Genomic DNA, 44,664 nt, shown 5'->3' with positions numbered 1-44,664 from the left:
TAACGCATCGCGGATGCCAGCGCAAAGGCAAGCGCACAGGGGCGACGCGTGAAGCTAGATAACGCATCGCGGATGCCGGCGCAAAGGCAAGCGCACAGGGGCGACGCGTGAAGCACGCTAACGCATCGCGGATGCCAGCGCACAGGGGCGACGTGTGAAGCACGCTAACGTAACGCGGATGCGAGCGAAAAGGCAAGCGCACAAGGGACGCCGCGTGAAGCACGCTAACAAATCGGATGCCAGCGCAAAAAAGCGCACCCCAAAACCTACCCTTACACTCCCAACCCTTCCTCGACCAACTCAATCCAGTGCCGCACCTGTGTCTTCCCAGCCCCGTCGAGATGCATCTGGCAACCAATATTCGCAGTAGCGATAACATCCGGCCTGCCACTCTCAAGCGCCAGCATCTTGTTATCCCGCAACTTCTGCGCGAGCTCAGGCTGCGTAATCGAATACGTCCCCGCCGAGCCGCAGCAAAGATGCCCATCGGGCACAGCAGCAAGATCGAACCCTAACCGCGCAAGCACACTCTCCACCGCGCCGCCGAGCTTCTGCGCATGCTGCAACGTGCAAGGGCAATGAAACGCGACCCGCTTCGCGACGGCATCATCAGCGGGCCGCAATGCATCGAGCGGCTCCGCACCCAGCACCTCGACGAGATCGCGCGCCAGCGCACTCACCCTCGCGGCCTTCGCCGCATAAAGCGGATCATTACGCAACAGATGCCCATATTCCTTCACGAACGCGCCACAGCCGCTCGCCGTCTGCACGACCGCTTCGGCGCCGGCTTCGATTGCCGGCCACCACGCATCGATATTGCGCCGCGCCCGATCCAGCCCTGCGTCCTGCGCATTCAGATGATAGTCAGTCGCCCCACAGCACCCGGCTTCGCGAACGGACACCACGCTAATCCCCAGCCGATCGAGCACGCGCGCCGCAGCCGCATTCGTATTCGGCGACAACGAAGTCTGCACGCAACCTTCGAGCATCAACACGCGACGCGCATGACGCAACGCGGGACGCGCTTTCGCAGGCACGGCGGCACGCGCCGGAATCTTCGCCTGCACGCCGGCAGGCAACAATGGCCGCAAAGCGCGCCCCGTCTTCAGCAAGGCATCGAACACAGCAGGCCGCGGAATCACCGTCCGCAGGCCCTTGCGCGCCAGCCGCTCGCCGACGGGCCGCTCCACACGCCGTTCGAGCTCGGCGCGCCCGATATCGAGCAGCCGGTGATACGTCACGCCCGACGGACACGTCGTTTCGCAATTGCGGCACGTCAGACACCGGTCCAGATGCAGTTGCGTCCTGTCGCTGACAGGTTCGCCTTCGAGCAACTGCTTGATCAGATAGATACGCCCACGCGGTCCGTCGAGTTCATTACCGAGCAGTTGATACGTCGGACACGTCGCATTGCAGAAACCGCAATGCACACACGAGCGCAGGATGCTTTCCGCTTCGGCTGCATCGGGCAGGGTCTTCGCGTGAGAGTCGAGATTCGTTTGCATGATCGCGCTCGCTTCAGAGATCGGCGTACAGTCGGCCAGGGTTCAGCACGCCACTCGGATCGAGGCGGCGTTTCAATTGATGCTGATAGCGCAGCAGCGGCGCGGCGAGCGGCTGGAACGGCTCGCGATCGGGCGACGGCGTGAAGCAGGTCGCGTGACCGCCCGCCGCATGCGCGAGCCGACGGATGTCGGCGGCGGGCGCATCGCTCTTGAGCCAGCGCTGCGCACCCGCCCAGTCGAGCAGCACATCGCCGGGCAACGGCATCAACGGCGTCGCATTCGGCAGCGATAGACGCCACAACGGACGCGTGTCCGCGAAGAACGGAAGCCGATGATCGCGCAGCGCATCCCAGAACGCGCAGTCGATTTCTTCTCCGCCGATCCGGTCCACGGCCGACTTCACCGATCCGCTTCCGCCTTCGAGCCGCACCTGCAGCCTGCCATCGGCATAACATGCGCCGCTCACAGGCAGCGCGGCCTTGCGCCATGCCGACAGCTCGCGCATCGCGTCATCGGCGCCGACCGTGAGCGCGAAGCTGCGGCGCGCGCGCGGTTTCGGCAGCACTTTCAACGACACCTCCGTCAACACGCCGAGCGAGCCGAAACTGCCCGCGAGCAGACGCGACATGTCATAGCCCGCGACGTTCTTCATCACCTGACCGCCAAAGCGCAGATGATCGCCGTCGCCCGTGATCACGCGGCAGCCGAGCACGAAGTCGCGCATCGATCCCGCCCACGGCCGGCGCGGTCCCGAAAGGCCAGCCGCGACGGCGCCGCCGAGCGTGCCCTTGCCGTCGAAAAGCGGCGGCTCGCACGGCAGCATCTGATCGGCGTCGTCGAGCACGGCGTTCAGTTCGACGAGCGGCGTGCCGGCGCGCGCGGTGATCACCAGTTCGGTCGGGTCGTATGCAACGACGCCGCGATGCGAGCGCGTGTCGAGTTCTTCGCCTTGCACGTCGCGGCCCAGAAAACGCTTGCTGTCGCCGCCGCGAATGCGCAACGGCGTGTGCTGGGCGACGGCGCGCTGCACTTGCGCGACGAGACGCGCGCTATCGTCCATCGAATCGAATTCGCGTCTCATCAGAAGCGCTCCAGCTCGGGAAACGGCAGCTTGCCGTGATGTATATGCATCGCGCCGTGTTCGGCGCAGCGATGCAGCGTGGGAACGTTTTTGCCGGGATTGAGCAGACCGTCAGGGTCGAAAGCGGCCTTCAGCGAATGGAACAGCGTGAGTTCCGCGCTGCTGAACTGCACGCACATCTGGTTGATCTTCTCCCGTCCAACGCCGTGTTCGCCCGTGATGCTGCCGCCCACTTCGACACACAGTTCGAGAATCTTCGCGCCGAGCGTTTCGGCGCGCTCCATTTCTCCAGGTGCGTTGGCGTCGAACAGAATCAGCGGATGCATGTTGCCGTCGCCTGCATGAAATACGTTCGCGACTCGCAGACCATATTCGTTCGAGAGTTCGGCGATGTCGCGCAATACGCGTGCGAGTTGGCGGCGCGGAATCGTGCCGTCCATGCAGTAGTAATCCGGCGAGATGCGGCCCACGGCGGGGAATGCATTCTTGCGGCCCGCCCAGAAGCGTTGCCGTTCGGCTTCGTCCCGAGCGATGCGAATATCGGTTGCGCCTGCTTCACGCAGCAATGCACCGACGCAATCGCAATCTTCCTGCACATCGGATTCCGCGCCGTCGAGTTCGCACAGCAGGATCGCTTGCGCATCGACGGGATAGCCCGCGTGGATGAAGTCTTCGGCGGCGCGGATCGCGAGGTTGTCCATCATTTCGAGGCCGCCCGGAATCACGCCCGCGCCGATGATCCGCGCGACGGCAGCGCCCGCCTTTTCAACATCGTCGAAACTCGCGAGCAGCACCTTCGCGCTTTGCGGTTTGGTCAGCAGCTTGACCGTGACTTCCGTGACGATGCCGAGCATGCCTTCGGAACCCGTCAGCAGCGCGAGCAGATCGAAGCCGGGCGAGTCGAGCGCTTCGGAGCCTATCGTCAGACGCTCGCCGTCGATGGTCAGCACTTCGAGCTTCAGGATGTTGTGCACGGTCAGGCCGTATTTCAGGCAGTGCACGCCGCCCGCGTTCTCTGCGACATTGCCACCGATCGAGCAGGCAATCTGCGACGAAGGGTCGGGCGCGTAGTAAAGACCGTGAATCGCGGCCGCCTGTGAGATCGCGAGATTGCGCACGCCCGGCTGCACGCGCGCAATCGATGCCTCGGGGTCGATCTGCAAGATGCGGTTGAAGCGCGCCATCACGAGCAGGATGCCCTGTTCGAGCGGCAGCGCGCCGCCCGACAGACCCGTGCCCGCGCCGCGCGCGATGACGGGCACCTTGCGCGCGGCCGCGAATCTCAACAGCGCCTGCACCTGCTCGATCGAATCGGGCAGCGCGACCATCATCGGCGTGGTGCGATATGCGGCGAGACCGTCGCACTCGAACGGGCGCAGATCTTCCTTGTCGTGCAGCAGCTGCATCGAGGGCACGAGACGCTGCAGCTCGGCAACCAGCGCGGCCTTGTCATGCGACGGGAGTGGTCCGTCGATCCGTTCGTCGTAGGCGTAGCTCATGGGGTGTCTCCGCCGGCGCACATGATGTGTCATGCGCCGCTTATCCGTGTTGCCGCCGATTGTTCCCGTTTCGTCTAGCGCTGTCGATGGACACGGCAGGTGGTCGTACCAGTTTTTTGGTTTCCGCGAGACCACGCATAGCGCGCGGAACTGGGCGCGGAAAGGAGATTGGCGCTATCATGAGCGACATCCAGAACCTGTTTTACAAGTGGTCATACCAGTGATTTCAGAGCCGGAAAATCCCGCCAGACAGTCCGATCGCAAGATCGCCGACGTGGTCGCCGAGCGCATCGAAAGGCTGATCGTCGACGGCGTGCTGAGGTCGGGGCAGGCGCTGCCATCGGAGCGTCGCCTGACGGACAAGCTCGGCGTATCGAGAACGGCCTTGCGCGAAGGGCTGAAGCTGCTGCGCGCACGGGGCATCATCGAAACCGCGCAGGGCAAGGGTTCGTTCGTCGCGAACCTGACTGCGCAGCCGCCGCAATCGCCGTTGATGCATCTGCTCGCGTCTCAGCCGCGCACGCTTTACGATCTGTTCGAAGTGCGCGGCATGCTCGAAGCCGAGTCGGCGCGTCTGGCCGCGTTGCGCGGCACGCCCGCCGATTACATGATGATCACGCGCCGCTACGAGGAAATGCTCGCCGCGCACCATGCCGAAACCGATCCGGCCACGCATGCGCGCCTCGACCATGCGTTTCATCTCGCGATCTGCGAGGCGTCGCACAACCCGGTGCTCGTGCATACGCTGCGCTCGCTGACGGAGCTGCTGCTGAGTTCGGTGTTTGCGTCCGTGAATAATCTCTATCACCGGCAGCCGCATCGCAAGCGAATCGACAGGCAGCATGCGCGGCTTTACAACGCGGTGACGGGCAAACTGCCCGAGCAGGCCTACCGGGCCGCGGCGGATCACATCGACGGCGTGCGCGAAAGCCTGCAGGAAATCGAACAGGAAGAGCAGCGGTTGGTGCGGGCGACGCTCAGGCTCGAAGGATGGAAATAAGGCGCTTCGCTTCGGCGCTTTTTTGCTTGCGCAAAAACGCAACTACCAGTCTGCCACGCTCCGGTCTCCGACCACGCCTTCGGCGGCAACTTCGCTTCGCAAGAGAAGGGCTGAGCGTACCGCGGTAAGCGCTACTGGGCCTTTTTCGTCCGCGCCGAGGACTTCATCTCGACGACATCGGGCGACCGCTTGCGCTTGCCGGGCAGCACGCCCATGCGCGGGTCGCGCTCGCGTGCAAGCGCGACCATCTCATGCGCAACCGTTTCGAACTCGGGATGGGTCTGCGACACATACAGCCACTTGCCGAGCACCGGATGCGGCGCGAGCGCAGGGAAGTCATCGAGCAACCCCGCTTGCCGGTCATGCGACGTGCACACCACCAGCCCGTTCCACGGTTCGTCGCCGCTTGCCACCGCGAGATACAGCAGGCCATCGAGATACGCCGCCTGAAAGTTGAAGAACCGTTCCCGCGAGTATTCCGGATCGCGTTCGAGAGGCTCGAAAATCCATACGAGCGGGTTCTCCCGCTTGCGCTTCGGGTTCAGTTCGACGGGCTGCATGACGGGGCCTTCAATGAAATTCTTCCGATGATATATCCAGCGGCCGTGTCCGGCAGGCGGACCGTGCGACAGGTTGCCACCCGTTTTTCACACGTCATTGCGCGAGAAACAGGTATCGTATCGTCCATGGTGCAGTGCAGCGCATCGATATGACTCAGCGCAAATCAGGAGAAAGGAGCAGCAATGGCAAACAAGATCGAAACAATCGGCATCGTCGGCGCGGGCACGATGGGCAACGGCATCGCGCAGGTATCGGCGGTGGCGGGGCTGAAGGTCGTGCTGATCGACGTGACGGACGCCGCGCTCGAAAAGGGCATGGGGGCGCTCACGTCCAGTCTCGCGAAGCTCGTCGAGAAGGGCAAGATCGAAGCGGCGGCGCGCGATGCGGCGCTCACGCGCATCGAGACTTCGACCGACTATCAGCGTCTGTCAGGCGTCGACCTCGTCGTCGAAGCGGCGACCGAAAACGCCGAACTGAAAATTCGCATCCTGCGGCAGATCGAATCCGTGGTGAGCGGCGAGACGATCATCGCGTCCAACACGTCGTCCATTTCGATCACCGCGCTCGCTGCGACGCTCGGCAAAGCGGAACGCTTCGTCGGCATGCACTTCTTTAACCCGGTGCCGTTGCTGCCGCTCGTCGAAGTGATTCGCGGCGTGCAGACCAGCGACGAGACGGCTGCCGCCGTGCGCGAACTGACCGGGCGCCTCGGCAAGACGCCCGTCAGCGTGAAGAATGCGCCCGGCTTCGTGGTGAACCGCATTCTCGTGCCGATGATCAACGAGGCGTTCTTCGTTCTGGCGGAAGGCATTGCGTCGGCGGAAGAGATCGACGCGGGCATGCGGCTCGGCGCGAACCATCCGATCGGCCCGCTCGCGCTCGCGGACCTGATCGGGCTGGACGTGTGCCTTTCCGTGATGGACGTGTTCCTGAAGGATTTCGGCGACTCGAAATACCGCGCGTGTCCGCTGTTGCGCGAACTCGTGGCGGCGGGCCGTCTGGGCCGCAAGACGGGGCACGGCGTGTATCGCTACGATCCGAAGTAATCGGTCGCGCGTTGAGTTTTCAAGGCTTCAACCAAGCTCGAATGACGTGACGCCATACAGCCGCGCAAGCGGAATGTCCGGCGCGTGCCTGGTGTACATGCGCGCCGTTTCAAAGACGCTCGCCATGCCGTGCCGTTCGGCGAGCGCAATCGCTGCCGTGTTGAGCTCGGGCACGTCGAGCGCGACGGCTTCGCCCGCGCAGCGCCCGGCAAGTGCAGTGAACAGCGCTTCAGCGGTTCGCGCATCGTCGGCGAACAGCGGGCCGATCTTGCGGCCTTCACGGCATCGACGCAGCACCGCATAGCCGCGTATCTGCTCATCGACAACGTTTGCGAGCGCGACGGTTTCCGGTTGATCGATCCATGCGCGCAAAAACGCTTCGCGCGGCGCGGGAAAGAATCGCCCGTCATACAGCGCCAGTTTGTCGAAAGGCAACTGGCGTACATCCGTGAGTGCCGATGCCGTAATGCCGGCCTCCGCGATACCCTGAAAGCGTATGTTCCGGTGCGCGAGCTGAAAGCCTGACTTCCTGTAGTTCGGCTGCTGTGCGACCACGCCGTCGAGCCCGATATTCCGCTTGCCGAGATACGCGATTCCATGCTGCCAGATGCGCAAGCCCAATCCCTTGCCGCGAAACTCCGGCCTCACGATATACAGTCCAATGAAGCCGAACTGCCCGCCATAAGCAACGGCGGAAATGCAGCCGACCGGCTCGCCGCGCAATTCGCCGATAAAGAACCCGTCGGGATCGGCGGCGCGAAAGCAGTGCGCGTCGTACAGGCCCGGATTCCAGCCTTCGCGCGCGGCCCATTCGATGGCGAGATCGACTTCAGCGGCGTTCATCGTCCGTACGACGAAGTCGCGTGTCGTGTCGGTCGCTTCGTTCATCACGTCACCTTTTCGTGGCCGGGTCATCCGAATACATATCATGCCGCCAAAATCACTTCCACGTCTGCGTATGAACCGTCGTGTCGTTATCTCGGGATGTTCGGGCGGGGGCAAATCGACGCTGCTCGATGAACTCGCGCGGCGTGGATATCGAGTGGTTGCGGAGCCGGGCAGACGCATCGTGGCCTCGGAATTGCAGGCGGATGGCACGGCCTTGCCATGGCATGACCTGCATGCGTTCCTGCATCGTGCAACCGATCTTGCGCTCGTCGATCTGTCCGAAGCCGATGTGCCCAATCAATGGGTATTCTTCGACCGCGGGCTGATCGATGCCGTATCAGGTCTGGAGCATCTGACAGGCAAACCCGTTGCATCCACATCCGATCTTGCGCGGTGCTATCACCATTGCGTGTTCATGACGCCGCCGTGGCCGGAAATCTATGTGCAGGACGCAGAGCGTCGTCACGACATCGATAGTGCAATCGCCGAATATGAACGGCTGATGCATATGTATTTCACGCTCGGCTATGAGCTTCAAGTATTGCCGAAAATTTCTGTCCACGAGCGCGCGGACCATGTTTTGCGTATGCTCGATCCGGTTCAGGCGCAGCGCGCAGTACATGGCATACGTTGGTGCGAACCGGATTAAAAGCCCTTGTTCAATGCACCTGCGCGCAGCATTCGCGCACCGTCGAAGGGATTATTCAGCAAACGCTAAAGTCGCGATACGATGCGCCGATATGCCGTAATGGCGAGCGGCCTTATCGAGGCATGCAGGCCTGTTTTTCACCTTCCACTGACCGGGAGTGCGGTGTGACTCGTTCGATGTCGTACGCGATGGCGCGCATGCCATGAAGCGCAATCCATTCTTCCGTCTGCTTGCGCGTCTGCGCGTAGGCCGCAAGCTGCTGCTGATCTATTTGCTCGATTTGACGGCTGTGGTGTACATCAGCGGCATTCTGATCCACGAGAAATACATTTCGATCGACTTCTCGAACAAGGAGATTGTCGGCAATGCGTATATCGGCACGGTACGCGATGCCTTGATCGACGTGGCGATGGCGGGCGCGGGACAGCGTCCGCCCGCTGCCCGCCTGAAGAGCGCGCAAACGGATCTCGCCAGCACGGAAGCGCGCTACGGCGCGCATCTGGAAAGCGCCGGGCTGAACACCCGCGTGCGCGCCGCGCTGGATGTGCTGGCGCGCGAAGCGCAACCCACTGCCGCGCAAATCAACGAAGCGCTCGAAGCCTGCCGCGAACTCGTGACACGCGTCGGCAATCAGTCGAACCTGATTCTCGATCCCGACCTCGACAGTTACTACGCGATGTCGCTGTCGATCTTGCGCTATCCCGCGTTGCTCGAATCCGTGAACCGGATTGGCCGGCAGTTGCACGAAGGCGTGCATGCCGTGCGCTCGCATGACGAACTGCGCACGCGCTATCTCGTGCTCGAAGGGCAACTCGATGCCGTGCTGCAAGGTCTGCGCTCTGACTTTTCCGAAGCGGGCGCGGCCAATCACGCGCTCGACTCGACGCTCGGGCCGTCAATGGCGCGCATGCTGACGGCTGTCGAATCGTACCGGCACGCGGCGCGCATCATCATCGACAGCAACGGCGAGGTCGATCCGACGCTGCTGTCGATTGTCGACGTGCAGCAGCAGACGCTCGTCGCCAGCGTGCAGGATACGTGGCGCAGCACGGCCGATCAGCTCGACGAGCTGTTGCATGCACGCGTGCGCGGCCTCTTCTCGCGCATGTGGCTGCACCTGGGCACGGCGCTCTTCCTGTTGTGCAGCATTCTGGGCATGGTGTATTTCGTCGCGCAGCAGATTTCGCGGCCGTTGCGCCAGCTTGCGCGCGTGATGGACACGGTGCGCAGAACGGGCGATCACACCGTGCGCGCGAGCTGGCACAGCCAGGATGAAATCGGCCAGCTGGTGCGCGGCTTCAACGAAATGCTCGAGCAACTCGACCGCGAGCGCGACGTGCAGAAGGAACTCGCGGCGACGGCGCGCGCGTCGGCCGCGCAGCATGCGCTCGTCGAATCGACGCCCGTGCCGATGATGGTGACTGCCGTGCCCGGTCATGAAGTGCTGCATGCGAACCAGCCCGCGCTGTACTGGCTCAACGGCTGCACGACCGACCCGTGGGCGTACGGTCTGGATTCCTCGGTGCGCGCGCGCTTTTTCCAGCAATTGTCCGATCGCGATGCCGTCGACGAATTCGAAGTGCGCTGGAAGGCGAGCACCGAGCCGACATGGGCGATGCTGTCCGCACGGCGCCTCAACTTCCAGGGCCGCGACGCCGTGCTGACGGCGTTCACGCCGATCAACCAGATCAAGCTGATGGAGCAGCGGCTCGAACTGTGGGCGAAGGTGTTCGAGGCTTCATCCGAAGCGATCCTGATTCTCGATCAGGAGCGGCGTCTGCTGACGGCCAATGCGTCGTTCTATCGCGCGACGGGTTATCGCGCGGAAGATATCGCGGGCCAGCCGCCCGCGTTCATCGTGGCTGGCGCGAATGGCGGCGCGGTGATCACGGCGCTCGCGACGCTCGTCGACCGCTCCAGTTCATGGAACGGCGAAGCGCAGATCCGGCGGCGTCAAGGCGGCGATTATCCCGCGTGGCTGATGATCAGCGCGGTGCGCGACAAACGCGGCAGCGTCTCGCACTACATCTGCACACTGATCGACATCACCGACCGCAAGAAGAGCGAGGCGCGCATCGAGTTTCTCGCCGAGCATGACGTGTTGACGGAATTGCCGAACCGCGCGCTCTTCACGAAACGGCTGGGCGTCGCGCTCGAACACGCGAAGCAGGCTCAACAACGCGTGGCCGTGCTCTTCATCGACCTCGACCGTTTCAAGGACATCAACGATTCGCTCGGCCATCATATCGGCGACGGCCTGCTGCGTTCCGTTTCGCGGCGTCTCGTGCAGGCTGTGCGCAGCAGCGATACCGTGAGCCGTCTCGGCGGCGACGAGTTCACGATGATTCTGGCCGACGCAGGCAGCGCGGCCGACGTCGCGCGCACCATCGACGAACGTCTGCTGCCGCTCGTGCGCGAGCCGCATGCGATCGGCGGCGTCACGCTGCAGGTTGCGTGCAGCGCGGGCGTGGCGCTCTATCCGGACGACGGCACGGACATCGAAACGCTGATGCAGAACGCCGATGCCGCGATGTATCAGGCGAAGGCAGCGGGACGCAATCTCGTGAAATTCTTCTCGCCGGATATGGCCGAGCGCGCACGTCAGCGGCTCGCGCTCGAAGCCTGCATGCGCACGGCCATCGAGCGGCACGAACTGCGGCTCGCTTTTCAGCCGTGTCTCGATGCGCAAACGGGCGCGCTCGTGAGCGTCGAAGGATTGCTGCGCTGGACACATCCGCAACTCGGCGCGGTGACGCCCGCGCAGTTCATTCCCATCGCCGAAGAGACGCGGCTGATCATTCCGATCGGCGCGTGGGTCATCGACGCAGCGTGCCGGCAACTCGCGCGCTGGCGCGACGACGAGTTGGGCGAGTTGCGCATGTCGATCAATCTGTCGGCGATCCAGTTACGCGACGCGGATATCGTCGACACATTGCGGCGCAGTCTCGCGATGCATGGCGTCGCGCCGCAGCGGCTGGAACTCGAAATCACCGAAACGGTGTTGATGGATAGCGCGGAGAACTATCTCGACGCGATACGCGCGATACGCGCGCTCGGCGTGAAGCTGTCGCTCGACGATTTCGGCACGGGCTATTCGAGCCTTAGCTATCTGAACCGCTTCCCGCTGGACCGGTTGAAGATCGACCGGGCGTTCGTTCGCGACATGCTCGCCGCGCCAGCGGATCTGGCCGTCATCAAGGCGATCATCGAGCTTGGGCATGAGCTGGGTTTGCGCGTGGTCGCGGAGGGCGTCGAAAACGAGGACGAAGCGAATACGCTGCGCAGCATCGGTTGCGATGAATTGCAGGGATTCCTGTATTCGCCGGCGATATCGGCTGAAGAACTGGAGATGTGGGCGGCGCAGCGGCTTGCGGCGGATGTCGAATGATGCGTTGGTATAAGTTACCGGCGCGTTGTCATGAAGACGCTTTCGTGTCGGGCCTGAGACGCGCCACGTGGCTGGCGTAAGCGCTGGCGCGTGAATTGCATGTTACTCACCCCGATGGCGCTAATGCGCCAATCGACAGGGAGAGCGATATGAACCGCGATCAGATCAAAGGGGTTGCGCAGCAGGTGAAGGGCAAGGTCAACGAAGTCGTCGGCAAGGTGACGGGCAATCCCACGCAGCAACTGAAGGGCGATTTGCAACAGGCCACGGGCACGGCCCGCAAGGCGTTCGGCGACGGGAAGGAGAAGATCAGAAGGATGGGCCGGTGACGTTTGCGCCGGACCGGCCCATGTTCATCTAAAAGCGATCAATGATCGTGCCGCATGCAGGCCGTGGCGGGTTGCTGCGCGGCCTTGCGGCTGAGCATCAGCGTGACGGCCGCCGACACGGCCAGCGTCGCGCCTACCACGTACAGGCCTGCCGCATATCCACCCGTCACATTCTTGAGCCAGCCGATCGCAAACGGTCCGACAAAGCCGCCCAGATTGCCGACCGAGTTGATCATCGCGATCCCCGCTGCGGCCCCCGCGCCTGACAGGAACATGCTCGGCATCGCCCACAGCGGCGCCTTCGCCGCGCTGATGCCGACATTGACGACCACCAGCGCAAGCACGATCAGAAGCGCCGTGCCCGCCTGTCCCGCGAAGATAAAGCCGACGCATGCCAGCGCGCACGGAATCACGACGTGCCAGGTACGTTCTTCCGTCCGGTCGGAGTGCCGCGCCCACAACACCATCGCAATCACGGCCAGGACGCTTGGAATGCCCGTCAGCAGGCCCGTTTGCAGCGCGCTGAACCCGTACTGCCGGATGATGAGCGGTGCCCACAGACCCAGCGTATACAAGCCCGCCGATGTGCCGAAGTAGATCAGCGCGAGCGCCAGCACCCGCGGATCACGCAACGCACTCATTGCGCCCGCCGTATGTCCCGAGTGACCCTTGCGCTCGTCGGCCTCGGCCTTGAGCTTCGCGATCAGCCATTCGCGCTCGTCGTCCTTCAGCCAGTGCGCTTTCGACGGCGTATCGGTGAGGAACTTCAACACGACGAAGCCGAGCACGACGGCGGGCACGGCCTCGATGATGTAGAGCAATTGCCAGTCGGCGAGGCCGAACATCGGCGGCAACTGCATGATCGCGCCGGAGATCGGCGAGCCGATGGCCGTGGAGATCGGCGCGGCCGCCATGAACCATGCGGCGGCCGCCGCGCGCTGCTTGCCCGGAAACCACAAGCTCAGATACAGGATGATGCCAGGAAAGAAGCCCGCTTCCGCGACGCCCAGCACGAAGCGCAACACGTAAAAGCTGGTCGGTCCCGTGACGAACGCCGAAGCCGCCGACACGATGCCCCAAGTCACCATCACGCGGGCGATCCAGAGCCTTGCGCCCACGCGATGCAGGATGAGATTCGACGGCACTTCGAACAGAAAATAGCCGATGAAGAACAGCCCGCCGCCGAGACCGAAGGCCGTCGGCGAAAGACCGATTGCCTTGTTCATCGTGAGGGCGGCGAAGCCGACGTTGACGCGATCGAGAAAGCTGACGAAGTACAGCAGCATCACGAACGGAATGATCCGTAGCATGAGCTTGCGCGATACCCGCGATTCGAGTTCGGGTTGCATCTGTCTCCTCCTTGGAGGTTGAGCCGGACTGTGCCGGACAATTCAGGCTTCACGCGTTGTCTGCCGTTCGCGGGTCAGTTGTTGTTGTGTGCGTGAAACCTTCGAGCGCGCTTTTCGCCACGCTCGCCGTCGCGGCGGCGAGCGCCGCGCGACCACGGATTTGCATGCGCGTTATGCGGCGACGGCGACCTTCTCGACGAGTGCGCACACGGCTGCCGTCACCTGCGCCGTTGTCGCCTTGCCGCCGAGATCGCCCGTATGCAGCGACGGATCCGCGGTGACGGTCTCGACTGCGCGCATCACGCGCTGCGCCGCTTCGAATTCGCCGAGATGCTCGAGCAGCATCACGACCGACCAGAACGTGCCGATCGGATTCGCGAGGCCCTTGCCCATGATGTCGAATGCCGAACCGTGGATCGGTTCGAACATCGACGGATAGCGGCGCTCCGGGTCGATGTTGCCCGTCGGCGCGATGCCGAGGCTGCCCGCCAGCGCGGCGGCGAGGTCGCTCAGGATGTCGGCGTGCAGGTTGGTGGCGACGATGGTGTCGAGCGATGCGGGGCGGTTGATCATGCGGGCCGTCGAAGCATCGACGAGTTCCTTGTCCCATTTGACGTCCGGGAATTCCTTCGAAATCTGCAGCGCGACTTCGTCCCACATCACCATGGCGTGGCGCTGCGCGTTGCTCTTCGTGATGACGGTGAGCAGCTTGCGGGGGCGCGACTGCGCCAGTCGGAACGCGAAGCGCATGATGCGCTCGACGCCGGCGCGCGTGAGGATGGAGACGTCGGTAGCGGCTTCGATCGGATGCCCTTGATGCACGCGGCCGCCGACGCCCGAATATTCGCCCTCGGAGTTTTCGCGGACGATCACCCAGTTCAGGTCTTCGGGCGTGCAGCGCTTCAGCGGCGCGTCGATGCCGGGGAGAATGCGCGTCGGCCGCACGTTCGCGTATTGATCGAAACCCTGACAGATCTTCAGGCGCAGGCCCCACAGCGTCACGTGATCTGGCACGTCGGGGTCGCCCGCCGAGCCGAACAGGATGGCGTCCTTGTTGCGGATCGCGTCGAGGCCGTCGGCGGGCATCATCACGCCGTGCTTGCGGTAGTAGTCGGCGCCCCAGTCGAAGTTTTCGAATTCGAACCGGAAGCTGTTGCTGGTGCGCGCCAGCGCTTCCAGCACTTCCTTGCCCGCTGGCACGACTTCTTTGCCGATGCCGTCGCCAGGGATCGTCGCAATGCGATAGGTGTTCATGTCTCGCTCCTTTCAATTTATCTGGAATGGAACTGACTGTACCCAACTGAAAGCGCGGTAACCGGTGCTAAACTCAAAGCATCTTTAACTTGAATTCACAAATCTGGCCGTGACCGGAACCGTTCAACCGACCGACCTGAGCTTTTTCTCGACGCTCGCTGCATCAGGCAGCCTGAGCGCGGCGGCGCGCGAGCTGGGTTTGACGCCTGCCGCCGTGAGCAAGCGTCTGACGCAGATGGAGCAGCGCGCGGGCGTGCCGCTCGTGAACCGGACGACGCGCCGGATGATGCTGACGCCCGAGGGCGAGGTGTACCTGGAGCACGCGCGGCGGATACTCGATGAAATCGACGCGCTGTCCGAGTTGCTGGGCAGCGCGAAGAAGAGCCCGAAGGGTTTGCTGCGGGTGAATGCGACGCTTGGGTTCGGGCGCAGCCATGTCGCGCCGGCGATCTCGCGCTTCGTGAACCGTTATCCGCAGGTCGCGGTGCAGTTGCAGTTGTCCGTCACGCCGCCGCCGCTTACCGACGACGCGTTCGACGTCTGCATCCGCTTTGGCGAGCCGCCCGACACACGCGTCGTCGCCCGGCGGCTTGCGCCGAACCGCCGGTTGCTGTGCGCGGCGCCTTCGTACATCGCCGAGTATGGGATGCCGATCACGCCGCGCGAACTGGTGAGGCACAACTGCATCGGCATACGGCAGGGCGACGAAGCGTACGGCGTATGGCGGCTCGCGACAGGGCGCGGCGCTGCGCGCAAGACGGAAGCGGTGCGCATCAATGGCAATCTGACGACGAATGACGGCGAGATCGCGGTCAAGTGGGCGCTCGATGGGCACGGCGTTTTGATGCGCGCCGAGTGGGACGTCAATGAGTATCTGGCGGATGGACGGCTCGTGCAGGTGCTGCCAGGGTTTGAGACGCCGGGTGCGGATATTTTTGCCGTGTACTCGCAGAGGCATCAGATGTCGGCGCGGATTCGGACGTTTGTTGATTTCATCGCGGGGGAGTTGAGGGAGGCGCGGGAGGGGTAGGGGATGTGATGCGCGGTACTTGACGTTTTTTGACAGAGCGGTCTGCGTTTCATGCTAGGTATATCCGCTTCTTTATGCGGAGATTGATTCGGATATCTATGCAATGGAATACGCTCGATGTACCGCTGGAAAATGGGTGGAAATGTAGGCTGCATCCGGTATGGCAATACCGGCGGCTCGCTCGGGAACTGCGAGGAGCGGAGTTATACGGCGGGTCAGTTAGCCGGACGCGTGACGGGTCGTCTTCATTAACGATCGACGACCGACAGCGCGAACTGGATAGACGGGATTTCGATCTTCACTTTCGGCCGCGCCCGGACCTGCGGACGGTGACCGGGAAACGTGAACTTGATGTCATACGTTCGTTTCTGCGCGATCTGTTGGATGTCGCGCACTGGAACCTGCCGGCTGATAACGAAGGTATTGAGAAAGCGCTGCGCGAAGCGGTTGCCTCCGGGCGACTCGTGCCCGTAATCGATCGGGAGCGGCGTGCTCTGGCGCGAGCGACGCGTCCGGATTGCGCCCCGGAACGATGGGCGTCGAGTAGTAGTGGACTTGGCAATGCCGGCGGATTCGGCCGAGGAAAATGGGCCGCTTTCGTGGATGCCGGTCCGGGACCGCTGATGTTGAACGGCGAGCCAGTGTTGAGAGGCCCATACGATCCTGCTACGCGGGAAGCGCAGTTAAAGGCGGCATGGGCGGAGATGGCCAATGGAGCGGGCAGAAGTGGTGATGCTCTTGATCTGCTTGGCGCAGCGAGAGTCATAGCCGGCGGCATGTTCGCAGCCGAGAGTGATGAAGACGCAGTCCCGTCGTTTGCGAAGGGCATCTCAGCGGCGACAGGCATTGACGACAGCGCCAAGGCGGACCCGTCACCTCCAGGTGACGCGCAGCCGTTTGGGTATTACCCGGATAAGTTGAGCGACGAGACGACGGAGGTGGCGGCCCGTGGGGTCCGTCTAAGTGGCAATGATCCGGGCGGATTCCGCATTAACCCGAACGGGCTCGATGTGGATTACTTTGATGACCACGGAAATCTTTGTGCTCAATATCACGAGAGCCATGGTCCCGCACATGGTCACAATTTCGACAACGGTGTCAGGGACAACAGTCATGTCTCAATGTCGCCAATCAATTGTAGATAAAGACAACGCCAGGAGCTTAGATGAACGTTCACAGAGAAACGTGGGGTTGGGAACTTGCAACGAATAGCGACCTGCTATTGAAGATCTTTGGAGAATATCCGTCCTTCCATGATTCAGCGATAAGAAGCATTTGCATGGAACGAAACAGGCAATCATCGGTGACGGTCGAAGGGAAACCTCTGTCAGGCGGACGTCGGCGCGGATTGGTCGACCTTGTGCTCGAAATAGAACACAACCGCTATGGTGCTCCGCGCGCGAGTGACTATCTGGTCGTGGTCGATTTTCTGGATCTAAGAAGTTCCCAAATCGACCTGAATGCGATGCTCGAAGAAGCTTCCGTCATGGACATTACTTTGACGAGGGAATTCGATGGGCTGATCAAGCTCGACCTGATGCCTAACGTTGGTCTCGACATACGGCTGACATGCCGTGAGGTCGTAGTCCGCTCCGTCCAGCACTACACGCGCGACGAATCGTAGTTTGACGCATCTGTCAAAGATTGCAAAGGCTCGCGCGGCGCTCGCGCAGCGCAAACAATGTGACACTCCCGTGTCCCGCAACGGACGAATCGGCACCACACCCGCGCCACCCCAACGCACGCCTACAGTGCTGCGCTGCACCAGCAAAGTGCCCGCGAGCCTCACCATGAATCAGCCGACAACCTCGCCGCAAACCCCGCAAACCGCCCGCAAACCCAAGCCAGCAAAGCCTTCCCGCCGCCAATAGCCCGCATGGCACACACCTTGCACTAATCCCCGCATCGCGACTCAACGACGAGCCGCAAAGCAGCATCCTCACCGACGAACTTTGGACAACGGCGTCCCCTGAATCTGGTCTCGCACCCGATTCGCGGGACGCCGTAGTCGTTTACAGGCCCGGAACATGACCGACAAAGCCACATCGATCGATCTGCTGAGCTGGCGCACGCCAGCCATGCGCGCCTTCCACTTCGCGTGGATGGCGTTCTTCGTCTGCTTCTTCGCGTGGTTCGCCTGCGCGCCGCTGATGCCGCTCATCAAGCAGGAGTTTCACCTCACAGCGGATCAGGTGGCCAACATCAACATTGCTGCCGTCGCCATCACGATTCTCGTGCGTCTGATCGTCGGTCCGATGTGCGACCGCTTCGGTCCGCGCAAGGTCTACGTCGCGTTGATGACGATCGGCGCGCTGCCCGTGCTGGGCGCGGCGCTCGCGCACAGCTACACGGCATTCCTGCTATGCCGGCTCGGCATCGGCGCGGTCGGCGCGAGCTTCGTGATCACGCAATATCACACGTCGGTGATGTTCGCGCCCAATGTGGTCGGCACGGCGAACGCGACGAGCGCAGGCTGGGGCAACGCAGGCGCAGGCGCCGCGCAGATGCTCGTGCCGCTGCTGCTCGCGGGCGCCCTCGCGCTGGGCGCGAGCAATGCCGACGCATGGCGTCTGACGCTGGTGTTGCCGGGCATTGCGATGCCCATCATGGCCGCGCTCTACTGGCGCTTCACGCAGGACTGCCCGCAAGGCAATTTCACCGAACTGCGCGCACGCGGCATCGCCATCGACAGCGGCAAGAAAGGCGGCTGGGCCAGCCTGCTCGCGGCCTCGCGCAACTATCGCGTGTGGATGCTGTTCGTCACCTACGCCGCGTGCTTCGGCGTCGAGGTGTTCATTCACAACGTCGCGGCCATCTACTACGTCGATCACTTCCAGCTGTCGCTGCGCGACGCCGGTCTTGCGGCCGGCAGCTTCGGCCTGCTCGCGATCTTCGCGCGTCCGCTCGGCGGTCTGCTGTCGGACTGGGGCGCGAAGCGCCGCGGACTGTCCGCGCGCTCGATGCTGCTGTTCGCGCTGATCGCGGGCGAAGGCGTGGGCCTGCTGCTGTTCTCGCAGGCAAACCACGCGGCGCTCGCCGTGATCGCGATGCTACTGTTCGGGCTCTTCACGCACATGGCGTGCGGCGCGACCTACGCGCTCGTGCCTTTCATCGATCGCAAGGCGCTCGGCGGCGTGGCGGGCATCGTCGGCGCGGGCGGCAATGTCGGCGCCGTGGCGGCGGGCTTCCTGGCGAAGGGCATGGGCGACCTGCATCAAACACTGTTGACGCTCGGCGGCTTCGTGAGCGCGTCTGCGATCTGCGCGATCGCCGTGCGTTTCTCCGCCGAACACACCGCTCGCGATGCCGCACTCGGCGCAACGAATTAAACAAATGAATCCCCTCTCTGACAGGATCGGCGACATGAAAGTCATCGTTATCGGCCACGGCATGGTCGGCCACAAACTGCTCGAATGCCTCGCGGAACAAACCACGGCGCGCCTCGACATCACCGTGCTGTGCGAAGAGCTGCGTCCCGCCTACGATCGCGTGCATCTGTCGGAGTTCTTCGCGGGCAAATCCGCCGACGATCTGTCGCTGGTGGCGCCCGGCTTCTTCGATCGCGACGACATGGTGCTGCGCCTGAACGCAAAGGCTGTATCGATCGATCGCGACGCGCACACCGTGACGACCTCGACGGGCGAGACGCTTTCCTACGACAAGCTCGTGATCGCCAGCGGCTCGTATGCGTTCGTGCCGCCCGTGCCGGGCAAGGATCGCAAGGACTGTTTTGTCTACCGCACGATCGAAGACCTCGAAGCGATGCAGGAATGCGGCGCACGCTCGAAGACGGGCGTCGTGGTGGGCGGCGGTCTGCTCGGTCTGGAATGCGCGAAGGCATTGCGCGACCTGGGCCTCGAAACCCATGTCGTCGAATTCGCACCGCGCCTGATGGCCGTGCAGGTCGACGACGGCGGCGGCAAGGTGTTGCGCGGCAAGATCGAAGAACTCGGCGTGACCGTGCATACGCAGAAGAACACGCTGGAGATCGTCGACGGCGAAGCGGGCACGCACCGCATGCAGTTCGCCGATGGCAGTCATCTCGACACCGACATGATCGTGTTCTCCGCCGGCATCCGTCCGCGCGACGAGATCGCACGGTCGAGCGGTCTGGAAGTCGGCCCGCGCGGCGGCATCGTGATCGACAACCAGTGCCGCACGAGTGATGCCGACATCTATGCGATCGGCGAATGCGCGCTGTGGAACGGCCAGATTTTCGGGCTCGTTGCGCCGGGCTACGAGATGGCGCGCGTGACAGCGAAGCAGTTGCTCGGCGAAGCGGATGCCGCGTTCGCAGGCGCGGACATGAGCACCAAGCTCAAGCTGATGGGCGTGGACGTCGCGAGTCTCGGCGATGCACATGGCGCGACGGCAGGCAGCCGCACGTATCAGTTCAGCGACGAGCGCAAGCAGGTCTACAAGAAGCTGGTTGTGTCCGATTGCGGCAAGTTTCTGCTCGGCGGCGTGATGGTCGGCGACGCGAGCGAATACGGCACGCTGCTGCAGATGATGCTGAACCGCATCCAGTTGCCGGAGTCGCCGGAATTTCTGATCCTGCCGCAAGCGGACGGCAACGCGAAGCCCGCGCTAGGTGTCGATGCACTGCCCGAAAGCGCGCAGATCTGCTCGTGCAACAACATCTCGAAGGGCGCGATCTGCGCGGCCGTGTGCGCGGGCGCGACGACCATCGGCGACGTGAAGAGCGCGACGAAGGCAGGCACGGCATGCGGCGGCTGCGTGCCGCTCGTCACGCAGGTGATGAAGGCCGAGATGAAGAAGCAGGGGCTCGCCGTCAATAATCATCTGTGCGAGCACTTTCCATTTTCGCGCCAGGAGCTGTATCACATCGTTCGCGTCGAGCGCATCGAGACCTTCGGCGCGCTGCTGGAAAAGCATGGCCACGGCCTTGGCTGCGATATCTGCAAGCCCGCTGTCGCCGGCATTCTCGCGTCGTGCTGGAACGAGTTCGTGCTGAAGAAGGAACACGCAAGCCTGCAGGACACCAACGACTACTACCTCGCGAACATCCAGCGCGACGGCACGTATTCCGTCGTGCCGCGCATGCCGGGCGGCGAAGTGACGCCGGACGGTCTGATTGCTGTCGGCCAGGTTGCAAAGAAGTACGGTCTTTATACGAAGGTCACGGGCGGGCAGCGTGTCGATCTGTTCGGCGCGCGCGTCGAACAGTTGCCGTTGATCTGGGAAGAACTGATCGCAGCGGGCTTCGAATCGGGCCATGCATACGGCAAGTCGCTGCGCACGGTGAAATCGTGCGTCGGCTCGACGTGGTGCCGCTATGGCGTCGACGATTCCGTCGGTCTCGCGATCGACATCGAGAACCGCTACAAGGGCCTGCGCTCGCCGCACAAGATCAAGTTTGCGGTGTCGGGCTGCACGCGCGAGTGCGCGGAGGCGCAAAGCAAGGACGTCGGCATCATCGCGACGGAAAAGGGCTGGAACCTCTACGTGTGCGGCAACGGCGGCATGAAGCCGCGCCACGCCGAACTGATCGCGTCGGACCTGGATCGCGAAACCCTGATCCGCTATATCGACCGCTTCCTGATGTTCTACGTGCGCACGGCCGACCGGCTGCAACGCACCAGCGTGTGGCGTGAGAACCTCGAAGGCGGCCTCGACTATCTGCGCGACGTCGTCATCAACGACAAGCTCGGCATCGCGGCGGAACTCGAAGCGGAAATGCAGCACGTGGTCGACACGTACGAATGCGAGTGGAAGAAAGCCGTCACGGACCCCGAGACGCGCAAGCGCTTCCGTCACTTCGTCAACAGCGACAGCGCCGACGACAACGTCAGCTTCGTCCCGACGCGCGGCCAGATCCGGCCCGCCACGCCCGAAGAGCGCCAGCGGCCGGTGCGCATTCCCGTCGTCGTCGAACAGCCGACAGAACCCGCTGAAACGGTTTGACCGGCAGCACCCACGTCATTCACTCATCCGATAGAACGGAGATCGACATGAACAACGACCGTTTGCCCACCACCTGGACGTCGGTTTGCACGCTCGACGACATCGTGCCGAACACGGGCGTCTGCGCGCTCGTCAATGGCGAGCAGATTGCCGTGTTCCGCGTCGAAGGCGAGCGCGGCGGCGTGTACGCCATCGACAACTTCGACCCCGCATCGCAGGCGGCCGTACTGTCGCGCGGGCTGATCGGCAGTCTCGGCGATCGGCTCGTGGTCGCTTCGCCGATCTACAAGCATCACTTCGATCTGCGCACGGGCGAATGCCTCGAAGCGCCCGAGAAGTCCGTCAGCGCCTTCGCGGCGCGCGTCGAAGACGGACAGGTGTGGGTGTCGGCGTAATCTGTTGAACGGACTCTGACGATGGCGTGCGAGAACATCAAGACGGTTTGCCCCTACTGCGGCGTCGGTTGCGGCATGGTGCTGCATGTCGAGGAAGGGCAGGTCGTCAAGATTTCCGGCGACAAGGATCATCCGACCAACTACGGCCGCCTCTGCACGAAAGGTCAGTCGGCGCATGTCGCGCTGCGTAAGTCGGGCCGCCTCGAAAGCGCGTTCGAGCGGCGCACGCGCGACGCCGATCCGATTCCCGTTTCGGCCGATTTCGCGATTCCCGACACCGCACGCCGTCTGCGCGCGATTCTCGACGAGCATGGTCCCGATGCGTTGTCCTTCTACGTGTCGGGGCAGATGTCGATCGAGGCGCAGTACCTCGTGAACAAGCTCGCCAAGGGCTTTATCGGCACCAACAACATCGAGTCGAACTCGCGGCTGTGCATGGCGAGCGCGGGCAGCGGCTACAAGCTGTCATTGGGCGCGGACGGCCCGCCTGGCTCGTATCAGGATTTCGACAAGACCAATCTGTTCTTCGTGATCGGCGCGAACATGGCCGACTGCCACCCGATTCTTTTTCTGCGCATGATGGATCGCGTGAAGGCGGGCGCGAAGCTGATCGTCGTCGATCCGCGGCGCAATACGACGGCGGACAAGGCGAATCTGTTCATGCAGATCAAGCCGGGCACCGATCTCGCGCTGCTCAACGGCCTGCTGCATCTGTTGCATGAAAATGGCCGTACCGACGCGCGCTTCATCGGCGAATTCACGGAAGGCTGGGACGCGATGCCCGCGTTCCTCGACGACTACACGCCTGAGAAAGTCGCCGCGCTCACGGGCATTCCCGAAGCCGACATCCGTCAGGCCGCGCAGTGGATCGGCGACGCGCCCGAGTGGATCAGTTGCTGGACGATGGGCCTGAACCAGAGCACGCACGGCACGTGGAACACGAACGCGATCTGCAATCTGCATCTGGCGACGGGCAAGATCTGCCGCCCCGGCAGCGGTCCGTTTTCGCTGACGGGTCAGCCGAATGCGATGGGCGGGCGCGAGATGGGCTACATGGGTCCGGGCTTGCCGGGCCAGCGCTCGGTGCTGGTCGATGAAGACCGCGCGTTCATCGAAGACCTGTGGCAAGTGCCGCGCGGCACGCTCAAGACGAAGCTCGGCGGCGGCACTGTCGATATGTTCTCGCGCATGGCGGCGGGCGACATCAAGGCGTGCTGGATCATCTGCACGAACCCGGTGGCGAGCGTCGCGAACCGGCAGAACGTGATTGCCGGATTGCAGGCCGCTGAACTGGTGATCGCGCAGGACGCGTTTCTCGACACGGAGACCAACCGCTACGCTGACGTCCTGCTGCCCGGCGCGCTGTGGGCCGAGGCGGAAGGCGTGATGATCAATTCCGAGCGCAACATGACGCTGATGCAGAAGGCCGTCGATCCACCCGGCGCCGCGCTCGCCGACTGGCAGATCATCGCGCGCATGGCGTGCGAGATGGGCTTCGCGGATGCGTTCACGTATGCGTCGGCGGCTGAAGTGTTCGATGAGATCGCACGCGTGTCGAATCCGAAGACGGGCTACGACCTGCGCGGCGCGAGCCATGCGCGCCTGCGCGAGACGCCGCTGCAATGGCCGTGCGCGCCCGACGCCGCGTCCGACCGCAATCCGCTGCGCTATCTGAACGACGGCGTGAGCCAGACGCTGAAAGTGCTGCCCGACGGCACGCGCCCCGCGCTGGTATTTCCGACCGCGAGCGGCAAGGCGATGTTCTTCGCGCGTCCGCACGTCGATCCCGCCGAGATGCCGGGCGCGCAATTCCCCATCGTGCTGAATACGGGCCGCCTGCAGCATCAGTGGCACACGATGACCAAGACCGGCAAGGTGCCGATGCTCAACCGGCTGAACCCTGCGCCCTTCGTCGAACTGCATCCGGAAGACGCCGCATCGCTCGGCGTGCGCGACAAAGACCGCGTCGAGGTTCGTTCGCAGCGTGGGCGCGCGGTGCTGCCCGCCGTCGTCACCGAGCGCGTGCGGCCCGGCAACTGCTTCGCGCCGATGCACTGGAACGACGTGTATGGCGACGACCTGTGCATCAACGCGGTGACGAGCGACGCGATCGATGCGATCTCGCAGCAGCCTGAGTTGAAGTTCTGCGCGGTGGCGCTGACGCGCGTCGAAGCCGACCCCGTCGAAGAAGCGTTGCCGCACGATACTGAAGAAGCACCCGCCGTCACGAAGGAAACGCCCATCGCGACGGCCGGTCAGCCACAGGAACCGGATATGTCCCGTATCGACGCTCTTGCCGCCCTGCTCGGCATTACCGACACGCCCGCGCCGGCGCTGGACGACACGGCGCGGCTCTACATGGCGGGTTTCGTCAGCGGCTTGCGTTCGTCGCAAGGCGACGCGCGAGGCGTGCCGACATTGCCTGTCAATGCGCCGCTGTCCGCGAATGCGCGCCTCTGGTTCGACGGCGTGCTCGCGGGTCTTTTCAGCCGCGCGCCGGAAGCAGGTCCGGCGCTGACTTCCGTGACGCAACCCGCGGTTGTTGGTGAGCCGGCCGTGCGCATCGCGCATGCGCGGCCCAAGGTCGCGCTGCTGTGGGCATCGCAGACGGGCAATGTCGAATCGTTGACGGAGCAGTACGCGACGCAACTGATGGAGTCAGGCTTCGAGATCCGCATGTCGTGCATGGCGGACATTCCCATCGGCGCGCTCGCGCAGAGCAAGTACGTGCTGCTGATGACAAGCACGTTCGGCGACGGCGACGCGCCCGACAACGGCCAGAGCTTCTGGAACGCGTTGCAGGCCGACAGCGCGCCGCGTCTCGTCGATCAGCAATACGCGGTGCTCGGATTCGGCGACCCCAGCTACGACCAGTTCTGCGGCCACGGCCGCAAGCTCGACGCGCGCTTCGCCGAGCTGGGCGCCAAACGCCTGCATGCGCGCGTCGATTGCGACACGGATTTTCAGCCGGCCGCCGACAAGTGGCTCGAAGCGGTGATCGCGAAGATCAAGGCTGATGACGCGTTGCTGTATGAAGTGCCCGCGCAAGGCTTGATTCCCGCCGTGCTGCCTGGCGCGACGCCGTCGAAGACGAGTCCCGCCCAGTCGCGGCTCGTCGACAATCTGCGCCTCAATCGCAACGGCTCGAAGGACACGCGCTACTTTTCGCTGGCCATCGGCGATTCGAACCTCGAATACGAAGCAGGCGATGCGTTGGGCGTGTGGCCGAAAAACTGCCCCGAACTCGTCGACGAACTGATCGATCTGTCTGGCGTGAAGCCGGACGCGTCGGTGCATGTGGCGGGTGTCGGCGACATGCGGATCGCCGACGCATTGGCGCGGCACTATGAAATAGCGCGGCCGAGCGTCGAAGCGCTGCAACTGATCGCCTCGCGCAGCCGCAACGATGCGCTCGCCAGACTGCTCGCCGACGATCGCAAGGCCGACCTGAAGCAATGGCTGTGGGGCCAGCAGCTCGCTGACGTCCTGCACGAGTTTCCCGCCGATCTGTCGGCCAGCGAATTGCTCAGTGTGCTCAAGCGCCTGCAGCCGCGGCTCTATTCGATCGCATCGAGCCCGAAGGCACATGCGGGTGAAGTGCATCTGACGGTGGCCGCCGTGCGTTACAACAACGGCCGGCGCAACCGCAAAGGCGTGTCGTCGACGTTCCTCGCCGATCGCGCGCACGACGTCAGCGTGCCTGTCTTCGTGCAGAAGTCCGCGCATTTCCGTCCGCCGCGCAGCGGCGACACACCGATGATCATGGTCGGGCCGGGCACGGGCGTCGCGCCGTTTCGCGGCTTCCTGCACGAGCGCAGCGCGCGCGGCGCGACCGGGCGCAACTGGCTCTTCTTCGGCGAACAGCATGCGGCAACGGACTTCTACTATCGCGACGAACTCGAAAGCATGCAGCAAAGCGGGCTGCTGACGCGCCTCGATCTGGCGTTCTCGCGCGATCAGGCCGACAAGGTGTATGTGCAGGACCGGATGCGCGAGCAGGGCGCGCAGCTGTGGGCATGGCTCGAAGAAGGCGCGCACTTCTACGTGTGCGGCGACGCGAGCCGGATGGCGAAGGACGTCGATGCCGCCCTGAAGGAAGTGGTCGCGCAACACGGCGGCCTGAGCGCGGAGCGCGCGGAAGAATACGTCGGGGCAATGGCGAAGGACCACCGCTACGTGCGCGACGTGTACTGATGCGGGCGCGGCGAACCTGCCCGCATCCTCGTCCGCATGCTGCCGGCATGTCAAGCATTTCCGATTAAATCGTACGCGATGTATAATGGGTCCTTGTTGAGACATCCGTCTCGTGCCAACGAGGACGCAAATGAAGACCACCGCCAAGGCAGAAGACACGAACCCGAAGCTCGCCGACTTCCTGTGTTTTGCCGTCTACTCGGCGAACCTGGCATTCGGCAAGGCTTACAAGCCGATTCTCGAAGAACTGGGGCTCACGTACACGCAATACATCACCGTGATCGCGCTGTGGGAAGAGGACCATCAGACCGTCAGCAGTCTCGGTGAAAAACTGTTTCTCGAATCGAACACGCTCACGCCAATTCTGAAGAAGCTCGAAGCGATGGGCTATCTGGAGCGCCAGCGCGACCCGGAAGACGAGCGCCAGGTGCGCGTCAGCCTGACCAAGGCTGGGCGGAAGCTGCGCGAAAAGGCGTTCGGCATGGATCTGGTGGAGGCTTGCGGCCTCACGCCCGACGAGTTCTCGAAGATGCAGAAGTCGATCGTCACCCTGCGCAACAACCTGATCAAAGCTGTGAACGAGCAGGACTGAGTAACGCCTGGCCGTGCCCGTCGGCCGTGCCAGGCGCGTCGTCAAGCCGGATTCCCGGCTTTTTTCACGGCATATACATCGCACGCGATTAAATCGTGCTTGACAGGAAAAATTTTGGGCCTAGAATGTGTCGTACGCGATGCAATCGTGTGCGGTTTAAAGAGGTGGGTGACGTCGAAGAGGCGTGATCCACGGAATTTTTAAAGTTACGGCGCCCTTAGGCGGGTGCCTCCATCCTGGCGGAGTTCAACATGAACAAGTTCTTCAAAGTCGCAGTGTGGTTTGCCCTTGGCGCGGCAGCGTCCAGTTCTGCTTTCGCGAGCGGCTACGGCCCGGCGCCGCATTACAACCCGCTGCAAGGCGCGCCCGTGTCGCAGCAAGGCCCGAGCGCCATCGTCGCCGACGCAGGCCGCAATGCAGCTATCACCGACGATATGGGCGGCGTAGCAACCCAGACTGTTCAGTCGGGTCACCGCACCATTTCTGCCGAGTTCGGCCTGTCCACCTTCAAGCATCATTAATTGGCGAGCAGAGGAGAGAGAACATCATGGCAAGAATCGACAACGTCCTGTACACGGGCAAGACGCAAACCACAGGCGGCCGCGAAGGCGCGGCGCGCAGCTCGGACGGCCGGCTGGATATCCAGCTTTCGCCGCCGGGATCGAGCGGCAAGGGCACCAACCCCGAGCAACTGTTCGCAGCGGGCTGGTCGGCGTGTTTCATCGGCGCAATGGGACTGGCGGCGCGCGATCTGAAAGTGGCGCTGCCCGCCGATACCAGCGTGAACGCCGAAGTCGATCTGGGCACGGGCGAGGGCGGTTACTTCCTGCAGGCGCGTCTGAACGTGAGCCTGCCGGGCGTGAGCGCTGATGTCGCACGGAAGATCGTCGACGCGGCACATCAGACGTGCCCCTATTCGAAGGCGACGCGCGGCAATATCGACGTCGAAATCGCGCTGGCGTGAGGGCGCGGCGGTGGCCGGTTCGCTGGCGTCCTTCAGACGATGGGCGCGGCGGACCGGCTATTGCGCCTTGCCGCCCGATTGCGGCGGCTGCGGGTTATGCGCGGGATTCGTGTCGTACTTGAATACACGCTCGATACCCGAGTCGCGATCCAGCGCGAGCGACGAGAGCGCGGCTTCGAGCGAGTCGGCCGTCGCCTTTGCGTAAATCTGCTCGCCCTCCACGTACACGGTGAAGGAGCGCAGGTATTTCGCTTTCTTGTCCGGGTTGTCGATGGTCTGCCGCGTCCAGTCATAGAGCGGGTACGCAGCCGTCCCGACTTCCTCGGCTTCCCTGACGTAATCGGCGAATGCGTCGAACTGGCATTTCAGTTCCGCCCGATGCCGTTTCAGCACGTCATGGAGTGGCGCGTAAGACTGCGCAGCGGGATCGGCGCGCCACGCGCCAGCGCGTTCTTCCGAAGCGGTGATCCGGATCTGGAACTGCCATGTGTCCTGCATGGTTTTCCCCAATCGGGCGATGCCGCGATTCTAGCGAATGGCTGAATTCTCAGCCTGCCTGTCCAGACCGATTCTGAGGTCTCAGAACGGCGCCGTCCGCCGCTCTTTTTTGACCCGAAAAAACGTATAAGAATCAATGGATTAAAAATTTCCTCCTTGGCAAAAAACTGGCATGGGCTTTGCGCTACAGGCACCCGCTGGCCACGGCCATAGACAAGCGATGCCACCCGCGCATCCCGATCAAGGAGACATGCTTTGCAAACCACTTCACCCGCCCACGGCCCTTCGCAGCCGGTGTCCACGCAGCAACCCGCCACCAAAACACGCTTCTGGCCGGAAGGCTGGTGGAAGCTGATGGAATACCGGATCGGCATCATCCCGCTGCCCATCTACTTCATCCTGCTGGCGCTGATCACGGGCTTCGCCGTCACCGGCAAGGTGCCCGGCGAAATTTCGATGGCGATCGCGGTACTGGCCTTCTTCGGCTTCACCTGCGCCGAGCTGGGCAAGCGTCTGCCCATCCTGCGCAATATCGGCGCGGCCGCGATCTGCGCGACCTTCGTGCCCTCGGCGCTCACGTACTACCACCTGTTGCCGAAACCCGTCCTCAACCTGACGACGGAGTTCACCAAGCAGACGAACTTCCTGTATCTGTTCATCGCGTCGATCATCGTCGGCAGCATTCTGAGCATGGACCGGCGCGTGCTGATCCAAGGCTTCATCAAGATCTTCGTGCCGCTCGCAGTTGGTTCGGTTGCGGCGGCCATCGTCGGCACGGCCGTCGGCGCGATGTTCGGGCTTGGCGTGCGGCATACGCTGCTGTATATCGTCGTGCCCATCATGGCGGGCGGCGTCGGCGAGGGCGCGATTCCGCTGTCCATCGGCTATTCGGAGATCATGCATCTGCCGCAGGGCGAGCTGTTCGCACAGGTGCTGCCGCCCGTGATGCTCGGCAGCCTGACGGCGATCGTGCTGTCGGGCGCGCTCGACATGATCGGCAAGCGCTTTCCGCATCTGACGGGACAGGGTCGTCTGCAGGTCGGCGAGAAAGATGAAATGGACCCTGTGAAGGAAGAGATCACCGGCCATATCGACGTCTCGCATATTGCCGCAGCCGGCATTACCGCGATCACGCTGTATCTGCTCGGCCTCATGTGCCGCAACCTGTTCGGCCTGCCCGCGCCCGTCGCGATGCTGTTCCTCGCGGTGCTCGTGAAGCTCGCGCGCGCGGTGTCGCCGCAGTTGCAGGAGGGCGCGTTCGTCGTCTACAAGTTCTTCTCGACGGCCGTCACGTATCCGCTGCTGTTCGCGATCGGCGTGGCGATGACGCCGTGGGACAAGCTGATCGCCGCGTTCACGATCGCCAATATCGTGACCATCGTCGTGACGGTGGCGACGCTGATGGGCACGGGCTTTGTGGTTGGACGCTTCCTGAAGATGTACCCTATCGACACCGCAATCGTGAACGCCTGCCACAGCGGCCAGGGCGGCACGGGCGACGTGGCGATCCTGACGGCGGCGAACCGCATGACGCTGATGCCGTTCGCGCAGATCGCCACGCGCATCGGCGGCGCGATCGTGGTGACGCTGACGCTGATCCTGCTGGCGCATTTCGGCTGACGCGACGGCGCCCGATGCGGCGCGGCGGCGGGCGGCGCGATCGGCTTGCGCCGCCCGTTTTCGTATAAGGTGCCGTGCGCGAGTCCAGCGCAAGCCGGCATCCGGCGTCCGGCATCGATGAGGTTGAATGTGCGCGTGAGAATAAGAGGCATACCGTTATGGGCATGGGCCGCTGCCGGCGCGCTGTATCTCGGCGCAGCGGCCGCGGCCGTCGAATTTGCGTGGGACCGCGCCATCGATGCGCTCGCGCAAGTCGGCGCGCATCGGCTGGACCTGTACGCCGCCAGCCTGAAAAGCGAGTTGGGCCGCTTCGAGACGATGCCCGCCATCGTCGCGCGGCAAGACAGCGTGCGCGCGCTGCTGCGCGCAGGCTCGCGCGCTTCGCCTGAACTGCTGCACGAAGTCAACACGTATCTCGAAGCCGTCAATGCCGACGCGGGCAGTCTCGCCACCGACGTGATCGACCTGCAAGGCGAGGTGATCGCCGCGAGCAACTGGAACCAGTCGTTCAGCTTCGTCGGCACTAACGTTTCCTATCGGCCTTACTTCAAGGACGCGCTCGCGCACGGCGCGGGGCGCTTCTTCGGCATCGGCACGAACACGGGCATGCCGGGCCTGTACTTCTCGAGCGCCGTGCGCGACGCGGGCAAGCCGATCGGCGCGGCGGCCGTGAAGCTGAGCGTCGATGCGCTCGAAGCGGCATGGCGCACGCCCGGCGAAGCGGCGATGGTGATCGACGGTAACGGCGTGATCGTCATCTCGACGGTGCCCGCGTGGAAGTTCACCGCCATCCGTCCGATCACCGCCCAGCAGCAGCACGATATTCAGGCTTCGCGGCAATACGCGGGCCGCAACGTCGACGCGCTGCCTTATCGCCGGGTCGGCGACTGGAATGGAGCGGCATGGCTCGGGCGCTTTCCCGACTGGCGGCGGGCGGGCCACACCACGCAGTTTCTCGTGATGTCGCGGAGCGCGCCGCAAGCGGGCGACTCGATCATGGTGTTGCTCGACGTCGCCACCGCGCGACGCCAGCAGCAGATTGCGCTGGCGTTCGTGACGGGCGCGTTTCTGATCGCCGGGTTGTATGCGCTGTACGCGACCCAGCGGCGCCGCACGATCGCTGAAAAGCTCAAGGCGCAGGACGCGTTGCGCCTCGTGAACGACCGGCTGGAGATGACCGTCGCGCAACGCACGGCGGCGCTCGTGGAAACCAATGAACGGATGAAGCAGGAGATCGTCGAGCGCAAGCGGACCGAGCAGCGACTGCGCGACTCGCAGCAGGAAGTCGTGCATGCGGGCAAGCTCGCCGTGCTCGGGCAGATGGCCGCGGGCCTCACGCACGAGCTGAACCAGCCTCTTGTCGCGATCCGCACGCTGTGCGACAACGCGCGCACGTTCTTCGAGCGCAACCAGCCGGCGCAGGCGGTGGCGAATCTGGAGCGCGTGGCGAAACTCGTCGACAGCATGGCCGTGCTGACGGGCGAGTTGAAGACCTTCGCGCGCAAACCGGATGTCGAGCGGGTGGCGGTGTCGTTGAGCGAAGCCGTCGCGCACGCGCGGCTCATCTACGAAGCGCGCATTCGCGACGAAGGCGTGCAGCTCGACGTGAGGATTCCGGCGGGCACGACGGTATGGGCGGAATCGAGCCAGTTGCAGCAGGTGATCGTCAACCTGCTGGGCAATGCGCTCGACGCCGTGCGCAACGAACCAAGACGTGTCGTCACGATTGCCGCCGCCGATCCCGACGCGCGCGAACGCGTGCTGTTCACGATTGCGGATAGCGGCCCCGGCATCGCGCCCGACGTGCTCGCGCATCTGTTCGAGCCGTTTGTAACGACCAAGCCGCGCGGGCAAGGTCTCGGCCTCGGGCTTGCCATTTCGTCGCGTATCGTGGAAGGTTTCGGCGCGAGGATTTCCGCTGCGAATCTTGCAGACAGCGGCGCGGACGGCGGCGCACAATTCACTATCGAATTCGCGGCGGCAACGTCGCAGAGGGTGGTTCATGGGAGATGACATTCGCGTGCTCGTCGTCGAGGACGACGAGAACGTTCGCTTCGGCGTCGAACAGGCGGTGGCGCTGGCGGGGTTTGCCGTCAGCGCGTTTGCATCGGCGGCACAGGCGCTGGCCGAAGTCGCGCCGGGCGCGCCGCTCGTGATCGTGTCGGATGTGCGGATGCCCGGCATCGACGGATTGCAGCTGCTCGACAAGGTGATGGCGATCGATTCGCAGATCCCCGTCGTGCTGATCAGCGGGCATGCCGACATCTCGACGGCCGTGGGCGCGATGCAGGTGGGCGCGTACGACTTCATCGAGAAGCCTTTTTCCTCCGACCATATTGCGGGGCGTGTCGCGCGCGCGGTCGAGAAGCGGCGCCTCACGCTCGAAGTGCAGGGCTTGCGGGCCGCCCTCGACAACTGGCAAGGCATCGAGGCGCTGGTGCTCGGCAAGTCTCCCGCCATCGCCGAAGTGCGCAAGAAGATTCTGCGGCTCGCCGACACGTCGGTATCGGTGTTGATCACGGGCGAGACGGGCACGGGCAAGGAGCTGATTGCGCGCAGCCTGCACGATTTCGGCGGACGCCGCGACAAACATTTCGTCGCGCTCAATTGCGGCGGCCTGCCGGAACAGATTTTCGAAAGCGAGCTGTTCGGGCACGAAGCGGGGGCGTTCACGGGCGCGATCAAGAAGCGCGTCGGCAAGATCGAATGGGCGCACGGCGGCACGCTTTTTCTCGACGAAATCGAAACCATGCCGGTCGGGCTGCAGATCAAGATGCTGCGCGTGCTGCAGGAACGCACGCTGGAGCGGCTTGGCGCGAACGAGTCGATTTCCGTCGATTGCCGGGTGATCGCCGCGTCGAAGGCCGATTTGACGGCGCTTTCCGCCGACGGGCGCTTTCGCTCGGACCTGCTGTACCGGCTCAACGTCGCGCAGATCGAACTGCCGCCGTTGCGCGAGCGCCGCGAAGACGTGCCGCTGCTGTTCGAGCACTTCGTGCTGGCGGCCGCGCGCCGCTTTGGACAACCGGCGCCCGTTGTGTCGGCGTCGCAGGTTTCGGAACTGATGACGCACGCGTGGCCCGGCAACGTGCGCGAGTTGCAGAACGTCGCGGACCGCTTCGTACTCGGTCTCACGGGCGACAGTCTGCTGGCCGAGGGCGGCGGCACGACTGTCAAGGGCGGTACGCTCGCCGACCAGCTTGCGTACTTCGAGCGCAGGTTGATCGAAGACATGCTGCGGCGTCACCACGGCAACGTGGCGGAAGCGAGCGAGGCGCTCGGCATGCCGAAGAAGACGCTGTATCACAAGCTTCGCCAGTTGAAGATCGCCGCGCGCGATGTGCAGGGCGAAGAGATCGATACGTAGCGTTTGCATTGTCAGGCGCCGTCGGTGCTCGGCATCAGTGCGCCGGAGGTCCTGGCTGAACTTCAGGAAAAGCTTGCGCGCGAAATGTCGCCCGCACGAACAGGAGCGGAGCGGTGAGCGCCAAACCAGGTTGACGGGGCGAATTCTGGAATCGGCCACAACCGGTCGATCGACATCGATGCACGAATAGTCAACAATTCAGGTTACCCCGGCATTCGACAATTACAAGGGAGTTGGTCAATCTATCGATATGCAAAGCGAAAAACAGAGGATCGTTCAGCGTTTCGTAAAGGGATATCTATCGCTACTCGCGATGATGCTGTTTATTTTGACCGTATCGTTGGTCAAGGGCGCGGGCTGGAAAGTTCTTCTGGTTGGTGCGCCTCTCTTTGTTACACTGTTTATCGGTATAACGTATCAACTAGCCAAAGAAGTGCACACGCTCAAGCGACAGAATTCAGTGCTTCCGAAGTAGCCGATCTGTACGCGCGATTCCTTCGTCCCGCGTCCGCTTTGGAGACGCCTGAAGGTCGCCTACGGCTCGCTTCGAGGCGTCCGAGGACGGCCGCGTACAAACGCGATCGTCGTGCCCGGCCCCTAGTGCTATTTAGCATTCGCCAAACGCGCAGGGTCGACCATTCTGTCGTACTGGTCCGCGTCGATGATGCCGAACGACAACGCCGCAGCGCGCGGTGTGATGCCTTCTCGCAATGCAAGCGCAGTTATCCGCGCGACAGCATCATAGCCTAGCACCGGATTGAGCGCTGTCACCGACAATAGTGCGTTCTCGACGTTCGTTGCAAGTCGCAGCGCGTCGACCTGAAGTCCCCTCACTACGCGTTCGTCGAAGTTTCGACAGGCGTCGCTCAGCACGCGTATCGACTGCAGGACGTTGTAAATCAACACCGGCTTCGCGACGTTCAGCTCGAAAAGGCCGGATGCCCCCGCAAGTGTCACTGTCTGGTGATTGCCCATTGTCTGGAAGCAGGCCTGCACAAGCACTTCGGCGATCGTCGGATTGCGTTTGCCCGGCATGATCGAAGAGGTGAGGCCGTCATCGGGAATGATGAGTTCGCCTAGCCCGCAGCGTGGTCCCGAACCGAGCAGGCGAATGTCGTTGGCAATCTTCAATAGCGATGTTGCAATCGTGTTGAGTACGCCTGACACCTCGACCAGTGCATCGTGTGACGCCATACCTTCCAGCTTGTGCGGATGTGTTCGAAAGGGCAGGCCTGTGCCGGTAGCGAGTTCCGAGCAGAAAAGCTCCGGGAACTGCGCTGGCGCATTCAACCCGGTGCCTGCAGCCGTTCCGCCCTGTACGAGCAGCATTAGCTCGGGCAGCGCTGCGTCGATGCGAGAAATCGCAGCGGCTATCTGATGGGCGTACGCTGCGAAGGTGCGGCCCATCGTCGTCGGCACGGCATCCATGAGATGCGTGCGCGCGATCTTCACCGTATTGGCGAATGCACATGCGCGTTCGTCTAGCGACGCTTGAAGCGATACGAGCACAGGTCGGAGATGCCCGGTCAGTTCAAGAGCTGCGCTCACATGCATGACGGTTGGGAAGCTGTCGTTCGAAGACTGCGACGCATTGACGTGATCGTTCGGATGCACGGGCGACTTCATGCCCAGCGGCTGGCCGAGCAGTTCATTGGCGCGGTTGGCAATGACCTCGTTCGCGTTCATGTTGGTCTGCGTTCCCGAGCCGGTCTGCCAGATGCTCAACGGAAAGTGCTCGTCCCATTTCCCTTCACTCAGTTCTGTGGAGGCTGTTTCGATTGCATCGGCGAGGCGCGGATCAATGACGCCGCATGCGCGGTTGGCACGCGCGGCTGCATGTTTCTGCAAACCGAACGAGTGAACCAGCGCGGAAGGAAACCGCTCTTCTGCCGCGCCGAACACGTCCAGCGCGCGCTGCGTTTGCGCGCCCCAGTAGCGATGCGCGGGGATATCCACGGGTCCGAACGCATCCGATTCAGTTCGCGTATTCATGATGGGCTTTTGCAGGTTAGTGTGAAGAGGCGGAGATCATCAGACTTCAGCGAAGCACTCCCCGTTTGAGAGCGAAAAGCGGCTGATCAAACCGATTCCAGCCGCTTCCATCATGCGTCGGTGCGATGTGTTCGACTAATTCGAGTTATCGAAGCGTGACGGGATGAGGATTCACCTGGTTGACGTTTTCGTGCGAAAGATTGCTGTCCGTTGCACGCTCATCCGCTTCCGCGACTTCCGGATAGAGCTCGGGATAGAGGTGCCGCTTTGCGGCTTCCGCGTCGAATGTGCCCGACCAGCGCGCGACCACCACGGTAGCGAGGCTGTTGCCGATCGTGTTGCACGTGGCGATCGCCATCGACATGAAACGGTACACGCCGAAAATAACAGCCAGTCCTTCAACGGGAAGAATGCCCGTCGAAGTGACCGTCGCAGCGAACACGACGAACGATCCGCCTGAAACAGTCGCCGCGCCTTTCGACGTCAGCAGCATGAGCAGCAGAATGCCGATCTGATGTTCGATCGTAATGGGCACGTTGTACGCGTGAGCGATGAACATGACACCCATCGACATGAAAATCGATGTGCCGTCCAGGTTGAACGCATAACCCGTCGGCAGGACGAGACCCACGGTCTGTTTAGTGCAGCCGAGACGTTCCAGCTTGACGAGCAGCCGCGGCAACGCGCTCTCCGACGACGCGGTGCCGAGCACGATCAGGATCTCATCCTTGATGTAGCGCATGAAACGCCACATGCTGAAGCCCGCAAGCTTCGCGATGATACCCATCACGACAGCGATGAACAGAATGATGACGGCATAGAAGGTCAACACGAGCTGCGCGAGCGCGACCAGTACAGCCGTGCCGTTGCTGCCGACCGCGAACGCCACTGCGCCGAAGGTGCCGAGCGGCGCGACCTTCATCACCAGATTGATGAACGAGAACAGCACTTGGGAAATGAGATCGAGCCCCTCGTTGATGCGCGCACGGCGGCTTTCGGGAATCGCGAGAATGCCGATCCCGACCATGACAGCCAGCACGACGACCTGAAGTAATTCACCCTTCGCGAACGCGCCGATGAAGTTGTCCGGCACCAGATGCATGACGAACTCGGTGAAGCCTTGCGGCGCTGCCCTTGCCGCGACGACAGGTACAGCGCCAGGTGTGATGGCCGTCATGCCTTTGCCTGTTTGCAACAGATTTCCGGCCAGCAGCCCGACGGCCAGTGCGATGGTCGACACGACCTCGAAGTACACGATCGAGCGCCAGCCGACGCGCCCCGCGCTCTTCACGTCGCCGGCCGATGCGATGCCATGCACGATGGTGAGAAACACGAGCGGTGCTACGCCGGCCTTGATCAGCGCAAGAAAAATATCGCCGAGGATTTTCAGCTGCGCGCCGAACTTCGGAAAGATCAGACCGACTGCGATACCGAGCACGAGAGCAATAAGCACCTGCATGCCCAGCTTGCGGTACCACGGCCGCTTCGCCGCTGGCGCGACTGTGTCGTTATGTGATGTGTTGTCTTTCGTCATGGTGTGGCTCCTCCACAGCGTTCGTCAGATCTCGCTCGATAGCGCGATGGCGTGATCGACCATTTGCGGCGCGAGGCCCAGATAGTTGGTGGGATCGGTCATCGCGCCGATCGCGTTGCGATCGAAATGCCGGGTGACTTCAGGGAGTGCCGCCAGCGCTTCGGCGAGCGTGCCGCCACTTTCGTTCACCGTGCGGCATGCGTCGTAGACGATGTCGTGCGCCTGCTGGCGTCCCGTGTAGGGTGCCATCTGCATCATCACGGCTTCGGCGACGATCAGCCCCTTGCTGATGCCGAGGTTGTACTTCATGCGATCCGTGTCGACGATGAGTCCGCCCAGCGCGAACTTCGCCTGATGGAGCGCACCCGAAGCGAGGATGAAGCTTTCGGGAATCGCAATCCATTCCGCGTGCCAGGGTCCCGTCGCGCGCTCGAAGTCCTGAATCATCGCGTCCACCATCAAGCCGGCGTGCTGTCGGATGGCTTTGGCGGCCGCCAGCATGAGCTCGCTCGAAATAGGATTGCGCTTTTGCGGCATCGTGCTGCTCGCACCACGGCCCTTGACGAACGGTTCGTACACTTCGCCGAATTCGTTGGACGCCATGATCATGATGTCGGTTGCGATCTTGCCGAGCGAACCGGTGACGAGCGCGAGCAGGTTGACGGCCTCGGCAAAACCATCGCGTGCGACGTGCCAGGTGGTCGCGGGCACGCCGAGTTGCAGTTCGGCGGCAAGCGCCTTCTGTACTTCGAAGCCCTTGTCGCCCAACGAGGCGAGCGTGCCGGCCGCGCCCGCGAATTCGACGACGGCTACGCGCGGGCGCAGTTGCGCAAGTCGTTGCTGATGACGGTCGAACATCGCCAGCCAGATCGCCGTCTTGTAGCCGAAAGTGACGGGCAATGCCTGCTGCAGATGCGTGCGGCCGGCCATCGGCGTGTCGCGGTGCTTTTTCGACAGATCGACGAGAATGCCGCGCAGTTCGCGTATATCGGCATCGATCGAATCGAGCGCGTCGCGCACCTGGAGCGCGACGGCCGTATCCATGATGTCCTGCGTCGTGGCGCCCCAGTGCACATAGCGGCCTGCCTCGCCGCACATGCCGACCAGTTGATGCACGAGCGGAAGAATCGGATAGCCGACGATGTCGGTTTCCTCGCGCATGTGATCGAAGTCGATGCGCTCGATCTGCGACTCGCGCGCGATCACATCCGCAGCGTCAGCCGGAATCACGCCGACGCGCGCTTCGGCCTTCGCGAGCGCGACTTCGACGTCGATATAGCGTTGCACCAGCGCGTGATCGGAAAACAGGGCGCGCATTTTGGCGGTGCCGAAGGCGTCGCGAAACAGGATCGAATCGAAGACGGTGCTGGAAAGCGGGGGGGTGCGGGTAGTCATGACGATGCCTTGAGTCGAGCAAGCAGGATTGTGCGACAAGCGGACAAGTTCCAATATGTCCGGACATATTGAGAATAATATGTTCGAACATATCGTTCAAGTTATGATTTACCCTGGAAGAGCATCGATCCCGGTGTCGCCATTCTTTGCACGCATGAATAGACCTCATTACGCCGACATTGCTCGCGATTTGACCGAGGGCATCGCCAGCGGCCGCTTTCCGGTTGGTTCTTATCTACCGACCGAACTGGAGTTGCGCGACCAGTACAACACCAGCCGGCACACGATTCGCGCGGCGCTGAACGAGCTTCAGCAGCTTGGATTCGTGTCGCGGCGCAAGAACGCCGGCACGCGCGTCGAGTCGGCGCAGCCGAAGAACGATTTTCGTCCTTCGCTGGGTTCGCTCGAGGATCTGGTGCAGTTCGGGTCGGAACATCTGCGGGTGATTCAGTCGGTGGAAAGGGTCACGGTTGCAGGCAGACTCGCCAAGGTTCTGCAATGCGAGGAAGGTGCGCACTGGCTGCGCGTGTCGAGCCTGCGTATCGAACGCGACAGTTCGCGTCCGCCCGTCGGCTGGACGGATGTCTACATCGATCCGACCTACACGGAGATCGCCGAAGAAGCGGCGGCAGCGCCTGACACGCTGATCAGTTCGCTGATCGAGGCGCGTTACGGCCGCTGTGTCGTTGAAATCCAGCAAAATGTCCAGGCAGTGAACGCCACGAAAGAGATGGCTGAGCGACTTCAGATGCCAATCGGTTCGGCGGCGCTGGAAATCGTGCGCCGCTATATCGATTCGACGGGCGTGGCCTTCGAAGTGTCGGTGAGTGTGCATCCCGCCGGCCGGTTCACCGTGTCGACGAGACTCAAGCGCTCAGACGCGTGAGGGTTTACACCGATCCATGTTTGGGGTGATGCGACCGATACCCAATATGTACGGACATATCCGGTTCAAGCCCCTGCGGGGCTCACGTCATCCAGCGGACATTTACACATGTTTTCGAAAGTCTCGATCAGGGCGCGGATCTCGCTCGCCTTCGGCTTGCTCGTCGCCCTGATATTGGTCGTTGCCGCGTTCGGTCAGTGGGGAACGCAAGAGGGGAAGTCGGCGCTCCACGAAATCTATGCGGTGCAATTATCGTCCGCCGTCGCGCTTGGCGACACCAAGTACAACATGACGATCGCGCGCGTTTCGATGGACCGGGCGCTCCTGCACCCGGAATCGCCGGACGTAAAAGTGCTTCTGCAAAAAGCACGCGCCTATCTGGCGACGTCGAAGAAGGCCTACGAACGCTATCTCGCGCTGCCGAAGTCCGCTGAACAGCAAAAGCTGGCAGAGGCCGTCTCGCTGACATTCGACCGGTTGATCAAAGGTGCGATCGAGCCCACGCTGCAGTCGCTCGAAACGGGCGACGCGGTTGCCGCCAACCGGATCACGATGGACGTGATGCCGCCGCTGGCGCTGGCGTTCACCAAAAGCACCGACGCGCTCAACGACTACCTGATGACGAGCGGCGAATCGAGCTATGAAGACTTCCAGTCGACGCTCAGCACGGTCAGCGGTGCGTCGGTCGCGGCACTGTGTGTCGCCATCCTTCTGTCACTGGTGTGCGCGATCGGGCTGCATCGCGCGATTGGCCGCCCGTTGATCAGAGCGCTGGAGGTCTGTTCGGCGATGTCCAGTGGAGACCTCTCGAACAAGGTTCAAGTGGAGGGCCGCCATGAGATGACTGCGCTGATGCAGGGTCTTTCATCCATGCAGGAGGGACTGAAATCGACGGTCACAACCGTCCTCTCGAGCAGCGAGTCGATGGCTAGCGCTACGAGCGAGATCGCATCGGGCAACTCGGATCTGTCACGGCGCACCGAGGCGCAGGCGGCCGCGTTGGAACAAACGGCCGCAAGCATGGAAGAACTGACAGCGACCGTCGCCCAAAATAACGAGCGTGTCGGATTCGCAACCGAATATGCCAGCAACGCATCGGACATTGCGAAGACAGGTAGCGCCATGATGGATCGGGCCGTGCGAACCATGGCTGGCATATCGGATCAGTCGACAAAGATCGCGTCCATCATCGGCACGATCGAAGGGATCGCATTTCAGACGAACATACTGGCGTTGAATGCCGCCGTCGAAGCGGCCCGTGCGGGCGAGCAGGGTCGCGGCTTCGCTGTGGTTGCCGCTGAGGTGCGCACGCTCGCGCAGCGCTCGGCTAGCGCGGCAAAGGAAATCAAGGCGCTGATCGACGAAGCCGTGACGGGCGTGACTGAAGGATCGGGGCTCATCGATCAGGCAGGCCGCACGATGACGGAGATCGTTCAGTCTATCGAAAAAGTCAGCAACGTGATGCAGGAAGTGGCGGCGGCGTCGAAAGAGCAACGGGATGGCATCGAACAGGTCAACCGCGCAGTCTCACAACTGGATGAAACGACCCAGCAAAATGCGGCGCTGGTGGAAGAGACTACTGCGGCAGCGCTGTCGCTTGCCGATCAGGCGCAGACACTCCGATCGGCGGCGAGTCGCTTTCGAACATAAAGGCGCAGAAGCCAGCCAAGGCCCGGTTGCATGACGTTGTTGATGTGACCGCGGTACCTGCGCGTGGCTGGCGACTTCCGGATTCGGGCCACGAACGGTCGGTCGACGAAGCGATGTACATCGTGAACAATGATTCACTGGTTCAACGCCAAACCTAGGGACGCCCATGATCCACGAGTACGACCTTTCGGTTCTCTCGCCGCGCCTCACCGGCCCCTTCGCGAGATACCCGACGCGGAGCTTTCTGTCGGCAACGTTATGGTCGAGGTCAGCAGCGGTTGGCCAATGCCAAACGCGACTGTATGGTTACAGAACCCGATGAGCCGAAAGTATTCGGCGGATTACCCTGACCTCGAATACGCCTTTCTCGGCGACCCGAGAAACTGGCTGGTGCATTACCTTGACATCCAGATCGGAGCGATGGTTGCAGCCAAGTGCTAGCGCACGACCCGTCAGGCTGTTCCGCCATTGGCGTAGAGATGATCGACGCAGTATGCACTACCATTCAACTGATTCTTCTTACAGCCGCTCCACATGCATTTCGCCGCTGTATTCTCTCCCCGCGACTGAGCAAGGTACTCCTTACGCAGGGCCTCGTCTGAATCATTCCAGCCTTCCGCATCTGCGACCTTCACCGCAAGCTGAATCTGATACTTGTCCCATTCATCAACAGCCCATAGTTGCCCACACGTGGGACATCGCAAAAGCGCCCGCCAGTGCGCAACATCCACATGGCGGAAGCCGGGAATCAGTGCTAGCAAACTCCCGTTAATCCGGCGTATCGCCGGATGGTCGCGGCAATCACATTCCATTTGCTTATTGTTGTCGCTCATCGCTGCAAGACCGTAACGGCTATAGCACCGATCAGCTCGTCAACACTTATCCGTTCCGCTTCGGAAATCTCAGTTCGACAGTCGACTCGCAGCGCACGTAACGCTTCGTGGAGCTCGCCCCAATCATCGGTCAGGCCATTTGTAAGCGGCCAAGCGCGCAACAAGTGGCGCAAGGGACGTGCTGCCCGCCGTTCGCACCAAGCGTCGAACAGTTCGAAGCATCCAGCGTTGATCTCGTCAAAAAACATTGATCGATCTTCAGATAACGTTGAGGAGGCTATGAATGATGCATCATTTCGAGTGACCGCTGTCGAGCATTTCGATCGTCCCTCGTGGCTCGGGCTGCGTCAGTCTGCTCCTCGAACTCATCGCTCGAAAGCGGGCCACTTGAATTCAGCGGCCCGAAAACAGCCAGTCGGCAGTGCGTACTCCCGACCCTGAGCGGTCTTACATACCCCCAAATGTCCGGATGGCCGCTTTCAGAGGTGCAGCGGTCATCCTTACTGCCGGATCGACTCATTACTCGAAGCCACTGCGGACGGAGTCCCCGATCTTGTTCCACACTTGACGAGCGGTCCGTCCCTGAAGAGCGCCACCGGGAAGAATGGAGGCGGCGGGAATCATCGCCAGTTTCAACTGCCTGTGTCAGCCGAAGCGCCGGACTCCAATCCAAACGCAGTTTTTTGGCGCGTTTCCTGTTGATATAAAACCCTACGACGGGAGCACGAGCTGGATCAGAAGGGCATGTCCTTGAGGACGGCAGTCGTCGTTATCCAGAGTTCGTCTGGTTCGGCCTGCTGGAGCCTTCGATCTAAGGCGGCGAGGTGCATCTCCCAGACATCGCCGTACACTCGGCAGAACAATTCCATCGATTCTAGAACTGCGCCCACCCAGGCGGTGTCTTTGCCTTCACGTGTAAGGCGTTTAAAGAGTGCGCGTTGCTTTTGTAACGTGGCAACGCTCCGGGCGGCAGCCGACCGGGCGTGTTGTTCTGCCTTCCATGCGTCGAGCAGAGCAGGAAGATTGCGCGTGTGCTCATATAGCCAGTAGTGGCACGTAGAATAATGCGACGCAAACGCCTCTCCACGTTCGCGCAGCGTTCTGACCCATCCCAGAACAACGAGCGGCGGCAACGTATCTCCGCACGGCCCCCACAACGTCGAAACCAGAAACTCGTCGACGTCGTATGGCGATCCGCTTGCGATGACGCTCGGGACATCGACGTCAACACGATGTGGGGTTGTCATCACGACGACCTCTCGATGTTCACGTTGGAAACCATATTTTATTCTTATCTGATATTCCTCGACCTGTGAGCCTGCTGATCCGACGACATGCGAGGCCTCGCAAAATGAATCAGCTACCGACTTTTCGGTTGGCAAGTCGGTATGCGCGCGGCGTCACACCGGTGTATCGATGAAACACGTCGGTGAAATGCTGCTGAGTTTGAAATCCCGTGCGCGCGGCAACGTCAACTAGGGGGACGGTCTCATCGCGCAATATTGTCTTGGCAAACTTCATCCGTTCGAGTGTCACGTACCGATGCGGCGGGCTGCCCGTCGCCGTTTTGAAGGCGCGTGCAAAGTGTGATGCACTCATGTCCACCAGCACTGCGAGTTGCCCGACCAAAATGGTTTCGGTGATGTGCTCATGAACGAAGGCTTCAATGCGAATCAGCATTTGACGCGTAAGAGGCGTATCTGGCGTGGCCGCACCAGCCCAGAGCCCGTAGTTAAGAGCGATGTGTACCGAAATGACATCGGCGAAAGCGTCTGCGCAGGCAGCGTCGATGAGCTTCACAACATGCAAGGCACTCAATGTGTCCGCGACCTCGCACAGGAATGGATCCCAAAACCTGGACCATTTTGGGACCGCTACAAACGATTCTCGCGAGGCTTGTCCAAGGACACACCTTTTTAGTTCGATGACCCATCCCTTGGGATCGTTGTCAGCGATCGTGGCCAACTGCGCGCACGCCGGAATGACCGCGACAGATGGAGCACTTATTAGTATCGACTGGTTCACTCCGAGGTCGTCGCAGCCCGCAGCCTGCACATCAGTGGTACCTGTAGGCATCACGAGCCGAAGTCCCTGAGCTGGATTCTGCCCGCCATTGGTGAATGCGACGTTCAACGTTTTGCAGCGCAACCCGTGATCCGCGTCCAATCCGCTCGTTTGTTTCATGATAGACAGAAGCCTCCTCGTTTCCTCGTCGGAAAATTCAAGCTTATGCCAACTTCAAGGCTTCCTAACGCGGATTCGTCTTCCGTGCAGAAGCGACCCCGACCTCGTTTGGAATCGCTGCTGAGCTACATCGCTGGGCAACTCAGACGACGCTCGACCAGTGATTTGCCGGGACTCAAACCTACACATCCTTCCGGAAGGCATTCTGCAGGCTGACGCTTATGCCGGGTATGACGCGGTGAGCGACGGGACCGCATGCGCGGTCCCATATGTTGGCCGACAACATCGTCATCATCGGCGTCTCATAAGTAGTGAAGTGACTGATGGCCGACACTGACGAACGGCCGAGCCCTTTCCAGCCGAAAGGCCGCCAACGGTTACGTTGATCCCGTCGCCCCTTGGAAGCATCCACGTCGTGGCGCTGGCTGCCCATTGCCCGCGAAACGGGACCGTCCGTAAAGACCGACGCACACGACGGTCCGTTGTCTGCGCGGAGCCGCCGTTCGAATGTCCGTGTGACAGCGTGAGCCAATGGCCGGTGTTGGCCGGCTCGAGGCAGTGCCGGCGGCAATTAGCCTACCGAACAACGGCCATTGAGCGAGGGCGGACGAGACCGAAGCTTTCCAAATTCGTCGACGACCTCCACCAGCGGCTTGCGGCGTGTGACCAGTTCGAGTCTAAGCCAGTAAAAGTTCGGGCCGACCACTGCACCGTCCGGTGTGCATCCGAGGCACGGCAATCGAAGCGTATTGCGCTAAGAAATTAGTTACAGCCGGACCGCACCGTGGTAGCAATTTTAGTTGACGCGGAATTCGCGCTGACGACGCTTGATAGAGCCAGCACCACGGCCGCCCCCCACCACTCAGTCCCAACATACGGCGGTGGCACACATCCCGATTCGCACAACTCGGCGAGGCTATTGGGGCTCCAGGTGTTGAACAACGAGGGCGGGGATGGCCGCCGTGCCTGGTTGCCGTACATTCGCGTCTGAAAGCCGCGCAGCGGGAGCGCAGAGATCCGACAAGTCTTTGCAGGAATGAGAAAGAAGTGCAACCG

The 44,664-nt window shown here is 62.4% G+C and carries 34 protein-coding genes; 20 read left to right on the top strand and 14 right to left on the bottom strand.

Going from position 1 to position 44,664, the window contains the following annotated elements; all coding sequences use genetic code 11:
- Positions 1 to 272 precede the first annotated feature (272 nt).
- From glcF to glcD, 3 genes are read right to left on the bottom strand one after another with little or no spacing between them, the layout of a single operon-like run.
- Positions 273 to 1,505, bottom strand: a complete 1,233-nt coding sequence (glcF, locus tag KFO72_RS28365; protein WP_062918253.1) for a glycolate oxidase subunit GlcF — start codon at positions 1,503 to 1,505, stop codon at positions 273 to 275.
- A 13-nt stretch (positions 1,506 to 1,518) separates the two neighbouring features.
- A complete protein-coding gene (gene glcE, locus KFO72_RS28360; RefSeq protein WP_054930913.1) occupies positions 1,519 to 2,586 on the bottom strand; it encodes a glycolate oxidase subunit GlcE in 1,068 nt (355 codons plus the stop codon).
- Positions 2,586 to 4,085, bottom strand: coding sequence for a glycolate oxidase subunit GlcD (glcD, locus tag KFO72_RS28355; RefSeq protein WP_054930912.1), 1,500 nt, complete (start codon positions 4,083 to 4,085; stop codon positions 2,586 to 2,588). The genes glcE and glcD overlap by 1 nt, the downstream gene beginning before the upstream one ends.
- A 223-nt stretch (positions 4,086 to 4,308) precedes the next feature.
- Between glcD and glcC the strand changes: the two genes are divergently transcribed.
- Entirely contained in the window at positions 4,309 to 5,085 is a 777-nt protein-coding gene (glcC, locus tag KFO72_RS28350) for a transcriptional regulator GlcC (protein ID WP_054930918.1), read from the top strand.
- 131 nt (positions 5,086 to 5,216) lie between these two features.
- Here the strand turns inward: glcC and KFO72_RS28345 are convergent, their stop codons facing one another.
- Positions 5,217 to 5,645, bottom strand: coding sequence for a hypothetical protein (locus KFO72_RS28345; RefSeq protein ID WP_054930911.1), 429 nt, complete (start codon positions 5,643 to 5,645; stop codon positions 5,217 to 5,219).
- Positions 5,646 to 5,828: 183 nt separating this feature from the next.
- Here KFO72_RS28345 and KFO72_RS28340 point away from each other — a divergent pair, with 183 nt between their 5' ends.
- Positions 5,829 to 6,692, top strand: coding sequence for a 3-hydroxybutyryl-CoA dehydrogenase (locus KFO72_RS28340; protein ID WP_054930910.1), 864 nt, complete (start codon positions 5,829 to 5,831; stop codon positions 6,690 to 6,692).
- A 27-nt stretch (positions 6,693 to 6,719) separates the two neighbouring features.
- On the opposite strand, the gene KFO72_RS28335 is transcribed toward KFO72_RS28340, so the two are convergent.
- A complete protein-coding gene (locus tag KFO72_RS28335; RefSeq protein ID WP_225033510.1) occupies positions 6,720 to 7,580 on the bottom strand; it encodes a GNAT family N-acetyltransferase in 861 nt (286 codons plus the stop codon).
- Here KFO72_RS28335 and KFO72_RS28330 point away from each other — a divergent pair.
- The 3 genes from KFO72_RS28330 (at position 7,561) to KFO72_RS28320 (ending at position 11,946) form a co-directional block, all read left to right on the top strand.
- Positions 7,561 to 8,229 (top strand): AAA family ATPase, encoded by a 669-nt coding sequence (locus KFO72_RS28330; RefSeq protein ID WP_318248523.1) that lies wholly within the window; start codon positions 7,561 to 7,563, stop codon positions 8,227 to 8,229. The genes KFO72_RS28335 and KFO72_RS28330 overlap by 20 nt on opposite strands.
- 202 nt (positions 8,230 to 8,431) lie before the next feature.
- Positions 8,432 to 11,617, top strand: coding sequence for an EAL domain-containing protein (locus KFO72_RS28325; RefSeq protein ID WP_062918865.1), 3,186 nt, complete (start codon positions 8,432 to 8,434; stop codon positions 11,615 to 11,617).
- Between the two features lie 149 nt (positions 11,618 to 11,766).
- Positions 11,767 to 11,946, top strand: coding sequence for a CsbD family protein (locus KFO72_RS28320; protein WP_225033509.1), 180 nt, complete (start codon positions 11,767 to 11,769; stop codon positions 11,944 to 11,946).
- Positions 11,947 to 11,984: 38 nt separating this feature from the next.
- Here KFO72_RS28320 and KFO72_RS28315 read toward each other — a convergent pair whose 3' ends face one another.
- Both KFO72_RS28315 and KFO72_RS28310 read right to left on the bottom strand, forming a co-directional pair.
- Positions 11,985 to 13,295 carry an MFS transporter gene (locus tag KFO72_RS28315; RefSeq protein ID WP_107201080.1) on the bottom strand — a complete coding sequence of 437 codons (1,311 nt, stop codon included), beginning with the start codon at positions 13,293 to 13,295 and terminating at the stop codon, positions 11,985 to 11,987.
- A 171-nt stretch (positions 13,296 to 13,466) separates the two neighbouring features.
- Positions 13,467 to 14,549: a tartrate dehydrogenase gene (locus KFO72_RS28310; RefSeq protein WP_062918249.1), complete on the bottom strand. Its 1,083-nt coding sequence runs from the start codon at positions 14,547 to 14,549 to the stop codon at positions 13,467 to 13,469.
- Positions 14,550 to 14,658: 109 nt separating this feature from the next.
- On the opposite strand from KFO72_RS28310, the gene KFO72_RS28305 reads away from it, so the two are divergent.
- The 10 genes from KFO72_RS28305 to KFO72_RS28260 all read left to right on the top strand — a co-directional run bounded on the left by KFO72_RS28305 (position 14,659) and on the right by KFO72_RS28260 (position 27,649).
- Positions 14,659 to 15,579, top strand: coding sequence for a LysR substrate-binding domain-containing protein (locus KFO72_RS28305; RefSeq protein ID WP_054930906.1), 921 nt, complete (start codon positions 14,659 to 14,661; stop codon positions 15,577 to 15,579).
- A gap of 98 nt (positions 15,580 to 15,677) precedes the next feature.
- A complete protein-coding gene (locus KFO72_RS28300; protein WP_225033508.1) occupies positions 15,678 to 16,724 on the top strand; it encodes a hypothetical protein in 1,047 nt (348 codons plus the stop codon).
- 20 nt (positions 16,725 to 16,744) lie between these two features.
- On the top strand, positions 16,745 to 17,203 hold the full coding sequence (locus KFO72_RS28295) for an Imm50 family immunity protein (protein ID WP_060608687.1): 459 nt from the start codon (positions 16,745 to 16,747) through the stop codon (positions 17,201 to 17,203).
- A gap of 403 nt (positions 17,204 to 17,606) precedes the next feature.
- Positions 17,607 to 18,908 carry an MFS transporter gene (locus KFO72_RS28290; protein ID WP_062918247.1) on the top strand — a complete coding sequence of 434 codons (1,302 nt, stop codon included), beginning with the start codon at positions 17,607 to 17,609 and terminating at the stop codon, positions 18,906 to 18,908.
- Positions 18,909 to 18,942: 34 nt separating this feature from the next.
- Positions 18,943 to 21,504 carry a nitrite reductase large subunit NirB gene (gene nirB / locus KFO72_RS28285; RefSeq protein WP_225033507.1) on the top strand — a complete coding sequence of 854 codons (2,562 nt, stop codon included), beginning with the start codon at positions 18,943 to 18,945 and terminating at the stop codon, positions 21,502 to 21,504.
- Positions 21,505 to 21,551: 47 nt separating this feature from the next.
- Positions 21,552 to 21,899, top strand: a complete 348-nt coding sequence (nirD, locus tag KFO72_RS28280; protein WP_107201086.1) for a nitrite reductase small subunit NirD — start codon at positions 21,552 to 21,554, stop codon at positions 21,897 to 21,899.
- A gap of 21 nt (positions 21,900 to 21,920) precedes the next feature.
- A complete protein-coding gene (locus KFO72_RS28275) occupies positions 21,921 to 26,093 on the top strand; it encodes a sulfite reductase subunit alpha (RefSeq protein ID WP_225033506.1) in 4,173 nt (1,390 codons plus the stop codon).
- 130 nt (positions 26,094 to 26,223) lie between these two features.
- Positions 26,224 to 26,685, top strand: a complete 462-nt coding sequence (locus KFO72_RS28270) for a MarR family winged helix-turn-helix transcriptional regulator (protein ID WP_054930900.1) — start codon at positions 26,224 to 26,226, stop codon at positions 26,683 to 26,685.
- Positions 26,686 to 26,936: 251 nt separating this feature from the next.
- On the top strand, positions 26,937 to 27,206 hold the full coding sequence (locus KFO72_RS28265; RefSeq protein WP_225033505.1) for a hypothetical protein: 270 nt from the start codon (positions 26,937 to 26,939) through the stop codon (positions 27,204 to 27,206).
- Between the two features lie 26 nt (positions 27,207 to 27,232).
- Entirely contained in the window at positions 27,233 to 27,649 is a 417-nt protein-coding gene (locus tag KFO72_RS28260) for an organic hydroperoxide resistance protein (RefSeq protein ID WP_054930898.1), read from the top strand.
- 57 nt (positions 27,650 to 27,706) lie between these two features.
- Here the strand turns inward: KFO72_RS28260 and KFO72_RS28255 are convergent, their stop codons facing one another.
- Positions 27,707 to 28,147 carry a hypothetical protein gene (locus tag KFO72_RS28255; RefSeq protein ID WP_225033504.1) on the bottom strand — a complete coding sequence of 147 codons (441 nt, stop codon included), beginning with the start codon at positions 28,145 to 28,147 and terminating at the stop codon, positions 27,707 to 27,709.
- 255 nt (positions 28,148 to 28,402) lie between these two features.
- Here KFO72_RS28255 and KFO72_RS28250 point away from each other — a divergent pair, with 255 nt between their 5' ends.
- From KFO72_RS28250 to KFO72_RS28240, 3 genes are all read left to right on the top strand, one after another.
- On the top strand, positions 28,403 to 29,767 hold the full coding sequence (locus KFO72_RS28250) for a 2-hydroxycarboxylate transporter family protein (RefSeq protein ID WP_054930896.1): 1,365 nt from the start codon (positions 28,403 to 28,405) through the stop codon (positions 29,765 to 29,767).
- Positions 29,768 to 29,884: 117 nt separating this feature from the next.
- The gene (locus KFO72_RS28245; protein ID WP_060610501.1) at positions 29,885 to 31,780 is read left to right on the top strand and encodes a sensor histidine kinase; all 1,896 of its coding nucleotides are present in this window, start codon (positions 29,885 to 29,887) and stop codon (positions 31,778 to 31,780) included.
- Positions 31,770 to 33,134, top strand: coding sequence for a sigma-54-dependent transcriptional regulator (locus tag KFO72_RS28240; RefSeq protein ID WP_224100299.1), 1,365 nt, complete (start codon positions 31,770 to 31,772; stop codon positions 33,132 to 33,134). The genes KFO72_RS28245 and KFO72_RS28240 overlap by 11 nt, the downstream gene beginning before the upstream one ends.
- Before the next feature lie 603 nt (positions 33,135 to 33,737).
- Here the strand turns inward: KFO72_RS28240 and KFO72_RS28235 are convergent.
- The 3 genes from KFO72_RS28235 to KFO72_RS28225 all read right to left on the bottom strand — a co-directional run bounded on the left by KFO72_RS28235 (position 33,738) and on the right by KFO72_RS28225 (position 38,055).
- Positions 33,738 to 35,126, bottom strand: coding sequence for a class II fumarate hydratase (locus tag KFO72_RS28235; protein ID WP_225033503.1), 1,389 nt, complete (start codon positions 35,124 to 35,126; stop codon positions 33,738 to 33,740).
- Between the two features lie 145 nt (positions 35,127 to 35,271).
- Entirely contained in the window at positions 35,272 to 36,660 is a 1,389-nt protein-coding gene (locus KFO72_RS28230; RefSeq protein ID WP_054930890.1) for a cation:dicarboxylate symporter family transporter, read from the bottom strand.
- 24 nt (positions 36,661 to 36,684) lie between these two features.
- Entirely contained in the window at positions 36,685 to 38,055 is a 1,371-nt protein-coding gene (locus KFO72_RS28225) for an adenylosuccinate lyase family protein (protein WP_054930889.1), read from the bottom strand.
- Between the two features lie 154 nt (positions 38,056 to 38,209).
- On the opposite strand from KFO72_RS28225, the gene KFO72_RS28220 reads away from it, so the two are divergent.
- Positions 38,210 to 38,941: a GntR family transcriptional regulator gene (locus tag KFO72_RS28220; RefSeq protein WP_062918239.1), complete on the top strand. Its 732-nt coding sequence runs from the start codon at positions 38,210 to 38,212 to the stop codon at positions 38,939 to 38,941.
- A 108-nt stretch (positions 38,942 to 39,049) separates the two neighbouring features.
- Positions 39,050 to 40,591 carry a methyl-accepting chemotaxis protein gene (locus tag KFO72_RS42350; RefSeq protein ID WP_318248522.1) on the top strand — a complete coding sequence of 514 codons (1,542 nt, stop codon included), beginning with the start codon at positions 39,050 to 39,052 and terminating at the stop codon, positions 40,589 to 40,591.
- Between the two features lie 452 nt (positions 40,592 to 41,043).
- Here KFO72_RS42350 and KFO72_RS28205 read toward each other — a convergent pair whose 3' ends face one another.
- The 3 genes from KFO72_RS28205 to KFO72_RS28195 all read right to left on the bottom strand — a co-directional run bounded on the left by KFO72_RS28205 (position 41,044) and on the right by KFO72_RS28195 (position 43,608).
- A complete protein-coding gene (locus KFO72_RS28205; RefSeq protein ID WP_224100298.1) occupies positions 41,044 to 41,424 on the bottom strand; it encodes a hypothetical protein in 381 nt (126 codons plus the stop codon).
- A 734-nt stretch (positions 41,425 to 42,158) separates the two neighbouring features.
- Positions 42,159 to 42,674 (bottom strand): hypothetical protein, encoded by a 516-nt coding sequence (locus KFO72_RS28200; RefSeq protein ID WP_225033502.1) that lies wholly within the window; start codon positions 42,672 to 42,674, stop codon positions 42,159 to 42,161.
- Positions 42,675 to 42,780: 106 nt separating this feature from the next.
- Positions 42,781 to 43,608, bottom strand: a complete 828-nt coding sequence (locus tag KFO72_RS28195; RefSeq protein ID WP_225033501.1) for a helix-turn-helix domain-containing protein — start codon at positions 43,606 to 43,608, stop codon at positions 42,781 to 42,783.
- Positions 43,609 to 44,664 lie beyond the last annotated feature (1,056 nt).

The sequence above is a fragment of the Paraburkholderia sp. XV genome (assembly GCF_020177535.1).
Classification (GTDB): Bacteria; Pseudomonadota; Gammaproteobacteria; order Burkholderiales; family Burkholderiaceae; genus Paraburkholderia; species Paraburkholderia caribensis.
Note: the sequence above shows the minus strand (reverse complement) of the source record. Positions and strands in the feature narration are given on the sequence as shown.

Excerpts from the sequence above, each read along its gene's own strand:
- KFO72_RS28275 (WP_225033506.1), top strand. The coding sequence starts at position 21,921 with ATGGCGTGCGAGAACATCAAGACGGTTTGCCCCTACTGCGGCGTCGGT.
- KFO72_RS28315 (WP_107201080.1), bottom strand. The coding sequence starts at position 13,295 with ATGCAACCCGAACTCGAATCGCGGGTATCGCGCAAGCTCATGCTACGG.
- KFO72_RS28345 (WP_054930911.1), bottom strand. The coding sequence starts at position 5,645 with ATGCAGCCCGTCGAACTGAACCCGAAGCGCAAGCGGGAGAACCCGCTC.
- KFO72_RS28195 (WP_225033501.1), bottom strand. The coding sequence starts at position 43,608 with ATGAAACAAACGAGCGGATTGGACGCGGATCACGGGTTGCGCTGCAAA.
- KFO72_RS28300 (WP_225033508.1), top strand. The coding sequence starts at position 15,678 with ATGCAATGGAATACGCTCGATGTACCGCTGGAAAATGGGTGGAAATGT.
- KFO72_RS42350 (WP_318248522.1), top strand. The coding sequence starts at position 39,050 with ATGTTTTCGAAAGTCTCGATCAGGGCGCGGATCTCGCTCGCCTTCGGC.
- glcF (WP_062918253.1), bottom strand. The coding sequence starts at position 1,505 with ATGCAAACGAATCTCGACTCTCACGCGAAGACCCTGCCCGATGCAGCC.
- KFO72_RS28320 (WP_225033509.1), top strand. The coding sequence starts at position 11,767 with ATGAACCGCGATCAGATCAAAGGGGTTGCGCAGCAGGTGAAGGGCAAG.
- nirB (WP_225033507.1), top strand. The coding sequence starts at position 18,943 with ATGAAAGTCATCGTTATCGGCCACGGCATGGTCGGCCACAAACTGCTC.
- KFO72_RS28265 (WP_225033505.1), top strand. The coding sequence starts at position 26,937 with ATGAACAAGTTCTTCAAAGTCGCAGTGTGGTTTGCCCTTGGCGCGGCA.
- KFO72_RS28245 (WP_060610501.1), top strand. The coding sequence starts at position 29,885 with ATGAGGTTGAATGTGCGCGTGAGAATAAGAGGCATACCGTTATGGGCA.
- KFO72_RS28240 (WP_224100299.1), top strand. The coding sequence starts at position 31,770 with ATGGGAGATGACATTCGCGTGCTCGTCGTCGAGGACGACGAGAACGTT.
- KFO72_RS28310 (WP_062918249.1), bottom strand. The coding sequence starts at position 14,549 with ATGAACACCTATCGCATTGCGACGATCCCTGGCGACGGCATCGGCAAA.
- KFO72_RS28225 (WP_054930889.1), bottom strand. The coding sequence starts at position 38,055 with ATGACTACCCGCACCCCCCCGCTTTCCAGCACCGTCTTCGATTCGATC.
- KFO72_RS28295 (WP_060608687.1), top strand. The coding sequence starts at position 16,745 with ATGAACGTTCACAGAGAAACGTGGGGTTGGGAACTTGCAACGAATAGC.
- KFO72_RS28205 (WP_224100298.1), bottom strand. The coding sequence starts at position 41,424 with ATGAGCGACAACAATAAGCAAATGGAATGTGATTGCCGCGACCATCCG.
- glcE (WP_054930913.1), bottom strand. The coding sequence starts at position 2,586 with ATGAGACGCGAATTCGATTCGATGGACGATAGCGCGCGTCTCGTCGCG.
- KFO72_RS28230 (WP_054930890.1), bottom strand. The coding sequence starts at position 36,660 with ATGACGAAAGACAACACATCACATAACGACACAGTCGCGCCAGCGGCG.
- KFO72_RS28325 (WP_062918865.1), top strand. The coding sequence starts at position 8,432 with ATGAAGCGCAATCCATTCTTCCGTCTGCTTGCGCGTCTGCGCGTAGGC.
- KFO72_RS28270 (WP_054930900.1), top strand. The coding sequence starts at position 26,224 with ATGAAGACCACCGCCAAGGCAGAAGACACGAACCCGAAGCTCGCCGAC.
- KFO72_RS28340 (WP_054930910.1), top strand. The coding sequence starts at position 5,829 with ATGGCAAACAAGATCGAAACAATCGGCATCGTCGGCGCGGGCACGATG.
- KFO72_RS28260 (WP_054930898.1), top strand. The coding sequence starts at position 27,233 with ATGGCAAGAATCGACAACGTCCTGTACACGGGCAAGACGCAAACCACA.
- KFO72_RS28290 (WP_062918247.1), top strand. The coding sequence starts at position 17,607 with ATGACCGACAAAGCCACATCGATCGATCTGCTGAGCTGGCGCACGCCA.
- nirD (WP_107201086.1), top strand. The coding sequence starts at position 21,552 with ATGAACAACGACCGTTTGCCCACCACCTGGACGTCGGTTTGCACGCTC.
- KFO72_RS28220 (WP_062918239.1), top strand. The coding sequence starts at position 38,210 with ATGAATAGACCTCATTACGCCGACATTGCTCGCGATTTGACCGAGGGC.
- glcD (WP_054930912.1), bottom strand. The coding sequence starts at position 4,085 with ATGAGCTACGCCTACGACGAACGGATCGACGGACCACTCCCGTCGCAT.
- KFO72_RS28255 (WP_225033504.1), bottom strand. The coding sequence starts at position 28,147 with ATGCAGGACACATGGCAGTTCCAGATCCGGATCACCGCTTCGGAAGAA.
- KFO72_RS28335 (WP_225033510.1), bottom strand. The coding sequence starts at position 7,580 with ATGAACGAAGCGACCGACACGACACGCGACTTCGTCGTACGGACGATG.
- KFO72_RS28235 (WP_225033503.1), bottom strand. The coding sequence starts at position 35,126 with ATGAATACGCGAACTGAATCGGATGCGTTCGGACCCGTGGATATCCCC.